Source organism: Flavipsychrobacter sp. (assembly GCA_041392855.1).
Classification (GTDB): Bacteria; Bacteroidota; Bacteroidia; order Chitinophagales; family Chitinophagaceae; genus UBA5543.
This window is the reverse complement of record JAWKLD010000001.1, coordinates 355,856-413,526: the sequence shown is the minus strand read 5'-3', so window position 1 is coordinate 413,526 and position 57,671 is coordinate 355,856. Positions and strand designations below refer to the sequence as shown.

Sequence of the window (57,671 nt, the reverse complement as noted above, 5' to 3'; positions counted from 1 at the left end):
TACTAAGTAATGGCACAATAGTAAACCAAGGCAGCCAGATATCACTACCGGTAAACCTTGACGGATATTTCAACGGTAAAGCCTTTATAACCTACGGGACGCCTGTAAGCCTGTTAAAAAGCAACCTTAACCTGAATGTCGGTTTCACCTACACCAAAACACCTGCACTTATAAACGACCAACTAAACCTATCTAACAACTACGAATTTAGCGGAGGACTTGTTGTAGGAAGTAATATTAGCGAACAGGTAGACTTCACCCTATCCTATACAGGCAACTACAACATAGCTAAGAACACACTACAGTCACAGAACGATTATACCTATTACAACCAAATAACCTCGTTAAAACTAAACTGGCTGACGTTAAAGGATAGACTGGTATTAAACACAAACATTAACCATAGTCTATACACAGGGATGACAGATGGCTTTAACCAGAGTTTCTTTTTATGGAATGCATATGTAGGTTACAAATTCCTTAAAGACCGCTCACTGGAAGCCAAGATAAGTGTATATGACCTACTTAATCAAAACACAAACGTTAGCAGAACAATTACCGACACTTATATTGAAGACAGTTATAGCAATGTATTGAACAGATACTTCATGCTAACAGTTACCTATACACTACGCAACTTTAAGATATAACTACAAATAAATAAGCCGCTACTAATTGTAGCGGCTTTATACATAGATAGTATTTTACTTTTATTTGCTCATCATCTTCTTAGCTTCGATACTAAGTGTAGCATGAGGTACAGCACGCAAACGAGCCTTCTCGATCAACTTACCTGTAACACGGCAAATACCGTAGGTCTTATTCTCGATACGAACCATTGCATTCTCCAAGTGATTGATGAATTGGATCTGACGACTAGCAAGCTGAGACAATTGCTCACGCTCCATAGCGCCACTACCATCTTCCATATTCATGTAGCGGTTTTCTGTATCTTCAGTACCTGCTTCATCCTTACGGGTGATCAAACCTTGTAAATATCCTAACTCTTTACGAGCTGCTGCTAATCTCTTATTGATGATTGCTTTGAATTCGTTTAATTCTTCGTCGCTGTAACGATACACTGGTCCTTTCTTTTCTATTGGTTCATCTAATATAGAGCGTGTAAAATCAGGTTGATAATTGATCATTGTTTTACTCGCCTTATCTTTTTTATCTGTTGCTTTATCCAACTTGCGGTGTGCAACAATTACTTGAGGTTTGTCTTCACGCACACGAGATCTTCTACCCACCTTTGGTTTTGGTGAAGGCTTTGGTGCATTCTTTTCCGCCTCTTTCTTTTCAATTGCCTTTATGGCTGCTGCTGTTTTCTTTTCAGCTGCCTTTTTTTGAGCGGCAGTAAGCTTTTTCTCATTCGCTTCTTTAGCTGCAGCTTTCTTTGGTGCAACTTCTTTTTTAACCTCAGCTTTCTTAACCGTTGCTTTTTTTGCTACCTTCTTAGGCGCTGCTTTCTTAGCTACGGCCTTTTTAGGAGCTGCCTTTTTAGCTGTTGCTTTTTTAGGAGCAGACTTTTTAGGAGCTGCTTTTTTAGTTGTGGATTTTTTCACTGTTCCCTTTGTCTTTTTAGATACCGTTTTTTTAACTGGCACCGCCTTCTTAGCTACTGTTTTCTTTTTAGCTGTTGCTTTGTTCACTACTGTTTTCTTTGCTACTTTCTTAGGAGCTGCTTTCTTCACAGTTTTTTTGGCAACAACTTTCTTTGCAGTAGCCTTCTTAGCTACTGCCTTCTTTGCTACTTTTTTAGGAGCTGCTTTCTTTACAGTTTTCTTCGTCGGTGTTGCCTTTTTATTAGAGACTGCCTTTTTAGCGGCAGTTTTCTTCACTACTTCTTTTTTGGCTGGTGATGCCTTTTTTGCCTTTTTAGGGGCCACAGTTTTCTTAGCAGGAGCTTTTTTAGCTGTTGCTTTTTTGTTTGTGACAGTTTTTTTAGCTGTTGCTTTCTTTTTTGTGGCCATAGCTTTCTTTTTTAGTTTTTAGATATTAACACTTTAAAGGATGTATCACCAACCTCAATATCAGTACCAGACTGAATTTGAGGTAATAATTCAATATTGTCTGCTAAAATTTCCGTGCAAATATAATCTTTGAAATTTATTATTGCAGATTTTAATAAGTCCTGTTCCTCAACCTGAACATTGATCCTATCTGTTAATTCTAAACCACTCTCCTTGCGAATACGCTGTATGCGGTTCACTAATTCCCTAGCATTACCTTCGTCTTCCAATTCTGGGGTCAAGGTGATATCCAGCGCTACGGTCAGTGCATCCTTATTGGCTACAGACCAGCCCGGTATATCCTCTGCGATGATTTCCACATCGTCCACACTTATATCAATAACCTCGCCATCTATTGTTAAAGCGTAGGTCTTTTCTTTTTCCAGTTTTGAAATATCCTCATCTACTAGCTGACCAATAGCTGCCGCCACCATCTTCATCTTCTTGCCCATGCGCGCACCTAGTGTCTTAAAGTTTGGCTTCACCTTCTTTTTGATAAACCCTTCAGTATCAATCAAGTACTCTAACTCCTTCACATTTACTTCATTCTTCACCAAGTCTTCTACCTGTTGTATCTGCTCTTGCATACGCTTGTCCAACACAGGAATCAAAACTTTGGTCAATGGCTGACGAACCTTGATATTCACCTTTTTACGTATACTTAATACTAAAGATGTAATATCCTGTGCCAGTTGCATACGCTCTTCCAAGTCTGTATCAACTGCGTCTGCATTCACTTTAGGATACACAGCTAAATGTACAGACTCTTCTTTATGGCGTTTGGTAATACCATTTAGGTTTTGGAACATCCAGTCAGCAAAGAATGGTGCTATCGGAGCCATCAATAAAGACATAGTCTCCAAGCACTCATAAAGTGTTTGGTAAGCTGCTATCTTATCTGCCTCGTACTCTCCTTTCCAGAAACGACGACGACACAAGCGCACATACCAATTACTTAACTGCTCATCTAGGAAATATTCCATAGCTCTACCTGCCTGTGTAGGCTCATAGTCATTAAAATAATCAGTCACCTTACCTACTAAAGTGTTCAGTTCTGATAATATCCAACGATCTATCTCAGGACGCTTGCTAACAGGTATATACTCTTCGCTAAAGTTGAAGCCGTCTACATTGGCATATAAAGCAAAGAACTGATACGTATTATATAATGTACCGAAGAACTTGCGCTGTACTTCTTGTATACCCGCAAGGTCAAACTTCATACTATCCCACGGGCTGGCATTGGTTATTAAATACCAACGGGTAGCATCAGCACTATATTTCTCAATAGTTTCAAAAGGGTCTATCACATTGCCTACACGCTTACTCATCTTGTTGCCCTTCTTGTCTAGTACCAGACCGTTAGAGACCACCGTTTTGTAAGCCACACTGTCAAACAACATCACACCCAATGCATGAAGTGTATAGAACCATCCACGTGTTTGGTCTACCCCTTCAGCTATAAAATCGGCAGGGAATTGACTGCCTTGAATATCTTTATTCTCAAACGGATAGTGCCATTGTGCATAAGGCATTGCCCCGCTGTCAAACCATACGTCTATCAAATCTGGCTCGCGGTACATAGACTGCTTGCCATCGTCTGTAGCCAATACCAGTTGGTCAACCACAGGTTTGTGTAGGTCTAGCTTTTCTACATCTTGGTCGTACACCGCAGCTTGGTTAAGGTTCAGCACCTTGTCGGCGTGTCTTAACTCCTTCATCAGCTCCTCGATACTACCTATGCATTTCACCTGCTCACCATCTTCGCTCACCCATACAGGTAGTGGCGTACCCCAGTAGCGCGAACGGCTAAGGTTCCAGTCTACCATATTCTCCAACCAGTTGCCAAAACGTCCGCTACCAGTAGCAGCAGGCTTCCAGTTGATGGTTTTGTTCAGCTCTATCATTCTATCCTTCACCGCTGTGGTTTTGATAAACCAAGCATCCAACGGATAGTAAACAATAGGCTTATCGGTACGCCAACAGTGTGGGTAGCTGTGCTCGTATTTCTCTACCTTGAAGGCTTGCCCTCTTAGTTTTAAGTCTACGGCTATGTCTACGTTTACGTCTACGTACTCGTCATCGTCTTTATAGTTCTTCACAAAGCGACCACTAAGGTTGCCCAAGCTGTCTACAAACTTTCCTTCTTTATCTACCAGTGTAAGAATACCAATACCTGCTTGCTGCCCTACCTTAAAGTCATCGGCACCAAAGGCTGGTGCTGTGTGTACGATACCTGTACCATCTTCGGTAGTCACAAAATCGCCCGATATAACACGGAATGGGTCGCCACCTGCTATCTCGGCAGTATTACCCTCGTAAGGCATTAGCTGCTCGTAGCGTGCATCCACTATATCCGCACCTTTAAACTCGGTAAGTATAGACCAAGGTAGTAGTTTGGTTTCGCTGGTATACCCTTCAAAGTCACCATCCTTACCTTCTTCTTTAAAGTATTTGCCCAACAACGCTTTTGCTATCACCACATTAGTAGGCTGGTGCGTGTAGGGGTTGAAGGTTTTTACCAATACATAATCGATCTTAGGCCCTACGGTAAGCCCACAGTTGCTTGGCAATGTCCACGGTGTGGTGGTCCATGCCATAAAGTACACCTCATCGCTACCTGCTGCATCAAAGAGCATTTGCGTTTTGGCATCCTTCACTGCTTTGAACATGGCTACTGCCGTAGTGTCTTTCACATCTTTATACGTACCCGGTTGGTTCAGCTCGTGCGAGCTAAGACCTGTACCCGCCGCGGGACTATAGGGTTGTATACTAACACTCTTGTATAAGTATCCCTTTTTGTGTAGCTCTTTTAATGCCCACCATAGGGTCTCGATGTATTTGTTGTCGAAGGTCACATATGGGTCGCTCATGTCTACCCAATAGCCCATCTTCTCCGTAATGCTCTCCCACTCGCTCTTATAACGCATTACTGCCTCACGGCATTTTTGGTTATAGTCCTCTACACTTATTTTCTTACCTATATCTTCTTTTGTGATGCCCAACTCCTTCTCTACACCCAACTCTACGGGAAGACCATGTGTATCCCACCCAGCCTTACGCTTCACCTGATAACCCTGCATGGTTTTGAACCTACAAACAAGATCCTTCAGCGTACGGGAAATAACGTGGTGTATGCCAGGCATACCATTAGCACTAGGCGGCCCTTCGTAGAAAACGAATTCTTGCTGCCCATCGCGCTGTTCCACACTTTTACGGAATGTATCTTGCTCCTTCCAGTTGGCTTGTGTTGCCTGCTCTATCGCAGGCATATCTAACTTGCTGTATTCCTTGTATTTATCCGACATAGACTATGCCCAAACTATAAAAATTAAGGCGCGAAGTTACCGAATTTTACTGAATTAAAAAAACGCTGAATATGTTATCCCTACAGGCATTTGAGGACAATAATCGACTACGGATAAAGGCTCCATTTTTAACTAACTGTAATTGTTCAGACCTTTGCTTTACAATATAGCAGTTATGGCAAAAGAACTTATAGCACATATAAAGCAATATATCTCCATAAACGATCAAGAAGCCGAATCGATCATACAGCACACCTCTATACAAGATGTACCTAAAAAAGAGATTCTTTTAAAAGAAGGGCAAATATGCACACACAGCTATTACGTAGCCAAAGGGTGTATAAGGATGTACTTTATAAATGAAAGGGGTGTAGAACAGGTCACACAGTTTGCAATAGAGGGATGGTGGCTAACAGACAATATGAGCCTACTAAAAAATGCACCTTCTGACTTCTGTATACAAGCTGTAGAAAACAGTACTGTAATAGCACTTTCAAAAGAAAACCAAGACATTCTATCCCTTCAGATACCGCTCTTAGAAAAATATATGCGTATTGTATTGCAGCATGCTTATGCAGCTGCTCAAATGAGAATTAAGTTTCTATACAGTATGTCAAAAGAGGAGCACTACAAAAGATTCCTAGCAGCCTACCCTGAATTTGCACAGCGTATACCGCAATATATGCTTGCCTCCTTTCTTGGTTTTACACCCGAATATTTAAGTGAGCTGCGTAAAAAGATCACTTAGCTTTTCATTTCTTAAACCAGTTTAAGTTTTTACCAGTATTCACAAAATAGCTTTGCTATCATACAAAAACCAATAGTATGATACAGCAAAGACTAGACATGCAACAAGTAACGCCGAATGCAGGAAAAGCTATTATGGCTCTTGAAGAATACTTAGGCACTACCAACTTAAAACCTTTACACAAGGAAATAATAAAACTACGTGCTTCTATCATTAACAAATGCGCTTACTGTATAGACATGCACACTAAAGACCTTAGAAAATTGGGAGAAACAGAACAAAGACTTTACCTCCTATCGGCATGGAAAGAGACAACAGTTTTCTCTGAAGAAGAACAGGCCATACTCGCTATAACAGACGAAATAACGGAACTACCACAACAAGGAGTAACAAACGAGACTTATACAAATGCACTCACTCTATTTGGTGCAGAATACCTTAGTCACATCATCATGGCTATTATCACTATCAATGCATGGAATAGGCTGGCTGTTGCTACAAACATGGGGCTACTTGTTATTGCCGAATAAGAAACGCTAGGCGTCTCAGGTATTTATCTCCTCAAAACAACCTTCATCACCAAACGATAAAGCATTCCCGCAACACCCCCTATAGTAGTAAGCATCGCCATCACTAAAAAGGACAATAAGATAAACTCTCCATATGTATGCCAATGGTTAGCATATGGAGGGTCACTATCTATGATATACAACGCCCCCGTAATAGCTACAGATAATAGATATAACAATACAATACCCTTAAGTGGCTTTTTCATCATGAACTAACAAACGTATCAAATAATAAATTATTGTATTGTTTATCTTCATAAATAGCTTGATAATATAAGTTACTAATTATATCACAATAGTTTATAACCCAACTTTATACACTTAATAGAGGTCTATACTTATACTTAAACCTTAAACTGCCCTTGTTATGAAAATTGCCCACTTATTATTTGGTCTATGTTTACTATCTATTTCCTCTTTCGCCCAAACCAATGTTAGAGGACTTATCAGCACCAACACAACTTTTACTAAAGCCAATAGCCCATACATTATTGATAGTGTCCTTACTGTTGACTCCGGCGTTGTTCTTACTATAGAACCAGGTGTGGAAGTACAATTTTTAGACGGAAAAAACCTTACCATAGAACTAAAAGGACAATTGCATGCTGTAGGGACGGCTCAAGACAGTATCAAATTCACGACCACGAGCTCTGTAAAAGGCAAAGAAAGATACACAGGCATTTACTTATATAGAAATGGCACACTGAGAAAACAATACCAGATAAAAATGAAATATTGCATCATAGAATGTGCGAGATATTTTATCGGAAACCCTACATATACTAACACCTCTGGAATACATGATTTTGAATACTGTACATTCAGAGACAATAAAGAAGTGTACCTAACTCCCAATACAACATCACCTATCCAAAAAGATAGCGCCTTCTTCAAGCATTGCAGTTTTTCTCACAATGCAAGTATTACTAACAATAATGCAAATAACTTCAACACCTATTTTACTAATTGCACATTTAAGCTAAATACAAATGGAGTAAAGGGCGGCCATATAGATAGCTGTATTTTTACCAACAACCAAGTAGTTGCGGCAGCTTCTGATGATATAAAAAACTCCCTCTTTAAGGACAACCATATTGCCTTACAGATAGACAGTGCAAAAGAGATTAGTATTATCAACAACGAGATCATTTACAACAACATCGGTATTGAGGCCAACTACTGGGTAAACGACACGACTAAAAACTTCTTTAAAAACACCACTCTTTGCCATAGCAACAATTACAACATCGACTACAAGTACAAACAAAATGCTATGCTATACAGCATGTGTTTTTGCGAAACGGACTCTCTGAAAATAAGAGCACTCATAAGAGATGGAAATAGTGTAAGTACTGTAGGGAATATATACTTTCACAATAGCAAACCTTGCAGTACTGCTATACCACCTACAATAATCACAAAAAACACAACCGCACAACAAAAGCTAACCCTCTACCCCAACCCCTCAAGTCAGCAAACAACACTTCGCTTCAACTATCAACAAGGACATACCTATAGTGTGGTAATAAAAAATATAACTGGCAAAACCATCAATTCAATAAGTAATATAAATACAGCCAAAGTAGCAATAAACAATAGCCTACTGCCTGCAGGTATATACCTACTGCAATTACAAGAAAACAATAGAGTATTAACTATTACAAAAATGGTAGTCAACTAAGTATTAAGTCCACACATAACATACAAATATCACCCATATATAAACACCCTCAGGTTTGCATTTATAAAAACCTTAATAGATATTTACAATAAGAGAGAGAAACTTGCTACATCATGAGGGATGCAAAAGGTACTGTTGTGTACCAAATTGAAGAAGATGGTTGTCTTAATGGGCTATATCGCAACGAAGATCAACCTCAAAAAACATACAATGAGATTGCCCGTCAAACTGAATGTACTGATGATACAGATGCATTAGTAGGCAGCTATATCGCTTCTTGGATAGATATAGACGACACCGTTAAAGTGGGCACACTGATTATTACCAAAGACAAGAAGGACTACGATCTAGTATGGTCTATTGACGACAAACCAGTATACAAAGGAAAAGGAAAACTGACAGGCGCAAACCAGCTTACAGCTAGCTTTGCAACAGCTAGATAATGCTAAGTAGCATTTAATACTTCCTTACCTTTGTGTGTTATGTCACAATTTTGGAACGAACGCTACAAGGAGAACGAAACGGTTTATGGTACCAAGCCCAACACTTTTTTTAAACAAGAGTTGGACAAGCTATCAGCAGGCAAACTATTGCTACCCGGCGAGGGTGAAGGGCGCAATGCTATATATGCAGCCAAACAAGGCTGGGAGGTAACTGCCTTTGACGGTAGCGATGTAGCTATAGAAAAAGCCTTGAAGCGTGCAGCAGACGAGAATCTATCATTCAACTACTTACATGCAGATACCAATGGCTTTGATGCAGAGGACAACAGTTTTGATGCTATAGCCCTTGTATACTTCCACCTGATGCCAGAAGATAGAGCCATGTTTCATTTCAATATTCTACGTTGGTTAAAACCTGGTGGCACATTGATACTCGAGGGTTTCAACCCCGACCAGTTGGGCAACACATCGGGAGGACCTAAAAATGCCGCCATGCTCTATGCGCTAGATATGCTATTGGACGACTTCTCTGCTTTCACACACATCGATATACATACCGATACTGTAGACTTGGACGAAGGTCCTTTTCACAAAGGGGAGGCAGAACTGATACGTATGGTAGCTACCAAGTAGTGATACTACGAGGCTATTTTATTATTTTAAAAGTATGGATATTACAGACATAAAACGAGTGCTGAATGGCTATACCCCTATTGCAGAGGAAGCTTGGACGGCATTGGAGTCTTTATTCAAACCTCATAGCCTTAAACGTAACGAGTACCTTTTCAGAGCAGGCGACCGACCACATAGTGGCAGTATGCTACTTCATGGTGTGCTTCGCGTTTTCTATACGCGCAATGATGGAGTGGAGTACAACAAAAACTTCTTTGTACCTGGTATGTCTCCTACTCCTATTACGTCACTCATCAGCAAGCAACCCTCTGCACTCAACTTTCAGGCATTGACCGATGCTGAAGTACTCCTCTTCAACTTCGATAAGTTTTTACAACTAACCAAAGAGCACCCCAGCCTCAACACCTTTTACCGTAGGCTACTGGAGCAACTATGGATGCACAAAGAGCGTCAGGAAATAATGATGGTAACCAATGATGCAACTACCAACTACAAAATATTCCAAGAGCAGTTTCCCAATCTAGAGCAGCAGATACCACAGTATCATATAGCATCGTACTTAGGCATCACCCCTATACAACTAAGCAGAATAAGAGCGGCATTAGCCAAAAATAGTTCTTAACCTATGTTAATGCACAGCCCCTAGCAGTACACCACCTTTGCAGTATCAACTAAAAGCAAAGGTTATGAAATCATTATTCCATCCAGCTATTTACTTAATAGCCACCATTACTTCACTGGGCATTATGCTAATTGTAGACTATCTGCTGGGTGCAGAGGCAGAGCACCTTAATGCATGGGTAGTACTCAACAAGGTGTTGGGCAATGCCACTACTGTAGGCGATAGCTTGGCTATACGCAAACTAGGACTTGCAGGAGCTACAGCACTTACGGTTATTGTCAATTTTGTTTTTGGCTTTCTACTAGCACACCTCATTTCTTTTATCATCAACATTATTCATAGACTATGAGGCAGTTATTTATTACAATAGCCTTTCTATTGTCTGGGCTTACACACAGTGTAGCGCAACAGTCGTTAAACAATAGCTGGCAAGTAGGCTTAGGGCTTGGAGAGTTGCCCATAGGTGGCAGCCTGAAACCAAGTATTACTTTAGGCTACCATTTCAACGAGCATCTTTATGTTGGTGTTATATACCAAACGGCTGATAAGATAAAACGCGACAAGAGTTCTTTCAACGTAAAGGCAAGCGAGTTATCACAACTTACACAAGCCAAAGAAGATGTGGCTCAACGGCTTTTGGTACAGTGTAGATATACACCTGTTAGGTATGCACCATACATTTCACTAGGTTTTGTATACAACGGTAGCGATGTGGAAACCATGAACTTTGCCCCTGCTAACAGAATAATAAATGGCAATACTTATAACGGAGACTTACAGATAACACAAACAAGAAAAGCAGGTAGTGGCTTAGCCATAGGCATTGGCTATCAATACAACTTCAACAATGGCCTGTCTATAAATGCAGAGTGGACACCAGCATGGTTTACCCCTATACCCACTCCCGAATATAGTTTTAGCGGCACGACTATCTTATCATCACAAGACAAACAATTCATTAAAGATAAAATGACTGATGGCTTTAAAAGCAGTGTCACCAACAGATACAAAGTATTTCACATAGGCGTTGCCTATCATTTTTAAAACGTAACTATTATGCAACTAAAGAACAACACAATACTAATAACAGGCGGAGCTTCGGGTATTGGCTTGGCTATGACTAAAAAGTTTGCCCGACTAGGTAATACCATTATCATTACAGGAAGAAACACCAACAAACTATCTGCGGTAAAAGCCATGCTGCCTGACGTACACACTATACCTTGCGATATTACCCAACAAGCAGATATAGACCACCTCGTACATACTATAGAACAACAGTTCCCAAAGCTGAATATACTCATCAACAATGCGGGCGTACAGTACAACTACGAACTAACCAACGAGCCTAACGCACTACAAAAAGTAGAGCATGAAATAAATACCAACTTGCTCGCTCCTATAAAACTCACAACACTACTATTACCATTATTAGAACAAAATGATAATGCTGCCATAGTAAATGTATCATCAGCACTGGGGCTAGTGCCTAAACAGTCTGCTCCTGTATATTGTGGCACAAAAGCAGGACTACACATTTTCACTAAGGCATTGCGATATCAGCTAACACATACCAAGCTATTTGAGATCATACCATCGCTCGTAGATACAGACATGACCAAGGGGCGAGGTAAAGGAAAAATAAGTGCTGAAGAATTGACGGATGAATTCATCACTGCATTCGAGAAAGATAAATACGAGATCAATATTGGCAAGGTAAAAATGCTACGACTTCTGGCACGAATAAGCCCAAAACTTGCAGATAATATCTTGAGTAAAGGATAAAGAATATCATTCATTTTTAAATAAAAAGGAGGTGTATGAACAACCTCCTTTTTATATCAAGTATTATTATAAATACAGACTATAACAAATCCTGAGCTTTTTCTTCTTGAGCCTTTGTTTTGGCTCTTTTTTCTTCATATTCTTTTTGCGACTTTTTAAAAGCCTTACTACTATAATCGCTTCTATAAATACGCAGCTCTATGAAAGGGGGTGCTGAAGAACTAATACCTCTGGCACCTACAGATACTTCAATACTCTTTTCGCCTAAATTCCAATAATATAAAGCACGATTAGTCATTCCCTTTGGCACTACCTGATCAAGCACCTGAAACTGTTTTGGTGCTCCATATTTTTTTGTCAATAAACTAACAATTCTAGTAACATCACCCATTATAGCCTCGCTACTATACCCATGACCATCTATATGGCGCACCTCGCTATACAAGGTCACTTCATAAAGGCTATCTATGTAATATTTAGTTTCAACACCATCAAAATGCCAAGCACCTAACTTCAACGCTGTTGATCTACCATCATTAATAGAGACGGTACAAGCCTCCTTAAACATAGCCACTTGCTCCTTTGCTTCCTCTGCACCTACCAAGAAGTCGATACCACCAATTGCTGTTTTTTCCCAAACTGCCACACTATCTAATGGATAACCTACTTCTTCTTTTATAGGTTCTGAAACTTTTTCTTCAGGTTCTGCCTCTCCACAAGAGGCCAATAAAAAAGAGGAAACAAGAACTATAAGTGTTAGTTTATTTTTCATGATGCATGTGTTTTGAATGTATAACAATACACGAATATAGCAATCTAACATTAATTCATAGCAAACAAATAAGCAAGAAGCACTAATTCAATACAGCTATTAAATGCGGCAGCGCATACCAACAAAATAATGTAATAAGTATAGCCGATACCATGTTCATCACAAAGCCTGTAGTGGTCATATCTTTTAGCTTCAACTCCCCACTAGCAAACACTATTGCATTAGGAGGCGTCCCCATAGGCATCATACTAGCACAGCTAGCACCAAGTGTCATGGCTATACCAAGTTGTATCGGATCTATCTTCAACGCAATAGCCAAGCTGGTAATAACAGGAGCAAAAACAATGACCTGCGCTACATTACTCATTACCTCACTTATGAATATAGAAATAATAGCTACTGAGAATACTAAGACAATGCCACCTGATGCAAATGTTGCCATCCACTCGCCTAGGCTTTGTATAATACCTACTTGCTCCAGCTGGTTGGCCAATGCTATACCACCACCAAACAAGATAAGGATACCCCAAGCCATCTTCTTGGTATCTTCCCACACTAATAACCTCTTCGTCTGTGCGTTGCCCGATGGTATAAGGAACATACTCACACCGCCCATTAGCGCTATTAAAGCATCATTCAGTTGTATTACATTCTGAGCCTTATTGATAAAACCTTTTGTTATCCATAATAGTGCTGTTGTTATAAAAACAACTAACACCCTACGCTCTACTTTAGATAGCTTGCCTAACTGCTTCAACTCTGAGTTGATCAACTGTTTTGCGGCTGCATCATCTTTTATACGGTTGGGATATAAGAATCTTGTGGTAACAATATATAGTATACCCAACAACAGTAAAGATATAGGCGCACACAATTTCATCCAGTCGGCAAACTGTATGGTCATACCCATCTTGTCTTGCAAGAAAGCCGTATAAGCTACGTTTGGTGGTGTACCTACTATAGTAGCTATACCACCAAAGTTGGCAGAATAAGCAATGACTAGCAATAACGAGACACTAAGGTGCTTGATATTCCCTGTAGTGGTGCTATGTTTTTCCATTACACTAATAACACTTAGGGCTATAGGGTACATCATCATAGTAGTAGCTGTATTGCTTATCCACATACTCATTAACCCCGATGCCAGTATAAACCCGAGTACTATTTTATTACCGCTAGTCCCTGTTAGTTTGATGATGGATAATGCACCACGTTTGTGCAGGTTCCATTTTTCTATAGCCAGTGCTATCATAAACCCACCCATAAAAAGGAAGATAATGGGGTTAGCATAAGAGGGGGCTAACTCCTTCATACCCGCTATACCAAACAAGGGAAATAGTATCAGCGGCAACAATGCTACTACAGGCATAGGCAATGCACCATTCACCCACCATGTAACCATAAGTGTAGCTATAGCCAGTGAGGTAGCAGCTTTTGCTTCAAGCCCAAAAGGGTTGGCAAAAAGCATAAATAAAAAGAAAACAATGCCTAAAAACAGCTTTACTCTATCTATATATTTAGCATACATATAAGAGTATGAAGATAAAAATTAGAATGACATATTTATTCTTTACACACTAAGATGAGCTTCATTCTTCAAAATCAGTATTGCTCACCTTATTACGGCTACCTGTCGTAGCTACAGTTTCATCTACTATTTCAAACTCAATATCATCAAACCATATCTGCCCCGTTCCATCTAACAACGCGCCATATGCCAGTTGCTTTGTGTTTTCATTTATGTCCAATACTATTTCATATTTATTCCAGTCTGTGGTGCCTACCACTCTCCTATCATACATATTGTCAAATGCGCTATGCCCCCTGCTACCATCATTTTTATCTACTCTCAACCAAAATCCAGCCCAACCTTTTACCTCTACAGATCTCATATAGCCAGTCATCCTTACTCGTCTACCCAAAAAGCTATCAGGCATACTTGTTTGCATTAGTGTACCAAAACCTGTAATTCTTTTTTTTATTGACTGTATCGTAGCAGCATTACCTCCTTGCCTACCGGCACTATCAGCCACACCCATAGCATATTTGCTAGGCACACTTCCTGCTTTATACCATCCTTTGGGTAATGGATACTTATCAATGTCTCCTTGCGCACAACCATTAGCGATAAATAGAAAAGAAAAAAGAAAGGCAAATAACAGAGATCTTTGCATAATATGAGGTTTATGTATATCTAAATATACTAACTATACATATAACTAATTTGATAATAGCAATGCTCCTGCATTTATATAGTCTTGATACATAGCATAGCTGGTGAAAAAAGGAGAAGGATCAAATGCTTCTTCTGTTTTTATATTTTCTGTACGGTGTATTCGCGATGCAGTTACACCTTTAAAACCCGCTTCATGAAACAACGCAACCCACTCGTCTGCTGATAACAAACTCAACTCGAAACCCAATGCTGCTGACCAACTATGCGTCCCGATGCTTTCTTTATAGAAATCTATTGCTATAGCTATCTTACCATCAGGCATCAACACTCTGCTCAACTCTTTCAAACCATCTATAGGTTGTTGCAAATAATATAACGCTTCGATAGACATAATATGTGAACAACTATTATCTGCCAGCATGTGTAACTCTTGCATGGGTGTATTATAAAACTGAGCTTCGGGCAAGTTTTGCTTAGCCGTTTCTATCATCTTATCGCTTAGGTCTACTCCTATCAAATGCTTGGCACCAATTGCCTTAGCTAGTGTCAATGCTCTACCATTACCACATCCTACATCCAGCAATGCTTCTATATCATCTCCTTTCCATAACTGTAGTATATGCTCTACCAAAACATCATGCCCGGCTGCCATACGCTCACCACGTTCAGCACCAGCCCAACTATTAAAAAGTTCCTTTACCTTATTAGCCATAGCCTGCAATTTACTATGCTTACAACAGAAAAGCCACTACTCAATAATAGTGGCCTTAGATAGTCATGGTGATAGGACTTTACAAGATCAACGCGTAGTACCATCCTCCCATTCTTTTTTCATTATGGCTTTAAACTCCAGGAAACCACAATCTGAATTGGGAGTAAATTGCTGTATATCGCCTTCTTCATCTAAGAAATCGAAGTATTCATAATGTTCCATATTCCCTTTTGCATAGGTATAACACTGTATAGTAATACATGTAGGACCACTCTCGTTAGGGTTACGCAGCTTGTGTGTTTGATTAAGCTCGGGAGATATCCAAGTCACTTGGTCTTTTCTAAAGTTGATATCCATAAATGGCACCTCATGATACTTGGATAACATTGGATAAAGACTCACATTAATTTCACCGCTTAATACTCGTATTATAGCATTGGCTCTTGCGTGGTTGTGTATTGGCGAATAACATCCCGGAGGCCATATTTCCATAACATAAGGTATGCCAGGCGAGTCTCCTTGATTCACACCCATAGTAATGCGCAAATAGTTTTCCTTTGGGTCACTGCCTGGTCCGAACTCGCCTTCCTTTTCCTTTAATGTTTTGTAGCACCACCCTTTAGGACTTTTGATACTTGCCTCCACGGCGTCAACAAAAAATGGGAAGTCTGGCGTATTGAGTTGAAAATTTTGCCCCCCAACGTTAGCATATAGTTGCTGACAAACAGCTGTCAGGTTTTCAGGAACAGTACAGTTATTTAAAGCGATATCATCCATAGCGATCATATTCCTATCTACAACAGCTAGTGGAGGGTCTATCACAACAGGGTCTCTCCAAACACGTAGTGGATGAATAACATTATGATCGATAACCACTTTCCTTACTTCGTTTAGCCAAGCATATTCGTCTTTCTTTTTACTACTCGTAGGTTGTTGTAAATGCTGCGATGCCAAAGCTGTGTTTAAACGTACTTCCCCTTTACCATATCGCAAATAACGGTTGTGATAATCGATGCTATACCAATAAACACAATCAGGGTCTTTATCGATGCCTAGCTCCGAACCTCCTCCATGAATACTCATATCCTCCCACTTACCAGATTTGCATTGAGAAAAAACAACCTTCTCAGCCGTGACAGTTATCTTAATAGCCTCAACACCATCGTCTGTTGGATTATTGATCGTCAAGTCAAATGGCGCTTGTTCTTTTAATTTAAAAGTGACAACCCCTTGCCCCTTTACATAAAGCCTTACAAAATCTTTGATCTTATCTTTTTTGTGGTTGATGTCTAAAAACTTAGGTGCACTTAAAAACACCTGCTCATGGTGTGACATAGTCTTAAATTGTTTTAATGGTGTAGAATAATAAATGAGGGCCTCTATAGCTTACCACAAAAATATAATTGACTTACAGTTGTTTATCCGGTAATAAAACAATCCTTCTAGGGGTATAAATACCCTTTGAAACAGCCGTAATAATTTTTTTACATCTCACAATTATTACATTAGCTTTGTTTTCTAAATTTTATATTAAATATGAACATCAAGAGAATGAGAACAAGAATAGCAACATTATTAACTGCAGTAGCTTTGCTTTTCACAACTAGTGCCGTAATGGCTCAAGGTGGAGCAGCTGACTATACTGATGATGATATAGAGCAGTTTGTAGCTATCAATAAAGAAACCCTACCATTACAAATGGACGCTCAAAAGAAGATGATGACAGCCGTACAAGAGTCAGGCATGGATATGAATAAATTCCAAAGCATGGCTATGGCAGCACAGCAAGGCGACCAAACTTTTGGTGGTGCTAGCGAAGAAGAGAAAACCGCTTTTATGGCTGTAGCTACTAAAGCCAACTCAATTCAACAAGAGCTGGGCATGGAAATGCAAAAAGCGGTTAGTGCTAGCGGTATGGATGCTATGAAGTTTCAGCAAATGGCGATGACCTATCAACAAAATGCAGATTTCCGTACTAAGATCGATGCAATGATGGGTATGGGTGAAGCTGATGCTTCTACCGACGAAGGCGATGAAGAAGGAGAATAATCAATAACAATCAGGTATTAAAAAAGCCACACTTAACAGTGTGGCTTTTTTGTAGCTATATCAAACAACAACCTAACTCTGTTTTTCTTTACTGCGCTTTACTACATCCTGCAATGTATCAATAGCTACCAGCAAAGCCTCCTGATAAGAGTTGCCTGTTTTTTTGACAATATGATCATTGCCCGGCACTTCCAGTCTTACATCACATAAATGATTGTTAGTACTACCTTGCCCTTTCTCCAACTTAACTCTAGCTCTTATTATCTTATCGTCCAGCTTATCTAATTTTTGCATTTTCTCCCTTACATACCCTTCCAGTTCTTCTCCTGCTGTAAAGTCTATTGACTGTATTATTACTTCCATATTCTTCTATTTTATTAGGTTACTCTATACCATCAAATATACACTAGAAACGCCTTATTACTACGTTTCATCAATCCAGTTTAACTATTCTTAAACACATAGCATTTTCAGTAAATCATATTTTGTACTTTCACCCCGTATGTGTTCTAGCAGCAAAAAGCCGAGTCTACTTCTTAGTATGGCAAAAATGAAATGTCCTAACTGTCGAAAAGGGGATTCATTTGTAAACAAAAGCGTTTTCCCTTTAAAGGAGTTGTCCTACATGGTAGACAGATGTGCTGTATGCAATATGAAAATGGTAACAGAAACCAATAATGGCCCTGGCATAAACTATGCTTTAACTGTTATTATCTTCTTCCTGAATATACTTTGGTATTGGCCTATTTTCGGACTGTCTTACAAAGACAATAGTTTCTATTACTACATGGCCTCAAGTACCTTAACAGTACTACTATTACAACCTTGGTCTATGCGCTATGCCAGAGTACTATACTTGTACTTACTTGTACCCTACGGTAGTAAGGGGAATGTAAAATAGAGCACTATCTCACAGGTTTCATTATGATATCCTTCATCATATCTTTCGCAGTTGCATCTACTATGTAAAGTACATTTATAGGAACTGCTAGATCTTTTTTATTGGCATATTGCACTACAGCCTTATCTCCTTCTATACGCTTTACCCAAACATAAGAGCCTGCTTTTATCAAGTCGCCTTCAGCTATTTGCATATTTCGCTGCACATAAGCAGGACTACACCCCTTTCCATACTCCGCCTTGGTTACTGAGCCTTTTACTAAAAGGGTTCTACCTTCTACGTCTGTAGCCATAAAAACCCCATCACCTGCATCGGCATATACCAAAATAGTATGCCCTGGCTTGTAGACCAGTTTTTCATTGACCTTATTGATCTCCTCTCTATTGATCTGACCTGTTTGGCTTGTGCCTAGATGTGCTATCAGATCATTAATACCCGGCTTTAAAATACCTACTGAAGCTCCTTTTTCTAACACATACCAATTAGGCAATAGCTCTTGACCATAGCCGTAGCTCGTGATAAATAATAAGGCTACTAGTAATAACTGTTTCATCTTTCCATTCATTTAAAACATACTAATTTAAGGAAACTTAACTACACTACTTTCGACTTTAACTTTCTGATAATAAGAAAGAGGCTTGAGACAAGCCTCTTTCAAACAATATCTATAAACAACTTTATGGGAATTGACCAATAACACCTCCCATAAGTCCTAATGTAAGAATCCAATAACCTGCATGTACTAAAATGTATTTAGCCCCTTTTCGCTCAAACAAACCTACAATACCTATAACTGGCGTAGCAAACAACAACCCATTGATCGTGCCATGCAACATACCATGTTTAAATGTTCTAAACGCAGTACCATACTTCTCTAATGTAGTTGTAAAGAAAAGATTTGCTTCAGACCCTTCTGTTAGCAGATCCGCTTCACCCATTAACATAGACTGAAATCCAAACTGATGTATTACTATCGGGTTTAGAATAATTGCTATCAAAAGGCTAAAAACATAAGTAAGACCAAATACTTTAGCCATATTTGCTTTTTTAAGCTCTTCTTCCGACAAGCCTGTAGATTTTAACCATACACTACCAAATACTTTCGGATTGTACCATATAGCACCTACTATAAGAGGGATCAATGCTGCTAGAGCAGTAACAAGAAAGTTGATGTTTACCATTATGCTTAGTTTTAGTTAATGTGAATATATAAAACATCCTACACATATATAAACCAATCAAATACTACAGAAGCCCGTTTGGAGGAATTATTCCTTATATCTTCTTTAGCTGAGATTTTGTCAAATCAGCGTGCTGAACATCCCCTGTATTAATAGTACTTACAGGTTCGAATAGCAACACCTGCACCTCTTCTTCTGCTATTGGCTTATGTTCAACACCTTTGGGAATAATAACCATTTCGCCTTCTCTTAACTCTAGGACCTTATCTCTTAATACTATTTTTAATTTTCCTTTTACAACAAGAAAAAGCTCGTCCTCTTTTTCATGACTGTGCCATACAAACTCACCTTTTAATTTAGCAAGCTTTACATGTTGACCATTAAGCTCACCTATAATGTGAGGGTCCCAGTATGTATCAAAAGAAGACAGCTTCTCTTCGAGGTTTATAACTCGAATATCCATTATAAATATTTTATACTTATAAAGTTAACTGCGTATTGTTGTAAAAGAAAAACTTAAATGGTATTATATAATACTCATCAGTAAATACAATGCGATAACAATGAAAAACAATATGTAGAACACATAATTAAGCCTATTGCTTTTCTTGTAATAACGTTTCAGCTTTTCATGAAATGTATTTCTTATTACCGATTTGCTGAAAGGGAACAGAGAAACAAGAAACAACTGAATATAATTGCGGTTTAAACCCGATGCTATAATAGCTGCAAATTTGAAATATGCATATAAAGCAAATAGAATAGCTAATAATATAGGAGTAAATTCTACAATATATTCTTTAAACATATAGTAACTTAGTAACTAGTAAGAGACGATAGAGTTTCCCTTTTTACACATAAAATGGAAAATTACCATTTTTTAATTTATTATCTGCAACATCTTAGCTGGAACACCTGCAAGTTTTATGCCATTTTCAGTAAAAGACTTGGTCACACAAGCATTTGCACCTACTGTTATACCATCTCCCATTTTTAATCCTCCCATTATTGTTGCATTTGCTCCTAGTATACAATCATCCCCTATAACAAAGTCACCCCAATTAGTCTTTTTATTAATACCTATCGTATTACCACCTGTAAGCGTCAAATTCTTTCCGGCTATTACCTTACCTGAAATAACTACACCAATAGATGGATGCAACACCGCTAACCCTCCTGCAATATCTGCCTGATAATGTATATCGATATTACTATACGACTGGAACAGGTATTCTAAAGGAATGAATAGTATCCTGATACCCTTATATAGCTTCCCAAAGGTGAGAAACATTCCTCGCTCAAAACGGTACCAAAATATGCCAACTATAGCAGGTGAAAAAAATACAAACAGCCATAAAAGCCACCTTTTGCCCACACGGCGTTTACAGTCTCTATAAAAAAAACCTATCTGCTGAAACATTTATAGTTCTTTGTGAGATTTGGAGTCGTTTACCTTTCGTAAAGGTATAATTAAATACACAACATCATATCACAATACGTATATTTAGCAGATGCAAGCTGATGTTATTGTCATATTGGGCTACCCTGTAAAAAGCACGGACACCCTTAATGATGTTTTGCTTTCTCGACTAGATAAAGGCATAGACCTTTTCCGATATGGATTTGCCCGAAAAATAATCGTGTCTGGTGCAGCCGTACACAACAATATAGTCGAAGCTGAAGTAATGGCTGCATATTGTATTAAAAACGAGATACCTCCGGAATCCCTTATCCTTGAGCGCAAAGCCAGAAACACTTATGAAAATGCGCTATATAGTGTGAGACTCATGAAACAGCTCAACTATAACAGTGCTATAGTGGTCACTTCTAGCTTTCATAAGCAAAGAGCCGACTATCTATTTTCTCGTTTTATTGCCCATTATAGCGTTGAAGGTGCACCTTTCCCTAAAAGTTTTACTTTCCTCCGCAAGACGCTTTTTTTAGTCAGAGAAAAACTAATGATGCTTTGGTATATTTTTATGGGTAACGAATGGCTGTACAACCACACAACAAAGCAATTAAAAAGTAGACGCACAAAACTTTAAACTATACTAGCAGTAGCTTTATACACTTGTATGGAGAAAGAGGAGATCATAGAACAATTACGAAAGTTCAGGTGGATAGACAAGTACCATAACTTTAGAGACCTACTACCTACTATTGAACAGTCCAGCGACGACGACAAAGACATTATCAATAATATTGTAGAAGATTGCTGCACAGAGCTTATCCGTATTTATAATACTAGTAAAAGAAAACCAACTAAAGCCCTACTTGGCAAAACCATACTGCAATACATGGACGATATCTCCTATACAAAAGTAGATGAGCTGAATAAAGATTTTGGCTACGAACTCTGCTGGTATATTGCTGAAAAAGTAGGTGTAGACCTGCGCAAACAATCAACAACAAAAGTTTATGGTTACTGGAGCATTGTTGAAAACAATTTGAAAACAGTAACTAAAAGAGGCAAACGCAAAAAGGGCGAAAAATAGCTCTATGCATTTCCTCTAGCCACATCGGCCTTACCCATATATACTGTTTGAGTAGGATATGCAAAACCTATACCTTCTTCATTAAATGCCTTGAACACTTTAGTATATATTTCCTGCTGCTTATCCATATACACATCATAATCGTTGGCATTAACATAATATACTGACTCAAAGTCTAAACTAAAAGCACCATAGTTGGAAAAGTGAGATCTGGCAAAGTCTACATCCTCAACATCATCAATTATTTTCTTTAAGATTGAAGGTATCTTTTCTACTTGCTCTTGTGTGGTTTCGTATAGCACACCAACAGTAAAAACTACCCTTCTTTTTTCCAACTTCTTATAGTTGTGTAATCTAGCATTGGTAAGATCGGTATTAGAACATATCAACAAATCTCCCTTCAATGTCCTGATACGTGTCGTTTTTATACCTATATACTCTACTGTACCCGATTTATCATCTACTATTACAAAATCACCTATCTCAAAAGGACGATCAAAGAAAATGACAAAATAGCTAAACAGATCTCCTAGTATAGTTTGTGCAGCCAGTGCAATAGCAATACCACCTATACCTAAACCTGTAATAATGGTTGTAACATCATGCCCTAAATTATCTAACAAAAATACAAAACCAAGAAACCAAACAACAGCGTTGATGATAACAAGCATACCCCTTGCTTGTTTCTTCTTCACTTCACTATCATCGTAGTTATCCAGCGATTTATAAACAAAATATTTAATAATGGAGGTAACAATACGTAAAGCATAAAACGTAAATACAAACATCAATGCTATTTTGATAGCATTATGTACCTTATCAGAGAACTCTAAATATGTAAATGCCAAATACCCGCAACCTACATATACAGCGGGAACTATAGATCTATTTAAGACCTCCACTAAAAAGTCATCAAAAGTAGTCTCTGTTTTCTCTGACAACTTTTTTAAATAGCTAACGACAATATTTTTAAGAACACGCACCAGTATATACGCCACCAAGAAAAGACCAACTGCCGAAAGCCATGTTTTCACCGTATTACCAAGAAAAACTTGGTTCAAAAAATCAGTCATAAAAAGGTTGTTTATCTATATCAGTGAGCAAAAGTACTAGAAAAAAGATGGAGGTTAGATTAACTCCCTTTTACAATTTTCAAATCGTAAAAATCTTTACGTCTATCTTTCAAGTTCCTAACGCTACCATAGCTATGCAACTCGTCTAGCAACTGCAAATTCACATCGGCTATTAAGATCATTTCTGTATTAGGCGTTGCTTCACTCTTTACACCATTTGCTGGGAAAGCAAAATCGCAAGGCGTAAATACCGCTGATTGAGAATATTGGATGTCCATATTTTCTACTTTAGGTAGGTTGCCCACACTACCTGTAATAGCAACAAAACATTCATTCTCTATAGCTCTTGCTTGTGCACAACAGCGCACACGCATGTAGGCGTTTTGTGTATCTGTAAGAAAAGGAACAAATAATATTTGCATTCCCTGCTCTGCTAATAATCTTCCTAATTCAGGAAATTCCACATCATAACATATAAGCACACCTATTGTACCAGCATCAGTATCATATACTCTCAAAAAGTCGCCACCTTGCATTCCCCAATACTTTGCTTCATCAGGTGTTATGTGCAGCTTTTCATATTGTTCTACGTTGCCATTTCTATGACATAGGTAGCCTACATTTTTCATAACATCCCCTTCCATGCTAGGCATACTACCAGTGATGATATTTACATTGTAGGTAATGGCCAATTCTTTAAACTTATCCTTGATCTCCGGCGTGTATTGAGACAGTGCTCTCATAGCCTCGGCCTCCCCCATCTGATTGAACTCTGCTAACAATGGTCCATTAAACAACTCAGGCATCAGAGCAAAATCGCTATTGTAAGACGCTATGGAATCAATAAAATATTCCAGCTGCTCAAACATTTCTTGCAAGGAATGATATGGTCTCATCTGCCATTGTATCAACCCTAACCTCACATAGGTTTTTGCATTAAATTGATTTCTTGTTTTTGGGGTATGGTAAACGTTATCCCATTGCAATAAGGTTGCATATTCCAGGCTCTCGTCATCCCCTTGCATGTAGTTCTTAATAACTTTTTTTACATGAAAGTCATTAGACAACTGGAAAGTAAGTACAGGATCAAATATTTCTTTGTTCTTAACTTTCTGAATATACTCCTTGGGAGTCAGTTCTCCTGCATAGGTATGATAATGAGGTATGCGACCGCCAAACACAATTGCTTTAAGGTTCAATTGTTCACACAATTCTTTCCTTGCATCATACATTCGTCTACCCAACCTCAGTCCTCTATAGTCAGGATGTATAAATATCTCGATACCATAAAGCACATCCCCTTTCATATCATGTGTGCTGAATGTATAATTACCTGTTATACCTTTATAATTATGATTATCTCCAAATTTGTCATACTTAATCACTAATGACAAGGCACACCCTACCACTTTACCATCCACTTTCACTACAATTTGCCCTTCTGGAAAACGCTTGATAAGTCGTTCTATGGCAGCCAAACTCCAATAAGCACCATCCCAGTTCTTATAGGCTGCTTTCATAGCTGCCAGTAGTCCCTCATAATCTTTAACCGTTAAGAGCCCCAGCTCTATTTGCTTTATCATCTTACTCATAGTATATGCTGCAATATTAAGTTGTACTTACAAACTGTTATTTATTTACGGCAAGTTCAGCTAAAAATAAATACCCAACAACCCGTATTTATAATTACCAAGATACAGGTAAAAAGTCAAGCACGTAGTACCACTACCTTTACAATTAAAGAATATACTTATGAAAAAGAACATATTGTTTGCTACCATTTTAATGATGACTGTAGCCATTTTTGCATGCAACAAGAAAAGCAACACGACTACCCCTGCAACTCCAACAACCACCGCCTGCAATGGGATGAACCTATGCTTTGACCTTGATGGCACAAACGAAAGCCACAACGCTACATGGAAGGTATTAACCAATAGAAATAGAATATACTGGGAAGAAGGCTCAGGTAATACCTATAAAAATATAGAACTAGACGTTTATGGTACTACAACAGGTGTATATAATATTACGGCCAACCCAAAAGCAGGGGAAGCTGGTTTTCAATATTTTATCACCAACGGCAATAAAAATATACAAGGACAATCTGGGACTGTAGAAGTTACTGCAATTAATGGGACCCAAATAACTGGTAAATTTACTATTACAGCGTCTGACGGAACCAAAACCTATCAAATAACCAATGGACAATTTGTCAACGTCCCACAATAACTAACTATTATAATAACCTCAATTGATAAGCTGCCAAAAAACTGGCAGCTTTTTTGTTAATTATTGAGTATGGAGATAAAAAACTAATATTGTTGCTCCAAAATAGTACCACTTGGTAATAACCTACTGAATGAAAGAACAGATAAAACAGCTGATAAAGAAACTCCCGATTGCTTTTACTAAAAATCAGCAATACGATAAGCAGACTAACAAAGTGATCAAGAAAGTATGCTCTTTCAACAGCTGTTGCATTGATGTAGGAGCTCATAAAGGAGAAGTATTGGACACCATGCTTCAATATGCTCCTAATGGTACACATCATGCCTTTGAGCCCATACCAGACATGTATAAGAACCTTGTAGAGAAGTATGCCTATCTAAAAAACTGTAACATACACGGACTCGCGCTAAGTAATACCACCGGTGAAACTTCTTTTAATTATGTAATATCCAACCCCTCTTATAGTGGCCTGAAAAAGAGGAAGTATGACAGGCCTAATGAAAAAGACACCATCATTACCGTAAAGACCGAACTACTGGACAATATCATACCAGAAACGTACAACCCTACTCTTATAAAGATCGATGTAGAAGGAGGAGAATTGCAAGTGCTTGAAGGCGCTGCAAAAACCATAAAAAGGGCGAAACCTACTATTATTTTTGAGCATGGGCTTGGCGCATCTGACTATTATGGTTCTACTCCTGACAAATTATTTTCATTACTCCGCAGCTATGGTTTACGAATTTCAACCATGAAACGCTGGCTAGACTACAGACCTTGCCTTACAGAAGAGGAATTTGTAAGCCTATACAAGAACAATGAAGAATATTACTTCATAGCATATCCTTAACTTGCGTCAATAAAAACGTTTATATAAATTAGTAGAAACAAACGGGACAGCAAACATGGTAAAAAGCTCTATTGGCGAACTAAAACTATCCCCCTTAAAAGAGGAAGGTAAATTCGTATTTTATAATGATGTCATTAAGATTAATGGCAAAACAGCCAAAGACGATAAGCTTAAAGTATATGTTACTTCCTATAGACAGGAAGGTGAAAAATACCTATTAAATATTGCTGATGTGTCTAAAGCAATAATTCATGTACGTGGTCAACAGCATGTACACGAAAACCTTGTTGGCTATAGCTCTTTAGACGTCCTGTACGATCATGTTACAGGTTTATACAAGGAACATTTTTACTTTGGTGATAAGCAATAGCTTTTTATTTATGTCTTCTTTTCATCTTTAGGTCTTCTTCTCTATTAAAGTGTTGACCTTTCAACCAGCCGAAAACCAATAAGGCTGCCATACCGCTTGCTAAAAAGCCTACCAAAAACCAAAGCATGTTGTCAATTGTAATTGAGTCTTCCATAAGAATATGAACTTTTGGTACTATTCGAAAATAACGTATTCACTAACCACTGAAGAGATATTAAATCCACACATGTTAGTAATTTTCCTATATTGAATGTTTTTATTTTGTATTTTATAGTAATAACAAGCACTTTATGAGTAGACGCACTTTTTTACCACTTCTTCCAGCTCTATTCACCCTCCTCTTCATACACTCCTACTCCATAAATGCTCAAGATACTATCAGGCTGTACTACCATTTAGATGACCCTAAACTCAACACAGTTAGCACCCATCAGTTAGATTCACTGGTATATCACCGGATAATAGAAGACGGAAAAAAAATAATCATAGTTGGATATGCTGATTACTTAGGCAGCAGCAGTTACAATGCTCTTTTATCTAAAAAAAGAGCAAATAGTGTAAAACAACATCTGCTGAACATTGGTCTGAATACTAAAAACATAGTACTCTGCGAAGGGAAAGGAGAAATACCCAGAGACAATGAAGTACCTGAAGGTTTTGCACCTGACAGAAGAGTAGACGTTGTTTTAAATAGTGAAAAAGCCCAACCTATTGTAGTAAAAAAAGCGTCTATTAAACCTGTTGACATAAAACCATCTACCGAAAACACTATCAAAGACCAGCTTAAGGATGTAGCCGTAGGAGAAACCTTTGTATTGAAGAACATCTACTTTTACGCAGGAAGACATACGGTAAGGGAATCTTCTTTAGAAGAATTAGGCTTACTCTATGAAGCTTTGGAAGCCAACCCTAATATACATGTACAAATAGAAGGACATGTATGCTGTATAAGACCTACAGCACCTGATGCACTTGATGAAGGCACATTTGAATTAGCACTATCAGTAAATAGAGCTAAGGCTATATATCATTACTTAATAGCGGAAGGCATAGAAAAAGAACGTTTGAAGTATGTTGGTTTTGGGAAAAGAAGACCTGCTGTGGCTGAAGAAAAAACACCTGAGGATGCGAATAAAAACAGACGGGTCGAAATAAGAGTTTTAAAGAAATAAACATAATATACAATGAGATCATTTTTGCCCTTGATTATAGCAATTGTCCTATTTTCTAATATTGCTACTGCTACTAAAAGAGAAGTCCTATTCATAGGTAATAGCTATACTGCTGGCATGACACAAGTGCTGCAACAATTGGCACAAAACTTAGGAGACACTTTAGTTGTAACAGAAATAGCACCGGGAGGGTTTACCTTTCAAGGGCATAGCACCGACCCTACTACGCTAAATGCTATTAAACAAGCCAAATGGGACGTAGTTGTATTACAAGAGCAAAGCCAAAGACCCTCTTTTTCTCCCACACAAGTTGCCAGCGATGTTTACCCATATGCCAAAACACTGGAAGGACTTATAAAGCAAAACCATGCCTGCACTGAAACCATGTTTTACATGACATGGGGTAGAAAGAATGGGGATGCCGCCAACTGTCAATTCTACCCGCCAATATGCACCTATGCTGGCATGCAACAACGTTTGCGTGAAAGCTATATGGAAATGGCGAAAGACAACAATGCCGTTGTAGCACCTGTTGGCGCTACGTGGAAGGTACTAAGAGATAGTGCTTCTAGCATTGATTTATACCAGCCAGACGAATCTCACCCAAGCACAGCAGGCACTTACCTTACAGCCTGTGTATTTTATGCTTCTATATTTCATAAAACACCAATCGGCAGTACTTATTATGGAGGACTTAATGCAACTGATGCTCAAAAAATACAATACTATACACAAAAGGTTACGCTAGACAGCTTAAGCCAGTGGCAACAATATGGAGATTATACTCGTGCCAACTTCACTCACACAGTTGGCGTAAACAATACTGTTACCTTTCAAAACACTTCCCTTAAAGCAACAAATAACACATGGGCATTTGGAGATGGCAACACTAGCACACAAGTAAGCCCTACACATATGTATGCAACCAAAGCCAAGTTTTCTGTTACACTTACTGCGTCCAACAGTTGTTTCAGCGAACGTAAAACAGACACCGTCGACTTGGGTACGGTAGGCATAAATACAATAGCCAATAACAATGATGCTTTTCAATTCATCAACCTTAGGTCAGGACTGATACAAATAAAAACTTCAAATCAAATTGGCAGTCTACTATCTATTTTTACAATTGATGGCAGAAAAGTAATGGAAAGAACGATAGACCAAAAAGAGCAAGCGATACAACTAGAGCCAAGCATATATCTCTACAGAATATCACAAAATGGACAACTATTGCAACAAGGAAAGGTATCTAGCTTATAAATTTTACGACAGAAGTAAGGTTTAATACTTAAACTTTACTTCTGTTGCTCCAAAGCCGTATTTACTATGCCACTCATTGGCATAGCTAAATATTTCAGGTATACCAGCTAATACTTTATGCACTTCTTCTCTTAGCCGCCCTTTACCTATTCCGTGTATAACCACCATATATTCTTGATGATTATTGATCGCCAACCTAAGATATCTTTCTAGCTCAGTTATTTGTACATCAATTATTTCTGAGTTGGTAAGACTTGTATAACCAGGCAATAACTGTTCTATATGTAGATCCAACTCGTATTTTGGTTCTTCTTTTGCAAGCACCTTAGTGGTTATCTGAGCTTTTACTTGTTTCCTTTCTTGCAACTGAAACCTTTCTTTACTAAAAGCCTTAAAATCTTCGAAAAGCAGGTAACTGAACGAAGGCTTATTATTAGCCAAAGCGTCTTGTATATGTAGGAATAGTTTTTGAGGTTTTATTTTCAATACACCTTCTTCAGGCTGCATGTCGGGTTCTTCTAGGTTATCTACCTGCCATACAAAACGAGGACTATCATTCATATCATCAAAAGGAATAGCATGCAAATACACATGCCCGAAGGCTTGTAACTTACCTTCGTGTTTAAATTCTGTTGCTCCTGCAAAATTCAAGGAATATTGATATTGTATTTCATAGGGAAGTTCATTGAGCAGGTGCACTTTCAAACTATCAACAACATCTTCCATCTCTTCGATCTTAAACTCAGGGAAGAAAGATAAATATACCCCTCTTGCTAGTCGTGGTCTTTTTTGCTGCTGTTTTTCTACAGGCAATTGTTCTAGAGAAGCTCCTTTAGTCGTTTTCTTTTTCTTATCTGTAAACCACTTTAGGTATGGATGATCAATATCATCCAGATAGACAGGAAAAGTTGTTTTCCCAACTTTCACTTCAGCCATATCTTTGCCTATAAAAGACAGGATATACCCCTCCTCTTCTGTTTCTTTTACCAGTATTTTATCACCTATAGAAAACTTCATTATCCTTCTATTTGTGTCTTCAAGAATGCCACCATCTTATTCACCGCCCCACCTCTGTGGCTAATGCTATTCTTCACTTCGGGAGGCAACACACCAAAGCTTTTATCATAACCGTTGGGTACAAACAACGGGTCGTAACCAAACCCACCATCGCCCATAGGCTCTTCTAAAACTCTGCCATGGCAATACCCTTCAAAATAATGAGTCTCCCCATTCCATATCAAACAAATAACTGCTTTATAATAAGCACTCCTATCTTCAACACCTTTCAGTGCTTCTATCAGCTTTCTATTATTAGCCTCATTACTTCTTGGCTCTCCTCCATACATAGCACTATGCACACCGGGAGCACCATTTAATGCATTCACACAGATGCCACTATCATCGGCGAAAACAGATTTTCCGCAGTAGTCGCTTATCGTCTTAGCTTTAGTATATGCATTTTCGTTAAACGTATCAAAGGGCTCTTCTATCTCATCTGTAAAACCAATATCTGCCAAAGACAACAGCTTTATTCCATTTACCATTTCCTTTATCTCTTTTATCTTCCCTTTATTGTTAGAGGCTATTACCAATTCTTGCATACTATATTTATTTCAATCACGAATATACAACACAAAAAAGCCACCTTTTCAGGTGGCTTTTCTTTTTATAAAAGTAGTGTTACCACCCTTTATGTTTAAACTGATCGCTCACCACCAACTCTTTGCTACCTGGTGTATAAGTATAAAAACCTTCTCCCGCTTTTACACCTAGCTTACCAGCCTCTACCATATTTACCAACAAAGTAGATGGTGCATATTTAGGATTACCGTAACCATCATGCAATACATTCAATATGCTAAGACAAGTATCCAAACCAATAAAATCAGCTAGTTGTAACGGCCCCATAGGGTGCGCCATACCCAACTTCATAACAGTATCTATCTCTTCTACACCAGCAACACCTTCCTGCAAACTAAGAATAGCCTCATTGATCATTGGCATTAAAATACGATTGGCTATAAACCCGGGATAGTCGTTTACCACACATGGTACCTTACCTATGAATTTAGATAGCTCATACACAGTATTGGTCACTTCTTTATCAGTAGCATAGCCATTAATGATCTCTACCAACTTCATAACTGGCACAGGATTCATAAAGTGCATGCCGATCACCTTTTCAGGACGGCTGGTCTTAGCCGCTATTTTGGTGATAGAAATAGATGAAGTGTTTGTAGCCAATATTGCACTAGCAGGACTATGCTTATCCAGGTCTTCAAATATCTTCAACTTAAGATTTACATTTTCCGTAGCAGCTTCAACAACAAGATCAGCAGCTTTAACAGCCTCTGCCATATCAGTAAAAGTAGCAATACGACCTAGTGCAGCTGTTTTATCTTCTTCCGACAATTTACCTTTTGCTACTTGGCGATCCATATTCTTACCAATAGTAACCATTGCCTTATCAAGTGCAGCCTGGTTGATATCCATCATATGGACATTAAATCCACTCTGTGCAAAAACATGGCAAATACCATTTCCCATCTGCCCTGAACCTATAACGGTAACTACTTTTATCTTATCTAACATTTTAAAAAATTTAAACTTAAAGCCTTTATAAGCCTGAATAGTCGGCAAATTTAATCAAGATGCTGCTAATAATCCAATCTTTATACTTGTAACTATCTGCTACGACCAAACGATATAACATATAGAAATAAGCACTTTATATTTTCTTTAACTTAGCTGCAGACAACCAGCATGCTTTTTGTTGCATTTATAATACTAAACGGGCTACTATGAAAAAAATACTACTTGGTTTATTAGCATTGATCGCACTAACGATTGCAAGCTGTCAAAAAACTGCCATACCTGATAATATTCACAATAGAATTGTTGGTCAGTACAGGTTTGAAAAAGTAACCATCTATGATGGTTTTGTAACATTTACCAATATTACCGACCGATATGCACATATGATACTACAGCTTAACGACAAGAATGAAGCTGCGATCATAGATTCTGAAAATGGCATCACTTATACGGGAGAATGGCATGCAACACAGGTAAACAATACCTATACCGATGATGACGGCTATACGACCAACACTACCTACTTCCTTAATATTTATGTATCTGCGGGTAGAGGGCAAGTCATGCACTTCGACGGGCAAAATGCAACAATAAACCCGCACAGACTAAAGTTCAACGTACAAAGAGCTGACGGGCGTTATAAATACAAGCTTAAAAAGCTATAATTCTTTTAACAGTATTGCAGCTTTTTTTGCCCTAATTTAGGGTTCAAGTATTTATGAGCATACAACGTGCAACGCCTGTAAACGAACTACTGGCCAAACTCATATTCCTGATATTACCTACAGCTTTTGTAGGCTATTTCCTGCTTCAATATGCAAATGAGTACTACTCCGTTTTGCAAAACGAGGCAGTCATGCAGTCTGTATACTTTGCAGCAGGTATGGGTATAAGTGCCTTGGTCTATTCTTTTCGTTTTCGCTTTTCCATCACCTTTGCCATATTGGCCATAGTCTTTTACAGTATTTACAAAGGACTAGACACGATGGCCATTGGTGAGTTCGATGCCTTTTTTATATCCGTACAGTTTAGGGTATTTACCATTCTATTTCTGGCAGGCTGGTTTGTTGGGTATGGTTTTACAAGATTGCGATACTGGTCTATAATAGTAGCGGCAACAATACTAACAAGTTGCATACTACTAATTGCAAAAGCTCAGGTAGATACTGTAGAGAAGCTCCTCTACTCTTTTGCTCCTGCAGTTTTATATGCGGTATACATCATATTCACAGCTGAGCAGATTTATAACTACAAAGACAAATCACAGCGTTTTTGGTGGTTCCTCATTCGCAGGCTTAGCTTTTTTAGCTTACTGGCATTATTGGTATTTGGCAGTGTCACCTATTTGATGAAAGGAGAAATAGAAGAAACCGTTGCTCAATTTGGAGGACAGGGAGAGGAAGGCGAAAATAGTATGCTCCAAAAAAATGAGGATGGCAGCTTTGACCTTAAAGACTATTCTAAGCTAAGGAGCAGTTTGGGAAGAAGTAACGAGCTTCTTTTCTGTGCACATATCGACAACTTCTTCGAAGGTACAGATATACCTAACCCACTTTACCTCACAGCATTTTATTATACAAAGTTCGATACACTTACTGAAACATTTGAAAGAGACACCTTCTTACCCAATAACGACCTCTTTGAACCTGACCCTTCTAAATTACCTATGTTCTTCACAGAGGTAGATTCTTCTGTGATAAAGAACAGCTTGAAAGACAAATTCAGAGAAGTAGTAGAAGTGGAAATATATAACAAGTCGCTTTCCCCTAATACTTATTTAGCACCACATACAGGCTTCTTTGTACAACCTATAACTATAGAAAAAGACTTTAGAGACCAATTCAAATCAGCATATAGAACTAAAAGTTATAGCTCTGCGCTTAATAGTGCTTATTTTATCTACAATTCGGAGAACGAGCAACTAAAAGCATTTCAAGAAGAGCGATTCAGCGTTTTAAGAAAGGCTAAAGGCTACAAAGGTTTAGACAGCTCTTTTATGGCATACTATACCTATATGCCTAGCGATGAGAAGTTTCAGAATATCGCTAACCTGGCAAAAAATGTTACCCAAAGCGCTAAAACACCTGTAGACCAAGTGCTGGCTATACGCGACTACTTCTTAGCCAAAGATGAAGAAGGCAACCAAACCTTCACCTATACCGACAATCCTGGTATACCGGACATACCTAGCGCTTCTAAACTGCAGTACTTTTTATTCGAGAACAAACAAGGCTATTGTGCTTACTATGCAGGGGCCACCTTATTTATGTTGCGCTCATTAGGCATACCTTCCCGTATTGCTGTAGGTTTCTTAACACAAGACCGTAGCGATAAGAACAAGGGATGGTACTGGTATTATGCTGACCAAGCACATGCTTGGGTACAAGTATACTTCCCAGGGTATGGCTGGCTAGACTTTGACACTACAGTAGGTAACAGTGAGGCAGAAGAAAGCCCTCAACCCGACGGCACACCGCCAATGCAGCCACCAAGAGCATGGTTGGCAACAGAAGGTGTTGTTGAAGCTATTGACACCATCAAAAAAACAATTGACCTAAAAGTTCGTCATCTGATATTTAAAGACGAGGAATATGATGTAGACTCAAATACGCTCTTACAGCTAGACATGAAGATAGCTGCAGTATATAGAGACAGTATCGCTGTACCACTAAATAATATCGTAAAAGGCGATGCAGGAACTGCAGTATCTTATGCTGAGGCAATAAAAAAGGTAAATAAAAGGCCAAATGAAACGGGTAGCCAACTATTAAACAGGTTGCCATCTCCTACGCCTATTGATGAGATATACCTGAAAAGAGAAGATGCTCAACCAGAAGAGGCCAAAACCGAGATCTCTACTCCTGAAAAGCACCTATCAATAGTTTCCATACTACTTACTATAGCAGGAATAGTATTAGGGGTATTCGTTATTATCCTCTTGCTGCCTTATCTGGTATATCAATATTTTAAAATGAGGTACAAAAAAGCCCAAGCTTACGATAAAAAAGCCTACTGGGCCTACCAGACAGTTTCTTATTATTTACACATTGCAGGGATAACCAGAGGAGAAAAAACACCGATGCAATATGCTCAGCAAGTAGTAGACCCTGCATTTGGCACTTCATTTACAAGTTTTATGAATGTGTACTTGAAACAGAAGTATGCTAAACAAGAGTTATCTGATAAAGAACAAGTATTAATTAAAGAATTTGTACTTCCATTCATTAAACAAGTACGTCATAAAACTAAAGCAGGTAAAAGACTAAAAGGATTCTTAAACCCATTCAAAATGACTTCTTATTTCTATAATACTGTGGAAAAAGAGGCAAACCATTAAAATAGCTTTAACTATAATAAGCAGGTACACCTTATTAATTTTTTTAGCTTTGTTATGTCAAAACATTTTATCCAGTGGCACTTATATCTGATAGAGCAAGAAAAATAATAATACGTATATTATGGATCGGTTCCATAATATCGATTGTTTCCTTTTTTCTTATCATCCTTTTGATCAATTCGGGCGCATTAGGCTATATGCCTTCTATGCGTGAACTAGAGAACCCTAGCAGTGCCCTGGCATCTGATATCTATGCTGTAGATGGCTCTCTTATTGGCAGATACTATGTACAAGATCGCTCTACCTCTGAATATAAAGACATTTCTCAGAACGTATACAACGCACTAATTGCTACCGAGGACTCCCGTTTTTATGACCACTCCGGTGTAGACGGCAAAGCCGTACTAAGAGCAGTAATACTATTGGGTAAAGCAGGTGGAGGTAGCACTATTACCCAACAGCTGGCTAAGAACCTTTTTGGCAGGCAAAAGAAATCCGTCTTTTCTATGCCTATCATCAAACTGAAGGAATGGGTAATGGCGATAAAGCTGGAACACAATCTTACAAAGGATGAAATTATAACCCTGTACCTCAACACAGTACCGTTTGGAGGAAATGTATATGGTATTAGAAACGCATCTCTTACCTTCTTTAACAAGCCACCTAATGAGCTATCTGTAGACGAGGCTGCTGTGCTTGTAGGTATGCTAAAAGCGAATACTGCTTTTAACCCTAAGCGCAATCCTAAGCGTTCGCTCAAAAGAAGAAATGTTGTAATTAACCAAATGGCGAAGTATGGTTACTTAACGCAAGCCGAAGCTAAAAAGTATAAGGAGAAACCACTAGTACTTAACTATAAAAAGATCAGCTACCACGATGGTATCGCCCCTTATTTCAGACAAGTAGTTGAGGCGGAAGTAAAAAATATCTGCAAGGAACTTAAAAAGCCCGATGGTACTAACTATAACATCTATAAGGATGGCTTAAAAATATATACTTCTCTAGACGTTAATATGCAGCAACATGCAGAAGCTGCAGTAGAGAAGCACATGAAAGAACTACAGGGGCTTTTTACCAGCCAACGTAATTATAACAACGGTAAAGTATGGGATAAATACCAGCAGTATTTACTCGATGCCATAAAAAGCTCTAGTCGATACAGAGCACTAAAAGAGGAAGGCTTAACTCATGAAAAAATAATGATAGAGTTGAAGAAGCCGATACAAATGGAGGTCTTCTCTTGGAATGCACAACACGAAGTAGATACAACAATGAGTCCTATTGACTCTATCAAGTATACCAAGATGATCTTACAAGCTGGCTTCATGGCTATGGATCCTTATACTGGAGAAGTAAAAGCTTGGGTAGGCGGTATAGACCATACCTATTTTCAATACGATCACGTAAACATAAATACCAAACGACAAGTTGGTTCTACGATAAAACCTCTACTCTATTGCCTTGCAGTTGATAATGGATTTTCGCCTTGTGGTATGTTGTCTACACTACCACAAAGCTTTGCTACCAAAAAAGATTATGATGCGGGTGGCTCTAAAGAAGGAGCTTTACCTATGAAGGTAGCCTTGGCAAAATCAGTGAACAATGCTGCGCTATATCTCATTAAGCAGGTAGGTGTTAATTCTTTTGCCGACTTTGTGGCGCTATGTGGTATCGAAAGTAAAGTAGAACGTGTGCCTTCAATAGCACTAGGTGTGCCCGATATTTCTTTATATGAAATGCTGCGTGCTTATACTATGTTCCCTACTGGTGGTACTAACGTGAAACCTATATACATCACTAAAATAGAAGACAAGAACGGTGCTGTATTAAAAAGCTTCGTACCAGTGCAGAAAGAAATAATCAATGAAAACACAGCCTTCAAAATGGTAAAGATGATGCAAGGCGTAGTTGAATTTGGTACCGCGAAAAGGATGCGTTATAAATATGACGTAAAGGGAGACATTGCAGGTAAAACAGGAACTACAAATAACCAAGCTGATGGTTGGTTTATAGGTTATACTCCTCAACTGCTTGCAGGTGCTTGGGTAGGTTGTGATGATAGATACCTACGTTTTAACTCAGAGAAATACGGCCAAGGAGCAGCAGCAGCATTACCTATATGGGCTTACTTTATGAAGAGCCTACAAGAAGATCCTAAGTCGGGTATCAACAAAGAGGCCACATTTGTAATGCCCGAAAACTTCAACGATTGTGAAGTAATGGTAGACCCTGACGTGTTTGCTGAAGAGCTTATAGAAACTACTACAGGAAATAAACAGGAAGAAGAAGAAAAGATGCCAGCCTTAGATTGGTAACAAAACAAACTTGACGAGTAAAGAACATGAGTGTAAAAGGGAAAATAATCAACGACCCCGTGTATGGGTTTATCAGGTTTCCGGAACAAATAATTCTTCAATTAATAGACCATCCTTGGTTTCAGCGTTTAAGACGCATCAAGCAAATGGGTACAGCTCATTTGGTATATCCTGGTGCAGTGCATACACGTTTCCAACACTCTTTAGGTGCCTGCCATTTAATGGGTAGTGCACTTGACGAGCTAAAAATAAAAGGTGTTGAAATAACAGAGGAAGAGAAAATTGCAGCGAAAGTAGCCATACTCATGCACGATATAGGGCATGGGCCATATTCTCATGCGTTAGAGCATACACTTGTAGATGGTATTACTCATGAGCATATCTCAGCCATGATCATGCAGCAACTGAATGAGCAATTTGACGGTGCTCTTTCAAGTGCAATGGACGTGTTCAGTCACCAATACCCTAAAAAGTACCTACATCAACTGGTATCCAGCCAGCTAGATGTGGACAGGATGGATTATTTGAATAGAGATAGTTTTTATACAGGTGTCTCAGAGGGGGTTATTGGTTACGATAGAATACTACAAATGCTTACCGTTAAGGACAATGAACTAATGGTAGAAGAAAAAGGCGTGCATTCCGTTGAGAAATTCGTGATCGCACGTAGATTAATGTACTGGCAGGTCTATTTACACAAAACGGTACTAAGCTCCGAAATACTGTTGATCAATATACTACGCAGGGCAAAATTTTTGGCACAAAACGGAACAAAGCTTTTTGCTACACCTGCACTACTCCACTTCTTATATAATAAGATCAATGCTAATGAGTTCAGGTCTAATACGGAACATATAACAACCTTTTGCCAATTAGACGATTCTGATATACTCAGCGCTATAAAAGTATGGCAAAACTGCGAGGACAACGTACTTTCCGAATTATGCAAGATGCTGATAAACAGACGATTATTCAAAGTCAGCTTAAGTTCCCAATCACTAGATGATAACTATGAAGCTAAAAGAGAAGAACTACGAAAAAAACTACCTTTTAACGAGGAAGAGTTAGACTACTTTATTTGCAAGGGACAGACGTCTAATAATACCTATAATACCAAGGACGAACGAATAGCTATAGCCTTTAAAACAGGAGAAACTAAGGACATTTCTCAAATTGACAACCCAATAGTAAATCAGGCACTTGCAATGCCCGTTCATAAGAACTACATTTGCTATGTTCAACCCTAATTTTAATAAAAATCAAATGCAATAAAACTATATTATGATAATAGATTATTGTAATTTGTGGGTTATTTCAATATCAAAGCATGCAGTTTACCGCTCAACAAGTAGCTACAATAATTAATGGCACAATAGAAGGCGACCCGGAAGCGAAAGTGAGTCGTGTGGCTAAGATTGAAGAAGCCGATAATGGTTCTCTTAGCTTTGTTGCAAATCCTAAATATGAGGAGTATTTATACTCTTCAAAGGCTTCCATTATTATCATTAATAATGATCTAAAGATCACTAAGCCTATAACTCCAACACTTATTAGGGTAAAAGATGCTTACAGCGGTTTTGCGCTATTATTGGAGAAATACAACGAAATCATATCACAAATGGGTAAAAAAGGGATAGAATCTCCCTCTTTTATCTCAGAAACTGCCAAAATAGGTAAAGATTGCTATGTAGGCGCATTTGCCTACATAGGTAGTAATGTAACTATTGGCGATAATGTACAGATATACCCTGGTAGTTATGTTGGCGACAATGTAACAATTGGCAATAATGTCACTATATTTTCAGGAGTTAAGATCTATGACCATTCTGTACTTGGCAATCATGTAGTGATACATTCAGGCACAGTAATAGGAGGTGATGGCTTTGGCTTTGCGCCACAAAAAGATGGTACATATAAGAAAGTACCTCAAATAGGCAATGTGGTTATAGAAGACAATGTTGAGATAGGTGCTAATACTACTATCGACAGAGCAACGATGGGGTCTACAATAATTAGATCTGGTGTAAAACTAGACAACCTCATACAAATTGCCCATAATGTAGAGATAGGCAACAATTCGGTTATTGCCGCGCAATCAGGAGTATCTGGTAGTACCAGAATAGGTAAAAATTGTATCATAGGAGGCCAAGTAGGTATTGTTGGCCATATACAAATAGCTGATGGTACCAGAATAAACGCACAGAGCGGGTTATCTAAATCTGTAACCCAGAAAAACAGTGCGCTAACAGGTTCTCCAGCATTTGATTATAAAAGTTCACTAAAAAGTCAGGCAATTTTCAGAAATTTGCCTGAGATGCAACAACGTCTTCATGACTTGGAAGCAACTATTGCAGAGTTGAAGACATTATTGAAGCAGCAAAACATCTGATGACAACGTGAGTGTAGAAGAATTAACTAAAAAAGAAGCAACAAAAAATACGGTTCCAGTGCAGCAATCAACATCAGCCCAAAATCAGCAAACCCTAAAAGGAGAAGTAACCCTAAAAGGTGTAGGCTTACATACCGGGCAAAATGTGACCATGACCATCAAACCTGCTAACCCGGGTTTCGGTTTACGTTTTCAAAGAGTAGACTTACCCGAAAAACCAATTATAAAGGCAGATGTGGACTATGTAGTAGACACATCGAGAGGTACTACACTAGAGCTAAACGGAGTTAGAATAAGTACTGTAGAGCATACACTAGCGGCATTAATAGGTCTGGAAATAGACAACGCACTTATAGAACTTGATGGCAGTGAGGTTCCTATTTTGGACGGTAGCTCTTATGAAGTAATAAAGGCTATTGAAGCTGTTGGTGTACAAGAGCAAGAAGCTAAACGTATAGTTTATACGATAGACTCTAACATTCATTATTACGATCCGGTTAAGAACGTAGATATGTTAGCAGTACCGTCAAACGAATATCAAATAACAACACTTATTGATTTCAACTCTCCAGTTTTAGGCACACAGCATGCTACCTTAAAACACATCACAGAGTTTAAAGATGAGATAGGTCCATGTAGAACATTTTGCTTCTTACATGAACTAGAATACTTGCTAGACAATAACCTTATTAAAGGTGGAGACCTAAGTAATGCTATTGTAGTAGTAGACAAGGTTGTGAGCGAAGAAGAACTAGACAGACTTGCTGAAGTATTCAATAAGAAGAACATTAAGGTAAAGCAGGAAGGCATCTTGAATAACATTCAATTGCACTTCCCTAACGAACCTGCAAGACATAAACTACTTGACGTAGTAGGCGACTTGGCGCTAATAGGCTTTAATATCAAAGCACATATCATTGCCAGCCGTCCGGGACATGCTTCTAATGTTGAATTTGCTAAAAAGATCAAGCAATTCATTAAGAAAAATAGACACCTGTCAGACGTCCCTCATTACGATCCTAACCAACAAGCGATATACGATATTAACCAAATAGAAAAATCGCTTCCACACAAGTACCCATTCTTACTTATCGACAAGATAATTGAACTAAGCGATGACCATGTTGTAGGTGTTAAGAATGTAACTTTCAATGAAGAGTTTTTTCAAGGCCACTTCCCAGGTAATCCAGTAATGCCTGGTGTTTTACAAATAGAAGCACTGGCACAAACAGGAGGTATCTTAGCCTTAAACAACTATACCGATCCAGAAAACTATGATACTTATTTCTTAAAAATAGACAAAGCTAAATTCAAGCACCGCGTACTACCAGGTGATACATTGGTTTTAAAACTTGAATTGCTTAGCCCTATAAGAAGAGGCATATGCGAAATGCGTGGCAGAGTATATGTAGGTAATAAACTTGTTACTGAAGCAGAATTAGTAGCTCAAATCGTTCCAAAAGACAAAAAATGATCCATCCACTTACATATATACATCCTGATACGAAGATTGGGCCTAATGTAAAGATCGACCCATTTACTACCATTCATAGAAATGTAGAAATAGGTGAAGGCACATGGATAGGCTCTAACGTAACCATTATGGAAGGAGCAAGAATAGGAAAGAATTGTAAAATATTCCCAAGCTCTATCATCTCGGCTATCCCTCAAGATCTAAAGTATAAAGGTGAAGATACTATTACCATTATTGGTGACAACACAACTATACGTGAGTGTGTAACAATAAACAGAGGTACTGTAGATAGAAATAGAACACAGATAGGTAATAACTGTCTTATAATGGCCTATTCTCACATTGCACACGACTGTGTTGTGGGTAACAATTGTATCTTCTCTAACAATACCACCTTAGCTGGTCATATTACTGTAGGCGACAATGTAGTACTTGCGGGTCTTACTGCTGTACAACAATTTGTACGCATTGGCTCCTACGCTTTCGTAACAGGAGGTTCTTTGGTGCGTAAGGATGTGCCACCATACGTGAAAGCTGCAAGAGAACCACTTTCTTATGTAGGTGTCAACTCTATTGGTTTAAAGAGACGTGGCTACAACATGAATCAGATAAACCACATACTAGATATTTACCGTATCCTTTTTGTACGTGGTTATAATGTATCTAAAGCGCTTAGCATTATAGAAACAGAAATACCAGTATCTGATGAACGTGATGAGATCATTTCTTTCATTAGAGAAACAGGACGTGGTATTATGAAAGGTTATGCACGCCGACTGACTGATGATATCTCTTAAGCATATAAGTAAAAAGTTTCAGCGTCATTGGATATTTAAGGATATCAATTACTCTTTTTCTCCTAATAGTACTTATGCATTACTAGGGCCTAATGGTTGTGGTAAATCTACATTATTGCGTGTCATATCTGGCATTCAAGCACCTTCTGTAGGCAAAGTATATTACGCCATCAATGATAAGAACGTTTCTGTAAACCGAATATTCCCACACATTGCATATGCAGCTCCAGGGCAAGAGATCATTGAAGAGCTTACGCTAAGCGAGTTTTTATCCTTCCATTTCAAATTCAAACAGCCTATTAATAACATGTCTGTAAAGGACATTATTGAAACCATAGGCTTGCAAGATGCAGCAGACAAACCTATCGCAGACTACTCTTCGGGGATGAAACAAAGAGTGAAATTAGCACAAGCGATTTTTTCGGACACACCTATTCTCTTGTTAGACGAGCCTTGCTCTAACCTCGATCAAAATGGTGTACGCCAATACACTAGTTGGATAGAAGAACACAAAACAAACCGACTTGTTATCGTAGCCTCCAACGATGAGCGAGAATACTTCTTTTGCAAAGAGCAAATAAAAGTAGAAGACTACAAATAATCTAATCTATCAATAATACTATCACCAAATACTTAGTTAGAGATTTAGACTAATAATCTACATTTGCATCATTAGTTTTGAAAAAGATCGCTTCTCTATATCTTGATGCCTATAAAGGGTTAAATCCTTCAGCATGGTGGTTATCATTGGTAATGCTCATTAACAGAATGGGTGCTATGGTGATGCCTTTCATGACGCTTTACCTTACACAAAGTAAAGATGTGAGCATAGCTAAGGCAGGTATTGTATTAGCTGTGTTTGGTCTTGGTACTGTAGCAGGCGGCTTTCTTGGTGGCAAACTCACTGATAAATTCGGCTTCTACTTTGTGCAACTTTTTGCACTTATGGGAGGTGGCTTAATGTTTATTTTACTGGGGCAAATGGAAAGTTTTACAAGTATTTGTATCACATCATTTTTCCTAAGCATGATCAACGAATCATTTCGTCCTGCAAATGCTGCTGCCATAGCACACTATAGCAAAAAAGAAAACGTCACTCGTAGCTTTACCTTAAATAGGTTAGCCATGAACTTAGGGTGGGCTGTAGGTGGTGCATTAGGTGGTTTTATTGCGGCACAAAGTTATCATTTGCTCTTTTGGATAGATGGGTTTACTAATGTACTTGCAGGTGTATTATTATGGATAGTACTTGCTCCATCAAAAAATAAAGGTGCAGAAGAAGATGCTGTTAAAGAACCAATAAAGAAGTCGGCATATAAGGATACACCTTTTCTTATGTTCGTTCTATTCAACACCTTTTATGCTTGTTGTTTCTTTCAAATATTTACAACCATACCTGTATATTTCAAACAAGACCTTTCACTTAGAGAGGGAGATATAGGCATACTCATGTCTATAAATGGTATTCTTATTGCCTTTTTTGAAATGGTAATTATCAAAATGCTGGAAGGCAGAAAAGCCCTACTCACTTATATCATTATTGGTGCAGCATTGATAGGACTTGGGTTTATGATACTTAATATAATACCGGGCACTTTTTCTGTGGCTCTTATATACATTCTATTAATTAGTATAGGAGAAATAGTTGGTTTGCCTTTTATGGCCACTTTTTGGATACAACGCACTACAAATAGAAACAGAGGACAATATGCAGGTTTATACACCATGTCTTGGGCTATAGCACAAATAGTTGGCCCTGCAACAGGTGCTTGGGTAGCCGACACTTATAATTTCAATACACTTTGGTGGGGCGTAACCCTATTCTTCCTAATAGCTGTATTGGGCTTTAGGTGGATACAAAACAGGGAACAAAAAGCTGAGTTAGTAGCTGCGAGCACCGAATAGCATACTACCTATACGCACCATAGTACTACCCTCTTCTATGGCAATGTTATAATCTCCACTCATACCCATAGAGCATTCCTTAAAATATGCACTATCTAAAAAGTAGGAGTTCTTTAGATTGAGAAACATGGCGTGTACTTTAGAAAACTCAGCTCTTAATTGTGCTTCATCTTCTGTAAAGGTTCCCATACCCATCAACCCGCAGATATTTACATTATTTAGCTCTTCTTTCTGAGCTTGATAGTAATCTAACAACTCTATAATACCTATAGCATTCAAACCAAACTTACTTTCCTCTTCTGCTACATGCATTTGTAATAATACATTGATGACACGATCATTCTTCTTAGCTTGCTTATCTATCTCTTTTAAGAGTTTGAAACTATCTACTGCATGTATAAGGTGTACAAAAGGAGCTATATACTTCACCTTATTGGTTTGTAAATGCCCAATATAATGCCAATTGATATCAGCGGGTAATTGCGGTTGTTTTTCTACTAGCTCCTGAACATAATTTTCTCCAAAATTACGTTCCCCTAGATCATAAAACTCTTGAATATCTGCTACAGGCTTCTTTTTAGAGACAGCAACCAATGTCACCTCTTTCTCTTTAAACTGCTCTTGCAGTTCCAACCACACTTGTTTATTCACCATTAGTACTGTTCTTTCTCATTAGGAAAATCCTGGCTCTTGACATCCTTGATAAAAGATGCAGTAGCTCCTTTTATATCTTCATATAGGTCAAGATATCTACGTAAAAAGCGTGGAGAGAAATCTTTGGTTATACCCAGCATATCATGCATCACCAATACCTGCCCATCAACATGCATACCTGCACCTATACCTATTACGGGTATCTTCAATTCATCAGCAACCAACTTACCTAGCTTAGCAGGTATCTTTTCTAACACCAACGCAAAGCATCCTGCTTCTTCCAACAATCTTGCATTCTTAATAAGCTGTTCTGCTTCCTCCTCTTCTTTAGCACGCACGGCATAAGTACCAAACTTGTATATAGACTGTGGCGTTAACCCTAAGTGCCCCATTACAGGCACACCTGCACTAATAATTCTTTTTATTGACTCTTCTACTTCTGCACCACCTTCTAACTTTATAGCATGTGCGCCCGCTTCTTTCATTATTCTGATAGAAGAGTTAAGCGCTTCTTTACTATTACCCTGATAGCTACCAAAAGGCAAGTCTACAACTACCAGACAACGATTTATAGCACGTATCACACTAGAGGCATGATAGATCATTTGATCTAGTGTAATAGGTAATGTAGTCTCATGACCTGCCATCACATTCGATGCAGAGTCCCCTACAAGAATGACATCGATATTCGCATCATCAAATATCTTGGCCATTGAATAATCGTATGCCGTAAGCATACTTATCTTCTCCCCTTGTTGCTTCATCCACTGAAGCGTATGGGTGGTTACTTTCTTAATTTCGTTGTGTGTAGACATTATTTTTCTTTTACTAACCCCTCAATAAGAGCACAAATTACACAAATATTTCAGCAGCCATTTGCAACGACTCGTAAAATGCAGTTTCGTTCAGCTGTAATGTTATATCATTCTTCTTAGCCCAAGCTAATATATGCTCAGTAGCTATATTACCTACAAGGTCATCATCTGCCATTGGGCAGCCACCTATGCCTTTCATCGCACTGTCATACCTCATACATCCACTACTATAAGCCGTTTGTATTTTCTCTTCCCAAGTATCTATTGTAGAATGGAAATGTGCACCAATATTGATATCCTTAAATTCAGGGATCAAACTATTGAAGATATATTCAATATTAGCCGGCTGAGCTACTCCAACAGTATCTGACATGGCAATGGTCTTTATACCCAACTGTGCTAGCTTACCTACCCAATCAATAGCGATCGCTGCATTATACTCATCACCATAAGGGTTACCAAAACCCATAGAGATATAAACCACCATCTCTTTATTATTTTGCACACATAGATTCTGTATACTTTCTACATGTGTCAATGACTCAGCGATGGTTTTATTCGTATTCCTTTTTTGAAATGTTTCTGATATAGAAAAAGGGAATCCTAAATAGCTAATCTCGTCATATACTACCGCATCTTCAGCACCTCTGATATTTGCTATTATGGCGAGTAATTTTGTTCTTGTATTACTCATGTCCAATTGAGACAACACTTCTTTAGTATCAGCCAATTGAGGTATAGCTTTAGGGGACACAAATGACCCAAAGTCTAATACATCAAACCCTACTTTTAAAAGGCTATTTAAATAAGCTGCTTTTTTTTCTGTAGGAATAAAGTGCTCCCAACCTTGCATGGCATCTCGAGGGCATTCCACCAATGTTATATCCTTTCCCATATTGCTGTAAAGATACTAGCTGTTAAACATAATTTAAGTTTATTGCCATTAAAACTGCTTATACTGATATTACTTTAACTTTATAGAAAAACAGATCATGATATTATCCACTACACCCAAATTAGATGGCAAAACCATAAAAGAATACAAAGGGCTTGTCTTTGGCGAAACTATATTAGGCGCCAATATATTTAAAGACTTCTTGGCAAATGTAAGAGATGTTATTGGAGGTCGTTCAGATGCCTACGAACGTGTATTAATGGAAGCTAGAGAGGCTGCAATTAGCGAAATGTCTCAAAGAGCAAAAATGCTAGGCTGCAATGCTATTATCGGTATTAATGTAGACTATGAAGTAGTTGGGCATAATGGTAGTATGCTTATGGTCAACACATCTGGTACAGCAGTAGTTGTAGAGTAGAGTACTCTTAAGAAATATATTCTTAGGCTTGTATCAGTTCTAAAAACTGTTGCAGGCCTTTCTTTTTATCCTCGTCAAGATAATAATGAATATTATCTGTATAGTATTTCTTTAAATCACAATACGGGAATGGGTTATCCTCTACTATTGCATCAATGTTTGATAAACCCAATGCATTTGCTTTATTGAACGCTTCCAAAAACTCTGTCGGCAAATCTTTATTAGCAACCCATGCTGCGAATACAAAAGGCAACCCTGTATATGCCTTCCATGCTTCCGACAGGTCGTATATATATTCAAAATTATCTTGCTGTTTGAATGCCCTATCTCCTATTATCACCCCTGCAGTAGTGCCGTTTATATAATCTATATAATGTTCTGTAGCAGGCTTATACTCTACTGTTTGCTTCCAATGTTTCTCAAAAAGTAACTGTGCTAAACGAACTGACGTACGAGATTGATAATCTAAATAAAGTGTTTCTATCTGCTCTAAGGGCACTTGACTAAAAATAGAAACTGATGCTACTACTCCATCAGCAGCTATACCATAATCACTTACTATTCTTGCGTTGGGAATATCTGGAATAACTGCCACAGGTAATAAAGCCATGTCTATAGCGCCCGACATAAGCTGCTCTGCCAATTGTGATGGATAGTCTAACAACAATTCCATCTCTGTCCTTATCTGACTACGTTCTATTCCATACAATAATGGCTTAGTATTCAAATAACTTACAGCTGCAACTTTTATTTTGGACACAGACGCTTTACTTTTGAACGCAAATATACACTAAGCAAACTACTCATGTCGCAACAATTAATTATTTATACTGACGGCTCAGCCCGTGGCAACCCTGGCCCTGGAGGATATGGCATAGTGATGAAATGGGGAGCTGTAGTCAAAGAGTTTGCTCAAGGCTATAGAAAGACCACTAATAACCGCATGGAGTTACTGGCGGTAATTGTTGCGTTGAAAAACCTAACAAGGGATGGTTTAAATATCATCATCTATACAGACTCATCGTATGTCGTTAATGCTGTAGAGAAAGGATGGCTATTTGGTTGGGTAAAAAAAGGCTTTAAGGATAAAAAGAATGTTGACCTTTGGAAAGAGTTTTTGATCTACTACAAAAAACACAATATAAAATTCCAATGGGTGAAAGGCCATGCTAATAATGCAGGTAACAACAGATGTGATGAACTAGCTACAGCAGCAGCAGACAGTGGTGATTGGCTTGTAGATGAAGGCTATGAAAGAGAAAACCCATAAGGGCTAATTCGCGACCTCTTTCCCATGTTTATTATTGTCCCAAATATTTTCTGTTGTCCATGCCAGCTTATTGACAAATGGACTTTGTCTTTCCTTACAGTCTTGTAAGGCACATAGCTTGCAGGAATATGGCGCACATGCATCTACATGAATAAAAACATCTATTTTATTTTGGAAGTGCTCTTTTACCAGATCTTCTACTTGATGAATTTCTGCCTCGGCATCTTTTACCTGATAGTACCACGGTAAAGTCATGTGTGCATCTATATGCATTTTATGTCCTTGCTCTACCACGCGCATATTATGTAGGTCTATCCAATCATCTTGCCTGTTCTCTTCCAACACTTGTATTACTTCCTTCAACACTGCTACATCTGCTTCATCCATTATAGCCACCATAGAACGTCTTATCAATTGATACCCTGTTCTGATAATAACAATTGCAAAGATTAATGCAACAGTACTATCCAACCATTGCCAACCAGTAAGCAGCAATAAACACAAACCAATAATAATAGCAAAGGTGGAATAAGCATCTGTTTTCAAATGCTTACCTGCCGATTCTACTATTAGCGACTTTTTCTTTTTCCCTACTCGCTCTGCATAAAAGCCAACAAAGAAGTTAAGCACTCCAGTAACACCTGTAATATATATACCTACATCTAATTGATGAATAGGTTGTGGCTCTAATAGTTGACTGATCGCTTCAAAAATGATCACCAAACCAGCAATGCTTATCAGCGCACCTTCTATTGCTGAAGATACTGACTCTGCCTTACCATGCCCATAAGGGTGGTTAAGATCTCTTGGTTTGGCTGCTAGTATAATGCTGTACAAGCCAATAAATCCTGCTATTACGTTTACTGTACTTTCAAGTGCATCGGTAAGAATAGTAACGGAGTGTGTTAGGTACCAAGCCCATAGCTTCCCAAAAAAGAGAATTAAAGAAAAGAAAGCTATATAACGTTGGATCTTAATGGGCATGAATACTAATCGTTGAACAGCTTACGTAACGAAGCGCCACTCCACCCTCCTAAAGCTCCAATGATACCCCCTAGTAATACATTTACGGCAATGAACATACTATTACTTTCTGTTCCTAGAATAAGAATAGACATTCGTCTTGCCAGAATACCATCATTCCCCATATCAGCATAGTAAATAAGGAATAACCATAACAATGCTATACTCACAAAACCGTATAGAAACCCAACACCTACTTTTTGCTTTGTAGCAAAAGCTACCAAGCAAGGTATAGCTGCGATCATCCACCAAGCAATAAGCCAAGATGCCGCCCAAGCCAATATAGCCGTTGAGAGTATGGTTATTAGTCTTTTCATTTAGCGTCAGTTGTCCAAGTATATTTTATTTGTTCATTTTGCTGCTCATTATTATTTGGCAAAAATAACAACTCGTAGTAACTACCTTCTGCCCATTTGTTCACAAACGTACCATAATCTTTACTGCCAGGGTTACCTGACTGACCACCAGGATAAACACCATAGGCCTTTATCTTTTCTCCCATCTCTACTACCATTCTCCAGGAAGGTCCATGATTTTGTTTGGAAGCATTTACCGTATTTCCCCAACCTCCTATTTTTAAATTACTAAAACTAAAGGCTGGCAGTTTTGACAAATGGGTAACTGTAGTATTCTTTACCTTATACCACTCTTTGTTTTCTCTTTGCTCTAAAAAATCAATAGTACGTTTAAAACTATTGGTCAATAACACTCCCAGACTATCTGTTGGCAACTTATTTTCTATCAGCAATTGCATTGTCACTTCAGTATTGGGATATAGCTGCTCAGGCACTTTTTCATATGCTTTCCACAAGTCGTTATAAAACAACTCCCACCATTTTTGATATACTGTTGCAGCAACACTCTCTGCATCTAACTCATAATCCCACTCTTGTAGCATGCTGACATAACTACTATTACTATCAACATCTATTTGCTGTAACATTACTAGCAATGTTTTCTCTGCCAATATTGAATGAACATCTCCCTGTAGTGCAAACATATCTTCTACAGTTGCCGCATGCATAGTATCTAATACTTGGTTGATACGCCATGCTCTATAATCTGCAAACTTTCCATTATACCAATAAGGATAAGTACTGTCTGTTACTATTTGATTAGCAGAACTCAAATATCCTTGTTGAGGATTGAGCACATGAGGGTTTTCATTCATTGGTATTTTACTTCCCCATAGTGTACTACTGCTATTACCTTTCATTACATATTTACCCTGCTCTTCCCATTTATTGATAAACTGGCCTTGTCCCCACAAAGCAATATTACCTTTCTTATCGGCATATAACATATTCTGTGCAGGGCATTCAAAGTAGTGTATGGCTTCAACAAACTCATCATAGTTGCTACTATGGTTTAATAAATAGAGCGACAACAGCTCATTACTTTCATCATGAGCCATCCATCTTAAAGCCAATGGCATAGCCAAACCATTAGGGCCCTTAAACTTTTGCTCATACATCACAGGGCCATGGATCGTATAATTAACCGTATCATAGAAATCAGGAGCACCTTTTATTTTTACAACCTCTACTCTCTTATCATACTTCATAGGTTTGTTATCAAACATATAAGTTTCATCTGATAACACTTCTATTTCATAATAGTCTTTTACATCTCTGTAGTTATTCGTTAAACCCCAAGATATATTTTCATTAAAACCTATAACTACTCCAGGTGCACCTGGCAATGATGCTCCATACACATTCATATTTGGTGTCTGCAACTGTACTTCAAACCATAGAGATGGCAGGTTCAAACCAAGATGTGGATCGTTACATAAAATAGCATTTCCATTCTTTGTCCTGCTACCGCTTACAGCCCAGTTATTACTACCCTTACCATCTATGTCTGTGCTTTTATCAAAATGACTATCATTCAGAGTTGCCCATACATCCCTTTCAGGTTGTGCAGGTCTTTGCATTGAGGGTGTTGTGTGAGTTGTATTATTGGGAATTACTGGTGTACTGTTATTCATCCTTTCTGGGAACAGTAGCTGGAAGGTTGCCTCGTCAAGCTGCCCCTTCAAATAAGTAAGCGGAATATCATGTACTGTACCTGTAAGATCGTCGGCCATATATTTAAGCAATAAAGACGTTTTTAAGTTCGTCCACGGCTCAGGCTCAAAACTCATTAGCTTGTATTCTAAAGGAAAACTTTTGCGATCTAATTCGCTAATAAACTGATTGACACCTGCCGTGTAAGCCTCCAACATGTTTCGGCTTCTACTATCAGCTTCTATTTTCTTCAACGATCTTTCAGCGCCATACACCATTCCTTTTCTTCGCTTGTCTCTATCGTAGTTCAGTCCTCTGGCTCCTATTATTTCACTTACTCTTCCTGCTGCTGCACGTGTTTGCATATCCATTTGCCACAGGCGAAACATAGCGTGTATATATCCTTGTAAAAAGTATAGATCATGCTCATTATCGGCATGTATATGTGGCACCATGCGATCATCGAACCACACTTTAGATGCTCCTTCCAACTGTTCAAACGCAAGAATCTTATTGTAGTCCTTTGTAATTGGTTCGGCATTTGTCCACACACCAGCAACAGGATCTAATAACTTACCCAATGCAGGGCCACTCTTCATTGATGTGTTCAATAAATAAACCAGTATGCAAGTAATGGCTAATGGCAGTATGGCACGCAAATAGCGCATAATCTTATTTTTTTGCAGGTAGCTTTACGGTATAAGTCTTACCATTTTTTACAGTTAAAGCATGACCTCTTAACCATGGATTAAGCAACTTCAACATTCTATAGTTCGAATTATTGTATAACGCAAAATCTGCTAAATTAGTAATGGTTTCCTTTACTTCAATTTCTCTTATAGCTAGAGGTTGGTAAGCATCATCATCGTACACAACAAACCCTAGCTCTTTAGCATTACTCATGATATGTTTTAACGCCAATATCCTGAAAACATATCGCATGGTCTCTTCTGGCAACAACAGATCGTAATAATTATCTTTCTGCTGGTAAGAGGAAAATTTATTAAATCCTGCCTGACCACAGTTGTACGACGCTGCCGCTGCAGTCCAAGAACCAAACTTTTCATATGCCTCTTTTAGATACTTGCAGGCTGCATCTGTAGATTTTTCTACATCATACCTTTCATCTACTTCACTCGTCACTTCCAATCCATATCTTGGAGCAGTACCTTTCATAAACTGCCAAAAGCCTACAGCTCCAGCACCTGATATCTGATTGCGTAAAGCACTTTCTGCGACACACAGATATTTAAAGTCATCTGGTACACCATTCGCTTTCAATCTACGTTCAATCGTAGGAAAATAGCGCGACTGCAACCTTAATATATAGAGCGTACTGGTATGATAATAAGAGTTGGTTAGGACTTCTCTTTCCAACTGTTCTCTTACATCCCATCTATGTAATGGTACTGGTTCTCCCGCAAATTCTATCTGTTCCGGTATATCAGGGATATACCATTTATATTGAAGCTTTTTGTTCTTCTTTACCTCTACTACATTTTCATCATTGTCGTTTACTTTAAAAGCCACAACACTAAATACCGAAGCTGCAATAACAGCTCCTAACAGAAAGTATATGACAGGTTTCCTCTTCATTTTCGTTTTCTTTAGTCAGGTTAGTACTAATTTAACGAATAACAACAAGAAATCAGTATAGTTTCTGTAAAAGAAAAAGGCTACTCTTAAAGAGTAGCCTTTTGTATCTATAGTCATTATAGCATTATTCTTCCTCATCAAACTGAAGTACATCACGGTTAGCCATCAATAGTTCAAATTCTTCTTTAGAACCTACAACTATATCATCGTAATCGCGCATACCAGAACCCGCAGGGATCAGATTACCTGTGATAACGTTCTCCTTCAGTCCCATTAGATCATCAGACTTACCATTGATAGCTGCTTGAGAAAGCACCTTAGTGGTCTCTTGGAACGAAGCTGCTGATATCCAGCTACGAGTACCAAGTGAAGCCTTAGTAATACCTAACAATAATGGAGATGATGTCGCTGAATCAGCGTTACGGAATTCAACTAGTTTCTTATCAGCTCTACGTAGTGTACTGTTTTCCTCACGTATCTCACGAAGTGTAGCTATTTGACCAGGGTGGAACTCAGCTGAATCTCCAGCATCTGTTACCACTTTCTTATCAAATATCCAGTCGTTCTCCGTCATGAAGTCAAACTTATCTACCGTATCATCTTCTAAGAACTTAGTATCTCCCGGATCAACGATAACAACCTTACGCATCATCTGACGAACGATAACCTCAATATGCTTATCATTGATCTTCACACCTTGCAAACGATATACCTCTTGAATTTCATTCACTAAGTATTCTTGTACTGCGAAAGGTCCTTTGATGTTTAGGATATCTCTTGGAGTGATCGCACCGTCTGATAATGATTTACCAGCCTTAACGAAGTCACCCTCTTGTACCATGATATGACGTGTCAATGGAACAAGATATTTTCTGATAACACCTTCACGAGACTCTACTATGATCTCACGGTTACCACGCTTGATGTTACCGAAAGAAACCACACCATCAATTGCAGAAACAATTGCAGGGTTACTTGGGTTACGCGCTTCAAACAATTCAGTTACACGTGGAAGACCACCCGTAATATCTCGGCTACGTCCCATCACACGTGGTATCTTAACGATTACCTGACCATTTTTCACTTTATCATTAGCCTTAACTATGATGTGTGAACCAACAGGTAAGTTATAAGACTTCACTTCGTCTCCATCCGTTACTAATAGTGCAGGGATCTTAGTTTTATCTTTAGTCTCGATAACAACTTTCTCACGGTGTCCAGTTTGCTCATCTGCTTCTTCACGGTAAGTAACACCTTCAATTACATTTTCAAACTCGATCTTACCAGTTATCTCAGAAACGATAACGGCGTTGAACGGATCCCATGTACAGATCACATCACCTTTCTTCACTTTCTGACCGTTCTTGATCAACAAGTTAGAACCGTAAGGAATGTTATGTGTATTCAGTAGTCTATCATTCTCTAAATCTATCACACGCATCTCACCTGTACGACCAATAACAACTTCTACCTCATTACCTTCAGCATTAGTGTATGTAGTTGTACGAAGACCATCAAACTGAACAGTACCGTCAAACTTAGCAACCAAGTTAGACTCAATAGCAGAAGAACCTGCCACACCACCCACGTGGAATGTACGAAGTGTCAACTGTGTACCCGGCTCACCAATTGATTGTGCAGCGATGATACCTACTGAATCTCCTTTCTGTGCCATGTAACCTGTTGCCAGGTTCTTACCATAACATTTAGCACATACACCTCTTTGACTCTCACAAGTCAATACAGAACGAATTTCAACCGCCTCTATAGCACTCTCTTCTATTCTTGCAGCTACATCTTCTGTGATCTCTTTACCAGCTTCGATGATCAACTCATCTGTAAGCGGGTCAATAACATCATGAAGTGATGTACGACCTAGTATACGATCATATAATGGTTCAACGATCTCCTCATTATCTTTCAATGCAGAAGTAGTTGTACCACGTAGTGTACCACAGTCTTCTTCATTAATTACCACATCTTGAGCTACGTCAACAAGACGACGTGTTAGGTAACCCGCATCGGCCGTTTTAAGAGCCGTATCCGCAAGACCTTTACGCGCACCGTGCGTAGAGATGAAGTACTCCAATACGTTAAGACCAACCTTGAAGTTAGATAAGATCGGGTTTTCAATGATCTCTGAACCACTAGACCCACTACGACGAGGTTTAGCCATCAGACCTCTAAGACCTGCCAACTGTTTTACCTGTTGTTTAGAACCACGAGCTCCTGAGTCAAGCATCATATAAACAGAGTTGAACCCTTGCTTATCTGTTGCCATCTCATGGATCAATGTTTCTGTTACACGAGTATCAACACGAGACCAAATATCAATGATCTGGTTATAACGCTCGTTGTTTGTAATAAGACCCATGTTATAGTTTTCCCAAACTTCATCTACTTCTGCTTGTGCAGACTCTACCAACTCATCCTTAATGTTTGGAACATTCAAGTCTTCAATATTGAATGAAAGACCACCACGGAATGCACTACGGAAACCAAGTGTCTTAATATCATCCAAGAACTTAACTGTTGCAGGGATACCGGTATTCTTCAATATGTTACCAATGATCTCACGAAGTGATTTCTTAGTAAGAATTGCGTTTACATAACCGTTATCTTCAGGAACGTATTTGTTGAATATAACACGTCCTACAGTTGTTTCTATCAATTCATTTTTCAATGTACCGTCTGCTTGACGAACATTTGCTTTCACCTTGATGAAGGCGTGAAGGTCAACTTTACCTTCGTTGTAAGCAATATTCACCTCTTCAGAGTTGTAGAAGGTCATTCCACTACCCTTCACGATCATATCACCTTCAGAACGCTTTCCTTTAGAGATATAGTAAAGACCCAATACCATGTCCTGAGAAGGTAGCGTAATAGGCGTACCATTCTGAGGGTTCAAGATATTGTGCGAAGCAAGCATTAATACTTGAGCTTCAAGTATCGCAGCGTTACTCAACGGTACGTGTACCGCCATTTGGTCACCATCAAAGTCGGCGTTGAACGCAGAACATACTAATGGGTGTAGTTGTATCGCTTTACCCTCGATCAATTTAGGTTGGAAAGCCTGAATTGACAAACGGTGTAGCGTAGGAGCACGGTTAAGCATAACAGGGTGTCCTTTAAGTACATTCTCTAGAATGTCCCAAACAACTGCTTCTTTACGCTCCACCAATTTTTTAGCACTCTTAACCGTTTTAACTATTCCTCTTTCAATAAGTTTACGGATGATAAACGGCTTGAATAGTTCTGCTGCCATATCCTTAGGAATACCACACTCATGTAGTTTCATTTCAGGACCAACGACGATTACAGAACGACCAGAATAGTCAACACGCTTACCCAAAAGGTTTTGACGGAAACGACCTTGCTTACCTTTCAATACATCTGAAAGTGATTTCAAAGCACGTCCACCTTCTGCCTTCACAGCGTTAGACTTACGGCTATTATCAAATAAAGAGTCAACAGCTTCTTGAAGCATACGCTTTTCGTTACGTAGGATAACTTCAGGAGCTTTGATCTCTATCAAACGCTTCAAACGATTGTTACGAATGATCACACGACGGTAAAGATCATTCAGGTCAGAAGACGCGAAACGACCACCATCCAAAGGAACTAGAGGACGAAGCTCTGGTGGAATAACAGGGATGTATTGCATCACTGTCCACTCTAGCCTGTTCTCTACTCTCGTATTAGCATCACGGAACGCTTCAACAACACTCAAACGCTTCAATGCCTCTTGCTTACGTTGTTGAGAAGTTTCGTTAGCTGCTGCATTACGAAGGTCGTAAGACAACTGATCTAGATCGATACGGCTAAGGATAGCATGTACCGCATCAGCACCCATCTTAGCGATGAACTTATTAGGGTCTTCGTCAGGCAAATATTGGTTCTCCTGAGAGATAGTTTCTAGGATCTCTAGATACTCATCTTCAGTGATCAATTGTTTATCAGTAGATTCAGAATCTTTAAGGTTCAACTTCTGGCGGATCAAATCCTCAGCCTCACCAGCTTGTACTACAGTATAGCGCTCATAGTACACAATGCTTTCCAACTTCTTAGAGCTAACGCCCATCAAGTAACCGATCTTGTTCGGCAAGCTCTTGAAATACCATATGTGTACGATAGGAACTACCAATTTGATATGTCCCATACGCTCACGACGTACTTTCTTCTCTGTTACTTCAACACCACAACGGTCACAAACGATACCCTTATAACGGATACGCTTATATTTACCGCAATAACACTCATAGTCCTTTACAGGGCCAAATATTTTCTCACAAAACAAGCCGTCGCGCTCTGGCTTATACGTACGATAGTTGATCGTCTCTGGCTTTAATACTTCACCGTAAGAACGATCAAGAATAGTATCAGGCGATGCCAGGCTAATGGTAATTTTGTCGAAACCCGGTTTAGGGCGGTTTTCTTTTTTAATAGCCATATTTTTATGAAGCGTTTACTGTATTAACTTATATAATTATCAAACGTAGGAGCTATTGTAGCTCCTACGAGATATTTTTATTAATCAAATTTCAATTCAAGACCTAGACCTCTAAGCTCATTTACCAATACGTTGAAAGATTCAGGTATACCTGGTTTCGGTACATTGTCTCCTTTAACGATTGCCTCATAAGTCTTAGCACGTCCGATGATGTCATCCGACTTCAACGTTAGTAGCTCTTGCAAGATGTTAGCAGCACCATATGCTTCTAGTGCCCATACCTCCATCTCACCAAAACGCTGACCACCAAACTGAGCCTTACCACCCAATGGTTGTTGCGTGATCAAGCTGTATGGTCCGATAGAACGTGCGTGCATCTTATCATCCACCATGTGGTGTAGTTTGATGATGTAGATGATACCTACTGTTGCTTTCTGGTCGAAACGCTCTCCCGTCTCACCATCGTATAGATAGCTGTGACCAAATGCAGGCAAACCAGCCTCTTCGATCAACTGAGATATCTCAGCAGGAGATGCACCGTCAAAGATCGGCGTTGCAAAGTTTACTCCTAGCTTCTCACCAGCCCATCCTAAGATAGTCTCGTAGATCTGACCCAAGTTCATCCTTGAAGGTACACCCAGTGGGTTAAGAACGATATCAACAGGAGTACCATCTTCTAAGAATG

At 38.7% G+C, this 57,671-nt stretch carries 59 protein-coding genes (2 of these 59 running past the window's edge); 30 read left to right on the top strand and 29 right to left on the bottom strand.

What is annotated here, in order from left to right:
* Positions 1-650, top strand: the end of a protein-coding gene (locus tag R2800_02055; protein MEZ5015810.1) for an outer membrane beta-barrel protein. It extends 2,137 nt beyond the left edge of the window; 650 of the gene's 2,787 nt are visible here — the last part of the coding sequence; its start codon lies beyond the left edge, outside the window; its stop codon occupies positions 648-650.
* Positions 651-710: 60 nt separating this feature from the next.
* Here R2800_02055 and R2800_02050 read toward each other — a convergent pair whose 3' ends face one another.
* Positions 711-1,973, bottom strand: coding sequence for a TraR/DksA C4-type zinc finger protein (locus R2800_02050; GenBank protein ID MEZ5015809.1), 1,263 nt, complete (start codon positions 1,971-1,973; stop codon positions 711-713).
* An 11-nt stretch (positions 1,974-1,984) separates the two neighbouring features.
* Entirely contained in the window at positions 1,985-5,320 is a 3,336-nt protein-coding gene (ileS, locus tag R2800_02045) for an isoleucine--tRNA ligase (GenBank protein MEZ5015808.1), read from the bottom strand.
* A gap of 175 nt (positions 5,321-5,495) precedes the next feature.
* Here ileS and R2800_02040 point away from each other — a divergent pair, with 175 nt between their 5' ends.
* Both R2800_02040 and R2800_02035 read left to right on the top strand, forming a co-directional pair.
* Positions 5,496-6,068 (top strand): Crp/Fnr family transcriptional regulator, encoded by a 573-nt coding sequence (locus R2800_02040; GenBank protein MEZ5015807.1) that lies wholly within the window; start codon positions 5,496-5,498, stop codon positions 6,066-6,068.
* 77 nt (positions 6,069-6,145) lie between these two features.
* Positions 6,146-6,598, top strand: coding sequence for a carboxymuconolactone decarboxylase family protein (locus tag R2800_02035; protein ID MEZ5015806.1), 453 nt, complete (start codon positions 6,146-6,148; stop codon positions 6,596-6,598).
* 23 nt (positions 6,599-6,621) lie between these two features.
* Here the strand turns inward: R2800_02035 and R2800_02030 are convergent, their stop codons facing one another.
* Complete coding sequence (locus R2800_02030; protein ID MEZ5015805.1) at positions 6,622-6,846, bottom strand: hypothetical protein; 225 nt, start codon at positions 6,844-6,846, stop codon at positions 6,622-6,624.
* A 158-nt stretch (positions 6,847-7,004) separates the two neighbouring features.
* On the opposite strand from R2800_02030, the gene R2800_02025 reads away from it, so the two are divergent.
* The 7 genes from R2800_02025 (at position 7,005) to R2800_01995 (ending at position 11,801) form a co-directional block, all read left to right on the top strand.
* A complete protein-coding gene (locus R2800_02025) occupies positions 7,005-8,318 on the top strand; it encodes a T9SS type A sorting domain-containing protein (protein MEZ5015804.1) in 1,314 nt (437 codons plus the stop codon).
* A 113-nt stretch (positions 8,319-8,431) separates the two neighbouring features.
* Entirely contained in the window at positions 8,432-8,761 is a 330-nt protein-coding gene (locus R2800_02020; GenBank protein ID MEZ5015803.1) for a hypothetical protein, read from the top strand.
* A 39-nt stretch (positions 8,762-8,800) separates the two neighbouring features.
* On the top strand, positions 8,801-9,394 hold the full coding sequence (locus R2800_02015) for a class I SAM-dependent methyltransferase (GenBank protein MEZ5015802.1): 594 nt from the start codon (positions 8,801-8,803) through the stop codon (positions 9,392-9,394).
* A 34-nt stretch (positions 9,395-9,428) separates the two neighbouring features.
* On the top strand, positions 9,429-10,016 hold the full coding sequence (locus tag R2800_02010) for a Crp/Fnr family transcriptional regulator (GenBank protein MEZ5015801.1): 588 nt from the start codon (positions 9,429-9,431) through the stop codon (positions 10,014-10,016).
* A gap of 64 nt (positions 10,017-10,080) precedes the next feature.
* Complete coding sequence (locus R2800_02005) at positions 10,081-10,365, top strand: hypothetical protein (protein MEZ5015800.1); 285 nt, start codon at positions 10,081-10,083, stop codon at positions 10,363-10,365.
* Positions 10,362-11,060: an outer membrane beta-barrel protein gene (locus R2800_02000; GenBank protein ID MEZ5015799.1), complete on the top strand. Its 699-nt coding sequence runs from the start codon at positions 10,362-10,364 to the stop codon at positions 11,058-11,060. The genes R2800_02005 and R2800_02000 overlap by 4 nt, the downstream gene beginning before the upstream one ends.
* Before the next feature lie 12 nt (positions 11,061-11,072).
* The gene (locus tag R2800_01995) at positions 11,073-11,801 is read left to right on the top strand and encodes an SDR family NAD(P)-dependent oxidoreductase (GenBank protein ID MEZ5015798.1); all 729 of its coding nucleotides are present in this window, start codon (positions 11,073-11,075) and stop codon (positions 11,799-11,801) included.
* Between the two features lie 79 nt (positions 11,802-11,880).
* Here the strand turns inward: R2800_01995 and R2800_01990 are convergent, their stop codons facing one another.
* The 5 genes from R2800_01990 to R2800_01970 all read right to left on the bottom strand — a co-directional run bounded on the left by R2800_01990 (position 11,881) and on the right by R2800_01970 (position 16,796).
* Positions 11,881-12,573, bottom strand: a complete 693-nt coding sequence (locus R2800_01990) for a hypothetical protein (GenBank protein MEZ5015797.1) — start codon at positions 12,571-12,573, stop codon at positions 11,881-11,883.
* An 82-nt stretch (positions 12,574-12,655) separates the two neighbouring features.
* The gene (locus R2800_01985; protein MEZ5015796.1) at positions 12,656-14,101 is read right to left on the bottom strand and encodes a DASS family sodium-coupled anion symporter; all 1,446 of its coding nucleotides are present in this window, start codon (positions 14,099-14,101) and stop codon (positions 12,656-12,658) included.
* 61 nt (positions 14,102-14,162) lie between these two features.
* Positions 14,163-14,747, bottom strand: coding sequence for a hypothetical protein (locus tag R2800_01980; protein MEZ5015795.1), 585 nt, complete (start codon positions 14,745-14,747; stop codon positions 14,163-14,165).
* A 45-nt stretch (positions 14,748-14,792) separates the two neighbouring features.
* Complete coding sequence (locus tag R2800_01975; protein ID MEZ5015794.1) at positions 14,793-15,461, bottom strand: class I SAM-dependent methyltransferase; 669 nt, start codon at positions 15,459-15,461, stop codon at positions 14,793-14,795.
* 87 nt (positions 15,462-15,548) lie between these two features.
* On the bottom strand, positions 15,549-16,796 hold the full coding sequence (locus R2800_01970) for a hypothetical protein (protein ID MEZ5015793.1): 1,248 nt from the start codon (positions 16,794-16,796) through the stop codon (positions 15,549-15,551).
* A 201-nt stretch (positions 16,797-16,997) separates the two neighbouring features.
* On the opposite strand from R2800_01970, the gene R2800_01965 reads away from it, so the two are divergent.
* Complete coding sequence (locus R2800_01965) at positions 16,998-17,510, top strand: DUF4168 domain-containing protein (protein ID MEZ5015792.1); 513 nt, start codon at positions 16,998-17,000, stop codon at positions 17,508-17,510.
* A 72-nt stretch (positions 17,511-17,582) separates the two neighbouring features.
* On the opposite strand, the gene R2800_01960 is transcribed toward R2800_01965, so the two are convergent.
* Positions 17,583-17,873, bottom strand: coding sequence for an HPF/RaiA family ribosome-associated protein (locus R2800_01960; GenBank protein MEZ5015791.1), 291 nt, complete (start codon positions 17,871-17,873; stop codon positions 17,583-17,585).
* 178 nt (positions 17,874-18,051) lie between these two features.
* On the opposite strand from R2800_01960, the gene R2800_01955 reads away from it, so the two are divergent.
* The gene (locus R2800_01955; GenBank protein MEZ5015790.1) at positions 18,052-18,411 is read left to right on the top strand and encodes a hypothetical protein; all 360 of its coding nucleotides are present in this window, start codon (positions 18,052-18,054) and stop codon (positions 18,409-18,411) included.
* 4 nt (positions 18,412-18,415) lie between these two features.
* Here the strand turns inward: R2800_01955 and R2800_01950 are convergent, their stop codons facing one another.
* The 4 genes from R2800_01950 to R2800_01935 form a co-directional block, all read right to left on the bottom strand.
* Complete coding sequence (locus tag R2800_01950; protein ID MEZ5015789.1) at positions 18,416-18,964, bottom strand: hypothetical protein; 549 nt, start codon at positions 18,962-18,964, stop codon at positions 18,416-18,418.
* Between the two features lie 124 nt (positions 18,965-19,088).
* The gene (locus tag R2800_01945) at positions 19,089-19,592 is read right to left on the bottom strand and encodes a DUF1761 domain-containing protein (GenBank protein ID MEZ5015788.1); all 504 of its coding nucleotides are present in this window, start codon (positions 19,590-19,592) and stop codon (positions 19,089-19,091) included.
* Positions 19,593-19,686: 94 nt separating this feature from the next.
* Positions 19,687-20,055, bottom strand: a complete 369-nt coding sequence (locus tag R2800_01940; GenBank protein MEZ5015787.1) for a cupin domain-containing protein — start codon at positions 20,053-20,055, stop codon at positions 19,687-19,689.
* Positions 20,056-20,472: 417 nt separating this feature from the next.
* The gene (locus R2800_01935) at positions 20,473-21,012 is read right to left on the bottom strand and encodes a DapH/DapD/GlmU-related protein (protein ID MEZ5015786.1); all 540 of its coding nucleotides are present in this window, start codon (positions 21,010-21,012) and stop codon (positions 20,473-20,475) included.
* A 91-nt stretch (positions 21,013-21,103) separates the two neighbouring features.
* Between R2800_01935 and R2800_01930 the strand changes: the two genes are divergently transcribed.
* Together R2800_01930 and R2800_01925 are read left to right on the top strand one after the other, a co-directional pair.
* A complete protein-coding gene (locus R2800_01930; protein MEZ5015785.1) occupies positions 21,104-21,637 on the top strand; it encodes a YdcF family protein in 534 nt (177 codons plus the stop codon).
* A 30-nt stretch (positions 21,638-21,667) separates the two neighbouring features.
* On the top strand, positions 21,668-22,087 hold the full coding sequence (locus tag R2800_01925) for a hypothetical protein (protein MEZ5015784.1): 420 nt from the start codon (positions 21,668-21,670) through the stop codon (positions 22,085-22,087).
* 2 nt (positions 22,088-22,089) lie between these two features.
* On the opposite strand, the gene R2800_01920 is transcribed toward R2800_01925, so the two are convergent.
* Positions 22,090-23,160 (bottom strand): mechanosensitive ion channel family protein, encoded by a 1,071-nt coding sequence (locus tag R2800_01920; protein MEZ5015783.1) that lies wholly within the window; start codon positions 23,158-23,160, stop codon positions 22,090-22,092.
* A gap of 59 nt (positions 23,161-23,219) precedes the next feature.
* A complete protein-coding gene (locus tag R2800_01915) occupies positions 23,220-24,752 on the bottom strand; it encodes a bifunctional GNAT family N-acetyltransferase/carbon-nitrogen hydrolase family protein (protein ID MEZ5015782.1) in 1,533 nt (510 codons plus the stop codon).
* A 160-nt stretch (positions 24,753-24,912) separates the two neighbouring features.
* On the opposite strand from R2800_01915, the gene R2800_01910 reads away from it, so the two are divergent.
* The 3 genes from R2800_01910 (at position 24,913) to R2800_01900 (ending at position 26,612) form a co-directional block, all read left to right on the top strand.
* Entirely contained in the window at positions 24,913-25,392 is a 480-nt protein-coding gene (locus R2800_01910; GenBank protein ID MEZ5015781.1) for a DUF6252 family protein, read from the top strand.
* Positions 25,393-25,522: 130 nt separating this feature from the next.
* Positions 25,523-26,242, top strand: a complete 720-nt coding sequence (locus R2800_01905) for an FkbM family methyltransferase (protein MEZ5015780.1) — start codon at positions 25,523-25,525, stop codon at positions 26,240-26,242.
* Between the two features lie 55 nt (positions 26,243-26,297).
* Positions 26,298-26,612, top strand: coding sequence for a hypothetical protein (locus tag R2800_01900; GenBank protein MEZ5015779.1), 315 nt, complete (start codon positions 26,298-26,300; stop codon positions 26,610-26,612).
* Between the two features lie 4 nt (positions 26,613-26,616).
* Here the strand turns inward: R2800_01900 and R2800_01895 are convergent, their stop codons facing one another.
* Positions 26,617-26,766, bottom strand: a complete 150-nt coding sequence (locus tag R2800_01895) for a hypothetical protein (GenBank protein ID MEZ5015778.1) — start codon at positions 26,764-26,766, stop codon at positions 26,617-26,619.
* Between the two features lie 136 nt (positions 26,767-26,902).
* On the opposite strand from R2800_01895, the gene R2800_01890 reads away from it, so the two are divergent.
* Positions 26,903-27,784, top strand: coding sequence for an OmpA family protein (locus R2800_01890; GenBank protein MEZ5015777.1), 882 nt, complete (start codon positions 26,903-26,905; stop codon positions 27,782-27,784).
* A gap of 12 nt (positions 27,785-27,796) precedes the next feature.
* Positions 27,797-29,044, top strand: coding sequence for a PKD domain-containing protein (locus tag R2800_01885; GenBank protein MEZ5015776.1), 1,248 nt, complete (start codon positions 27,797-27,799; stop codon positions 29,042-29,044).
* Positions 29,045-29,065: 21 nt separating this feature from the next.
* Here the strand turns inward: R2800_01885 and R2800_01880 are convergent, their stop codons facing one another.
* The 3 genes from R2800_01880 to R2800_01870 all read right to left on the bottom strand — a co-directional run bounded on the left by R2800_01880 (position 29,066) and on the right by R2800_01870 (position 31,636).
* Positions 29,066-30,061 carry a Smr/MutS family protein gene (locus tag R2800_01880; GenBank protein ID MEZ5015775.1) on the bottom strand — a complete coding sequence of 332 codons (996 nt, stop codon included), beginning with the start codon at positions 30,059-30,061 and terminating at the stop codon, positions 29,066-29,068.
* On the bottom strand, positions 30,061-30,645 hold the full coding sequence (gene rdgB / locus R2800_01875; protein MEZ5015774.1) for an RdgB/HAM1 family non-canonical purine NTP pyrophosphatase: 585 nt from the start codon (positions 30,643-30,645) through the stop codon (positions 30,061-30,063). The genes R2800_01880 and rdgB overlap by 1 nt, the downstream gene beginning before the upstream one ends.
* 79 nt (positions 30,646-30,724) lie before the next feature.
* Positions 30,725-31,636 (bottom strand): 3-hydroxybutyryl-CoA dehydrogenase, encoded by a 912-nt coding sequence (locus R2800_01870; GenBank protein ID MEZ5015773.1) that lies wholly within the window; start codon positions 31,634-31,636, stop codon positions 30,725-30,727.
* Between the two features lie 209 nt (positions 31,637-31,845).
* Between R2800_01870 and R2800_01865 the strand changes: the two genes are divergently transcribed.
* The 9 genes from R2800_01865 to R2800_01825 all read left to right on the top strand — a co-directional run bounded on the left by R2800_01865 (position 31,846) and on the right by R2800_01825 (position 43,856).
* The gene (locus R2800_01865) at positions 31,846-32,304 is read left to right on the top strand and encodes a hypothetical protein (protein ID MEZ5015772.1); all 459 of its coding nucleotides are present in this window, start codon (positions 31,846-31,848) and stop codon (positions 32,302-32,304) included.
* A 53-nt stretch (positions 32,305-32,357) separates the two neighbouring features.
* Positions 32,358-34,976: a transglutaminase domain-containing protein gene (locus R2800_01860; protein MEZ5015771.1), complete on the top strand. Its 2,619-nt coding sequence runs from the start codon at positions 32,358-32,360 to the stop codon at positions 34,974-34,976.
* A gap of 74 nt (positions 34,977-35,050) precedes the next feature.
* Positions 35,051-37,291 carry a transglycosylase domain-containing protein gene (locus R2800_01855; GenBank protein ID MEZ5015770.1) on the top strand — a complete coding sequence of 747 codons (2,241 nt, stop codon included), beginning with the start codon at positions 35,051-35,053 and terminating at the stop codon, positions 37,289-37,291.
* Between the two features lie 26 nt (positions 37,292-37,317).
* Positions 37,318-38,538 (top strand): HD domain-containing protein, encoded by a 1,221-nt coding sequence (locus tag R2800_01850; protein ID MEZ5015769.1) that lies wholly within the window; start codon positions 37,318-37,320, stop codon positions 38,536-38,538.
* A gap of 80 nt (positions 38,539-38,618) precedes the next feature.
* Positions 38,619-39,680: a UDP-3-O-(3-hydroxymyristoyl)glucosamine N-acyltransferase gene (gene lpxD, locus R2800_01845; GenBank protein MEZ5015768.1), complete on the top strand. Its 1,062-nt coding sequence runs from the start codon at positions 38,619-38,621 to the stop codon at positions 39,678-39,680.
* Positions 39,681-39,687: 7 nt separating this feature from the next.
* Positions 39,688-41,154, top strand: a complete 1,467-nt coding sequence (locus tag R2800_01840; GenBank protein ID MEZ5015767.1) for a bifunctional UDP-3-O-[3-hydroxymyristoyl] N-acetylglucosamine deacetylase/3-hydroxyacyl-ACP dehydratase — start codon at positions 39,688-39,690, stop codon at positions 41,152-41,154.
* The gene (gene lpxA / locus R2800_01835; GenBank protein ID MEZ5015766.1) at positions 41,151-41,951 is read left to right on the top strand and encodes an acyl-ACP--UDP-N-acetylglucosamine O-acyltransferase; all 801 of its coding nucleotides are present in this window, start codon (positions 41,151-41,153) and stop codon (positions 41,949-41,951) included. The genes R2800_01840 and lpxA overlap by 4 nt, the downstream gene beginning before the upstream one ends.
* A complete protein-coding gene (locus R2800_01830) occupies positions 41,938-42,552 on the top strand; it encodes an ABC transporter ATP-binding protein (protein MEZ5015765.1) in 615 nt (204 codons plus the stop codon). The genes lpxA and R2800_01830 overlap by 14 nt, the downstream gene beginning before the upstream one ends.
* Before the next feature lie 77 nt (positions 42,553-42,629).
* Complete coding sequence (locus R2800_01825; protein MEZ5015764.1) at positions 42,630-43,856, top strand: MFS transporter; 1,227 nt, start codon at positions 42,630-42,632, stop codon at positions 43,854-43,856.
* Here the strand turns inward: R2800_01825 and R2800_01820 are convergent.
* The 3 genes from R2800_01820 to R2800_01810 are packed head-to-tail and all read right to left on the bottom strand — an operon-like array spanning position 43,833 to position 46,220.
* Entirely contained in the window at positions 43,833-44,510 is a 678-nt protein-coding gene (locus tag R2800_01820) for a YggS family pyridoxal phosphate-dependent enzyme (GenBank protein ID MEZ5015763.1), read from the bottom strand. The two genes, R2800_01825 and R2800_01820, sit on opposite strands and share 24 nt — an antisense overlap.
* Positions 44,510-45,325 (bottom strand): 3-methyl-2-oxobutanoate hydroxymethyltransferase, encoded by an 816-nt coding sequence (gene panB, locus R2800_01815; GenBank protein ID MEZ5015762.1) that lies wholly within the window; start codon positions 45,323-45,325, stop codon positions 44,510-44,512. The genes R2800_01820 and panB overlap by 1 nt, the downstream gene beginning before the upstream one ends.
* Before the next feature lie 37 nt (positions 45,326-45,362).
* Entirely contained in the window at positions 45,363-46,220 is an 858-nt protein-coding gene (locus R2800_01810; GenBank protein MEZ5015761.1) for a hydroxymethylglutaryl-CoA lyase, read from the bottom strand.
* 97 nt (positions 46,221-46,317) lie between these two features.
* Between R2800_01810 and R2800_01805 the strand changes: the two genes are divergently transcribed.
* Complete coding sequence (locus R2800_01805) at positions 46,318-46,638, top strand: heavy metal-binding domain-containing protein (GenBank protein MEZ5015760.1); 321 nt, start codon at positions 46,318-46,320, stop codon at positions 46,636-46,638.
* Positions 46,639-46,660: 22 nt separating this feature from the next.
* Here R2800_01805 and R2800_01800 read toward each other — a convergent pair whose 3' ends face one another.
* Entirely contained in the window at positions 46,661-47,398 is a 738-nt protein-coding gene (locus R2800_01800; GenBank protein ID MEZ5015759.1) for a menaquinone biosynthesis protein, read from the bottom strand.
* Positions 47,399-47,443: 45 nt separating this feature from the next.
* Here R2800_01800 and rnhA point away from each other — a divergent pair, with 45 nt between their 5' ends.
* Entirely contained in the window at positions 47,444-47,908 is a 465-nt protein-coding gene (gene rnhA / locus R2800_01795) for a ribonuclease HI (protein ID MEZ5015758.1), read from the top strand.
* A gap of 3 nt (positions 47,909-47,911) precedes the next feature.
* Here rnhA and R2800_01790 read toward each other — a convergent pair whose 3' ends face one another.
* From R2800_01790 to rpoB, 6 genes are all read right to left on the bottom strand, one after another.
* Entirely contained in the window at positions 47,912-48,892 is a 981-nt protein-coding gene (locus R2800_01790; GenBank protein MEZ5015757.1) for a cation diffusion facilitator family transporter, read from the bottom strand.
* Positions 48,893-48,897: 5 nt separating this feature from the next.
* Positions 48,898-49,248: a hypothetical protein gene (locus R2800_01785; protein MEZ5015756.1), complete on the bottom strand. Its 351-nt coding sequence runs from the start codon at positions 49,246-49,248 to the stop codon at positions 48,898-48,900.
* Positions 49,245-51,608, bottom strand: a complete 2,364-nt coding sequence (locus R2800_01780; protein ID MEZ5015755.1) for a penicillin acylase family protein — start codon at positions 51,606-51,608, stop codon at positions 49,245-49,247. Before R2800_01780 ends, R2800_01785 begins: the two co-directional genes overlap by 4 nt.
* 4 nt (positions 51,609-51,612) lie before the next feature.
* Positions 51,613-52,536, bottom strand: coding sequence for a lytic transglycosylase domain-containing protein (locus R2800_01775; GenBank protein MEZ5015754.1), 924 nt, complete (start codon positions 52,534-52,536; stop codon positions 51,613-51,615).
* A 124-nt stretch (positions 52,537-52,660) separates the two neighbouring features.
* Positions 52,661-56,986 (bottom strand): DNA-directed RNA polymerase subunit beta', encoded by a 4,326-nt coding sequence (gene rpoC / locus R2800_01770; GenBank protein ID MEZ5015753.1) that lies wholly within the window; start codon positions 56,984-56,986, stop codon positions 52,661-52,663.
* 80 nt (positions 56,987-57,066) lie between these two features.
* Positions 57,067-57,671, bottom strand: partial view of a DNA-directed RNA polymerase subunit beta gene (rpoB, locus tag R2800_01765; protein ID MEZ5015752.1) — the final stretch only. 3,211 nt of this gene lie beyond the right edge of the window; 605 of the gene's 3,816 nt are visible here — the last part of the coding sequence; its start codon lies off the right edge, out of view — the gene reads right to left on this strand; it ends in the stop codon at positions 57,067-57,069.

Coding starts and splice junctions, on each gene's coding strand:
- R2800_02050 (MEZ5015809.1), bottom strand. CDS start 1,973: ATGGCCACAAAAAAGAAAGCAACAGCTAAAAAAACTGTCACAAACAAA.
- ileS (MEZ5015808.1), bottom strand. CDS start 5,320: ATGTCGGATAAATACAAGGAATACAGCAAGTTAGATATGCCTGCGATA.
- R2800_02040 (MEZ5015807.1), top strand. CDS start 5,496: ATGGCAAAAGAACTTATAGCACATATAAAGCAATATATCTCCATAAAC.
- R2800_02035 (MEZ5015806.1), top strand. CDS start 6,146: ATGATACAGCAAAGACTAGACATGCAACAAGTAACGCCGAATGCAGGA.
- R2800_02030 (MEZ5015805.1), bottom strand. CDS start 6,846: ATGATGAAAAAGCCACTTAAGGGTATTGTATTGTTATATCTATTATCT.
- R2800_02025 (MEZ5015804.1), top strand. CDS start 7,005: ATGAAAATTGCCCACTTATTATTTGGTCTATGTTTACTATCTATTTCC.
- R2800_02020 (MEZ5015803.1), top strand. CDS start 8,432: ATGAGGGATGCAAAAGGTACTGTTGTGTACCAAATTGAAGAAGATGGT.
- R2800_02015 (MEZ5015802.1), top strand. CDS start 8,801: ATGTCACAATTTTGGAACGAACGCTACAAGGAGAACGAAACGGTTTAT.
- R2800_02010 (MEZ5015801.1), top strand. CDS start 9,429: ATGGATATTACAGACATAAAACGAGTGCTGAATGGCTATACCCCTATT.
- R2800_02005 (MEZ5015800.1), top strand. CDS start 10,081: ATGAAATCATTATTCCATCCAGCTATTTACTTAATAGCCACCATTACT.
- R2800_02000 (MEZ5015799.1), top strand. CDS start 10,362: ATGAGGCAGTTATTTATTACAATAGCCTTTCTATTGTCTGGGCTTACA.
- R2800_01995 (MEZ5015798.1), top strand. CDS start 11,073: ATGCAACTAAAGAACAACACAATACTAATAACAGGCGGAGCTTCGGGT.
- R2800_01990 (MEZ5015797.1), bottom strand. CDS start 12,573: ATGAAAAATAAACTAACACTTATAGTTCTTGTTTCCTCTTTTTTATTG.
- R2800_01985 (MEZ5015796.1), bottom strand. CDS start 14,101: ATGTATGCTAAATATATAGATAGAGTAAAGCTGTTTTTAGGCATTGTT.
- R2800_01980 (MEZ5015795.1), bottom strand. CDS start 14,747: ATGCAAAGATCTCTGTTATTTGCCTTTCTTTTTTCTTTTCTATTTATC.
- R2800_01975 (MEZ5015794.1), bottom strand. CDS start 15,461: ATGGCTAATAAGGTAAAGGAACTTTTTAATAGTTGGGCTGGTGCTGAA.
- R2800_01970 (MEZ5015793.1), bottom strand. CDS start 16,796: ATGTCACACCATGAGCAGGTGTTTTTAAGTGCACCTAAGTTTTTAGAC.
- R2800_01965 (MEZ5015792.1), top strand. CDS start 16,998: ATGAACATCAAGAGAATGAGAACAAGAATAGCAACATTATTAACTGCA.
- R2800_01960 (MEZ5015791.1), bottom strand. CDS start 17,873: ATGGAAGTAATAATACAGTCAATAGACTTTACAGCAGGAGAAGAACTG.
- R2800_01955 (MEZ5015790.1), top strand. CDS start 18,052: ATGGCAAAAATGAAATGTCCTAACTGTCGAAAAGGGGATTCATTTGTA.
- R2800_01950 (MEZ5015789.1), bottom strand. CDS start 18,964: ATGAAACAGTTATTACTAGTAGCCTTATTATTTATCACGAGCTACGGC.
- R2800_01945 (MEZ5015788.1), bottom strand. CDS start 19,592: ATGGTAAACATCAACTTTCTTGTTACTGCTCTAGCAGCATTGATCCCT.
- R2800_01940 (MEZ5015787.1), bottom strand. CDS start 20,055: ATGGATATTCGAGTTATAAACCTCGAAGAGAAGCTGTCTTCTTTTGAT.
- R2800_01935 (MEZ5015786.1), bottom strand. CDS start 21,012: ATGTTTCAGCAGATAGGTTTTTTTTATAGAGACTGTAAACGCCGTGTG.
- R2800_01930 (MEZ5015785.1), top strand. CDS start 21,104: ATGCAAGCTGATGTTATTGTCATATTGGGCTACCCTGTAAAAAGCACG.
- R2800_01925 (MEZ5015784.1), top strand. CDS start 21,668: ATGGAGAAAGAGGAGATCATAGAACAATTACGAAAGTTCAGGTGGATA.
- R2800_01920 (MEZ5015783.1), bottom strand. CDS start 23,160: ATGACTGATTTTTTGAACCAAGTTTTTCTTGGTAATACGGTGAAAACA.
- R2800_01915 (MEZ5015782.1), bottom strand. CDS start 24,752: ATGAGTAAGATGATAAAGCAAATAGAGCTGGGGCTCTTAACGGTTAAA.
- R2800_01910 (MEZ5015781.1), top strand. CDS start 24,913: ATGAAAAAGAACATATTGTTTGCTACCATTTTAATGATGACTGTAGCC.
- R2800_01905 (MEZ5015780.1), top strand. CDS start 25,523: ATGAAAGAACAGATAAAACAGCTGATAAAGAAACTCCCGATTGCTTTT.
- R2800_01900 (MEZ5015779.1), top strand. CDS start 26,298: ATGGTAAAAAGCTCTATTGGCGAACTAAAACTATCCCCCTTAAAAGAG.
- R2800_01895 (MEZ5015778.1), bottom strand. CDS start 26,766: ATGGAAGACTCAATTACAATTGACAACATGCTTTGGTTTTTGGTAGGC.
- R2800_01890 (MEZ5015777.1), top strand. CDS start 26,903: ATGAGTAGACGCACTTTTTTACCACTTCTTCCAGCTCTATTCACCCTC.
- R2800_01885 (MEZ5015776.1), top strand. CDS start 27,797: ATGAGATCATTTTTGCCCTTGATTATAGCAATTGTCCTATTTTCTAAT.
- R2800_01880 (MEZ5015775.1), bottom strand. CDS start 30,061: ATGAAGTTTTCTATAGGTGATAAAATACTGGTAAAAGAAACAGAAGAG.
- rdgB (MEZ5015774.1), bottom strand. CDS start 30,645: ATGCAAGAATTGGTAATAGCCTCTAACAATAAAGGGAAGATAAAAGAG.
- R2800_01870 (MEZ5015773.1), bottom strand. CDS start 31,636: ATGTTAGATAAGATAAAAGTAGTTACCGTTATAGGTTCAGGGCAGATG.
- R2800_01865 (MEZ5015772.1), top strand. CDS start 31,846: ATGAAAAAAATACTACTTGGTTTATTAGCATTGATCGCACTAACGATT.
- R2800_01860 (MEZ5015771.1), top strand. CDS start 32,358: ATGAGCATACAACGTGCAACGCCTGTAAACGAACTACTGGCCAAACTC.
- R2800_01850 (MEZ5015769.1), top strand. CDS start 37,318: ATGAGTGTAAAAGGGAAAATAATCAACGACCCCGTGTATGGGTTTATC.
- lpxD (MEZ5015768.1), top strand. CDS start 38,619: ATGCAGTTTACCGCTCAACAAGTAGCTACAATAATTAATGGCACAATA.
- lpxA (MEZ5015766.1), top strand. CDS start 41,151: ATGATCCATCCACTTACATATATACATCCTGATACGAAGATTGGGCCT.
- R2800_01830 (MEZ5015765.1), top strand. CDS start 41,938: ATGATATCTCTTAAGCATATAAGTAAAAAGTTTCAGCGTCATTGGATA.
- R2800_01820 (MEZ5015763.1), bottom strand. CDS start 44,510: ATGGTGAATAAACAAGTGTGGTTGGAACTGCAAGAGCAGTTTAAAGAG.
- panB (MEZ5015762.1), bottom strand. CDS start 45,325: ATGTCTACACACAACGAAATTAAGAAAGTAACCACCCATACGCTTCAG.
- R2800_01810 (MEZ5015761.1), bottom strand. CDS start 46,220: ATGGGAAAGGATATAACATTGGTGGAATGCCCTCGAGATGCCATGCAA.
- R2800_01805 (MEZ5015760.1), top strand. CDS start 46,318: ATGATATTATCCACTACACCCAAATTAGATGGCAAAACCATAAAAGAA.
- rnhA (MEZ5015758.1), top strand. CDS start 47,444: ATGTCGCAACAATTAATTATTTATACTGACGGCTCAGCCCGTGGCAAC.
- R2800_01790 (MEZ5015757.1), bottom strand. CDS start 48,892: ATGCCCATTAAGATCCAACGTTATATAGCTTTCTTTTCTTTAATTCTC.
- R2800_01785 (MEZ5015756.1), bottom strand. CDS start 49,248: ATGAAAAGACTAATAACCATACTCTCAACGGCTATATTGGCTTGGGCG.
- R2800_01780 (MEZ5015755.1), bottom strand. CDS start 51,608: ATGCGCTATTTGCGTGCCATACTGCCATTAGCCATTACTTGCATACTG.
- R2800_01775 (MEZ5015754.1), bottom strand. CDS start 52,536: ATGAAGAGGAAACCTGTCATATACTTTCTGTTAGGAGCTGTTATTGCA.
- rpoC (MEZ5015753.1), bottom strand. CDS start 56,986: ATGGCTATTAAAAAAGAAAACCGCCCTAAACCGGGTTTCGACAAAATT.